General features: G+C 54.6%; 56 protein-coding genes and 1 riboswitch (2 of these 57 cut by a window edge). Of the genes, 40 read left to right on the forward strand and 16 right to left on the reverse strand.

Translation table 11 applies throughout. The features are described 5' to 3' along the window. The 4 genes from C7820_RS31505 to C7820_RS31520 all read left to right on the forward strand — a co-directional run. Positions 1–617: the 3' portion of an aldolase/citrate lyase/malate synthase family protein gene (locus tag C7820_RS31505; protein ID WP_116234391.1), read on the forward strand. The gene continues 685 nt to the left of window position 1, outside the view; only the last 617 of its 1,302 coding nucleotides appear in the window; the start codon falls outside the window, past its left edge; the stop codon is at positions 615–617. Between the two features lie 354 nt (positions 618–971). Next, positions 972–2,936 carry a heavy metal translocating P-type ATPase gene (locus tag C7820_RS31510; RefSeq protein WP_116234392.1) on the forward strand — a complete coding sequence of 655 codons (1,965 nt, stop codon included), beginning with the start codon at positions 972–974 and terminating at the stop codon, positions 2,934–2,936. Between the two features lie 278 nt (positions 2,937–3,214). Beyond that, the gene (trxB, locus tag C7820_RS31515; protein ID WP_116234393.1) at positions 3,215–4,156 is read left to right on the forward strand and encodes a thioredoxin-disulfide reductase; all 942 of its coding nucleotides are present in this window, start codon (positions 3,215–3,217) and stop codon (positions 4,154–4,156) included. Between the two features lie 84 nt (positions 4,157–4,240). Continuing rightward, a complete protein-coding gene (locus C7820_RS31520; protein WP_089549838.1) occupies positions 4,241–4,474 on the forward strand; it encodes a glutaredoxin family protein in 234 nt (77 codons plus the stop codon). Positions 4,475–4,646: 172 nt separating this feature from the next. On the opposite strand, the gene C7820_RS31525 is transcribed toward C7820_RS31520, so the two are convergent. Next, positions 4,647–4,844 carry a hypothetical protein gene (locus tag C7820_RS31525; protein ID WP_116234394.1) on the reverse strand — a complete coding sequence of 66 codons (198 nt, stop codon included), beginning with the start codon at positions 4,842–4,844 and terminating at the stop codon, positions 4,647–4,649. A 269-nt stretch (positions 4,845–5,113) separates the two neighbouring features. On the opposite strand from C7820_RS31525, the gene C7820_RS31530 reads away from it, so the two are divergent. Both C7820_RS31530 and C7820_RS31535 read left to right on the forward strand, forming a co-directional pair. Further along, positions 5,114–5,764, forward strand: coding sequence for a bifunctional 4-hydroxy-2-oxoglutarate aldolase/2-dehydro-3-deoxy-phosphogluconate aldolase (locus C7820_RS31530; RefSeq protein ID WP_258875629.1), 651 nt, complete (start codon positions 5,114–5,116; stop codon positions 5,762–5,764). A gap of 265 nt (positions 5,765–6,029) precedes the next feature. Further along, the gene (locus C7820_RS31535) at positions 6,030–7,172 is read left to right on the forward strand and encodes a transglutaminase domain-containing protein (RefSeq protein WP_116234396.1); all 1,143 of its coding nucleotides are present in this window, start codon (positions 6,030–6,032) and stop codon (positions 7,170–7,172) included. Positions 7,173–7,330: 158 nt separating this feature from the next. On the opposite strand, the gene C7820_RS31540 is transcribed toward C7820_RS31535, so the two are convergent. After that, a complete protein-coding gene (locus tag C7820_RS31540) occupies positions 7,331–8,788 on the reverse strand; it encodes an amino acid permease (protein WP_076176136.1) in 1,458 nt (485 codons plus the stop codon). Between the two features lie 130 nt (positions 8,789–8,918). Continuing rightward, positions 8,919–9,126, reverse strand: a riboswitch (Lysine riboswitch). Positions 9,127–9,257: 131 nt separating this feature from the next. Beyond that, on the reverse strand, positions 9,258–10,394 hold the full coding sequence (locus C7820_RS31545; RefSeq protein ID WP_116234397.1) for a virulence factor: 1,137 nt from the start codon (positions 10,392–10,394) through the stop codon (positions 9,258–9,260). Between the two features lie 438 nt (positions 10,395–10,832). On the opposite strand from C7820_RS31545, the gene C7820_RS31550 reads away from it, so the two are divergent. Together C7820_RS31550 and C7820_RS31555 are read left to right on the forward strand one after the other, a co-directional pair. Next, complete coding sequence (locus C7820_RS31550) at positions 10,833–11,816, forward strand: MBL fold metallo-hydrolase (protein ID WP_116234398.1); 984 nt, start codon at positions 10,833–10,835, stop codon at positions 11,814–11,816. Between the two features lie 386 nt (positions 11,817–12,202). Then, positions 12,203–13,828: an ABC-F family ATP-binding cassette domain-containing protein gene (locus C7820_RS31555; protein ID WP_116234399.1), complete on the forward strand. Its 1,626-nt coding sequence runs from the start codon at positions 12,203–12,205 to the stop codon at positions 13,826–13,828. Between the two features lie 84 nt (positions 13,829–13,912). Here the strand turns inward: C7820_RS31555 and C7820_RS31560 are convergent, their stop codons facing one another. Then, positions 13,913–14,098, reverse strand: coding sequence for a hypothetical protein (locus tag C7820_RS31560; RefSeq protein WP_076176128.1), 186 nt, complete (start codon positions 14,096–14,098; stop codon positions 13,913–13,915). 185 nt (positions 14,099–14,283) lie between these two features. Between C7820_RS31560 and C7820_RS31565 the strand changes: the two genes are divergently transcribed. From C7820_RS31565 to C7820_RS31575, 3 genes are all read left to right on the forward strand, one after another. Further along, positions 14,284–15,162, forward strand: a complete 879-nt coding sequence (locus C7820_RS31565) for a cation diffusion facilitator family transporter (RefSeq protein ID WP_116234400.1) — start codon at positions 14,284–14,286, stop codon at positions 15,160–15,162. Between the two features lie 294 nt (positions 15,163–15,456). Further along, positions 15,457–17,304, forward strand: coding sequence for a PQQ-binding-like beta-propeller repeat protein (locus C7820_RS31570; protein WP_181909260.1), 1,848 nt, complete (start codon positions 15,457–15,459; stop codon positions 17,302–17,304). 292 nt (positions 17,305–17,596) lie between these two features. Continuing rightward, a complete protein-coding gene (locus C7820_RS31575) occupies positions 17,597–18,430 on the forward strand; it encodes a C40 family peptidase (RefSeq protein WP_116234402.1) in 834 nt (277 codons plus the stop codon). A 175-nt stretch (positions 18,431–18,605) separates the two neighbouring features. Here the strand turns inward: C7820_RS31575 and C7820_RS31580 are convergent, their stop codons facing one another. Continuing rightward, positions 18,606–18,992: a hypothetical protein gene (locus tag C7820_RS31580; protein WP_116234403.1), complete on the reverse strand. Its 387-nt coding sequence runs from the start codon at positions 18,990–18,992 to the stop codon at positions 18,606–18,608. Positions 18,993–19,217: 225 nt separating this feature from the next. Here C7820_RS31580 and C7820_RS31585 point away from each other — a divergent pair, with 225 nt between their 5' ends. After that, positions 19,218–19,817, forward strand: a complete 600-nt coding sequence (locus tag C7820_RS31585; protein WP_147306317.1) for a hypothetical protein — start codon at positions 19,218–19,220, stop codon at positions 19,815–19,817. A 135-nt stretch (positions 19,818–19,952) separates the two neighbouring features. On the opposite strand, the gene C7820_RS31590 is transcribed toward C7820_RS31585, so the two are convergent. After that, positions 19,953–20,117 (reverse strand): DUF1328 domain-containing protein, encoded by a 165-nt coding sequence (locus C7820_RS31590; RefSeq protein ID WP_076176112.1) that lies wholly within the window; start codon positions 20,115–20,117, stop codon positions 19,953–19,955. Positions 20,118–20,362: 245 nt separating this feature from the next. Here C7820_RS31590 and C7820_RS31595 point away from each other — a divergent pair, with 245 nt between their 5' ends. From C7820_RS31595 to C7820_RS31645, 11 genes are all read left to right on the forward strand, one after another. After that, positions 20,363–20,866 (forward strand): DUF948 domain-containing protein, encoded by a 504-nt coding sequence (locus tag C7820_RS31595; protein ID WP_116234440.1) that lies wholly within the window; start codon positions 20,363–20,365, stop codon positions 20,864–20,866. Between the two features lie 48 nt (positions 20,867–20,914). Further along, positions 20,915–21,427, forward strand: a complete 513-nt coding sequence (locus tag C7820_RS31600) for a hypothetical protein (RefSeq protein WP_116234405.1) — start codon at positions 20,915–20,917, stop codon at positions 21,425–21,427. 92 nt (positions 21,428–21,519) lie between these two features. Continuing rightward, on the forward strand, positions 21,520–21,864 hold the full coding sequence (locus C7820_RS31605) for a YflT domain-containing protein (RefSeq protein ID WP_076176109.1): 345 nt from the start codon (positions 21,520–21,522) through the stop codon (positions 21,862–21,864). A gap of 215 nt (positions 21,865–22,079) precedes the next feature. Beyond that, a complete protein-coding gene (locus C7820_RS31610; RefSeq protein WP_116234406.1) occupies positions 22,080–23,249 on the forward strand; it encodes a PP2C family protein-serine/threonine phosphatase in 1,170 nt (389 codons plus the stop codon). Beyond that, positions 23,246–26,905 carry a response regulator gene (locus C7820_RS31615; RefSeq protein WP_116234407.1) on the forward strand — a complete coding sequence of 1,220 codons (3,660 nt, stop codon included), beginning with the start codon at positions 23,246–23,248 and terminating at the stop codon, positions 26,903–26,905. Before C7820_RS31610 ends, C7820_RS31615 begins: the two co-directional genes overlap by 4 nt. A 73-nt stretch (positions 26,906–26,978) precedes the next feature. Further along, the gene (locus tag C7820_RS31620) at positions 26,979–27,839 is read left to right on the forward strand and encodes a CheR family methyltransferase (protein ID WP_076176101.1); all 861 of its coding nucleotides are present in this window, start codon (positions 26,979–26,981) and stop codon (positions 27,837–27,839) included. A 17-nt stretch (positions 27,840–27,856) separates the two neighbouring features. Continuing rightward, entirely contained in the window at positions 27,857–29,533 is a 1,677-nt protein-coding gene (locus C7820_RS31625) for a response regulator (RefSeq protein ID WP_116234408.1), read from the forward strand. Between the two features lie 112 nt (positions 29,534–29,645). Then, complete coding sequence (locus C7820_RS31630; RefSeq protein WP_116234409.1) at positions 29,646–29,984, forward strand: STAS domain-containing protein; 339 nt, start codon at positions 29,646–29,648, stop codon at positions 29,982–29,984. An 18-nt stretch (positions 29,985–30,002) separates the two neighbouring features. Then, complete coding sequence (gene rsbW, locus C7820_RS31635) at positions 30,003–30,455, forward strand: anti-sigma B factor RsbW (RefSeq protein WP_076176092.1); 453 nt, start codon at positions 30,003–30,005, stop codon at positions 30,453–30,455. Next, positions 30,452–31,222: a sigma-70 family RNA polymerase sigma factor gene (locus tag C7820_RS31640; RefSeq protein WP_076176089.1), complete on the forward strand. Its 771-nt coding sequence runs from the start codon at positions 30,452–30,454 to the stop codon at positions 31,220–31,222. The genes rsbW and C7820_RS31640 overlap by 4 nt, the downstream gene beginning before the upstream one ends. A 131-nt stretch (positions 31,223–31,353) precedes the next feature. Next, positions 31,354–32,322 (forward strand): magnesium transporter CorA family protein, encoded by a 969-nt coding sequence (locus tag C7820_RS31645; RefSeq protein WP_116234410.1) that lies wholly within the window; start codon positions 31,354–31,356, stop codon positions 32,320–32,322. Between the two features lie 134 nt (positions 32,323–32,456). Here the strand turns inward: C7820_RS31645 and C7820_RS31650 are convergent, their stop codons facing one another. Beyond that, the gene (locus C7820_RS31650) at positions 32,457–32,810 is read right to left on the reverse strand and encodes a DoxX family protein (protein ID WP_116234411.1); all 354 of its coding nucleotides are present in this window, start codon (positions 32,808–32,810) and stop codon (positions 32,457–32,459) included. 143 nt (positions 32,811–32,953) lie between these two features. Here C7820_RS31650 and C7820_RS31655 point away from each other — a divergent pair, with 143 nt between their 5' ends. Continuing rightward, the gene (locus tag C7820_RS31655; protein ID WP_181909261.1) at positions 32,954–33,301 is read left to right on the forward strand and encodes a winged helix-turn-helix transcriptional regulator; all 348 of its coding nucleotides are present in this window, start codon (positions 32,954–32,956) and stop codon (positions 33,299–33,301) included. 187 nt (positions 33,302–33,488) lie between these two features. Here C7820_RS31655 and C7820_RS31660 read toward each other — a convergent pair whose 3' ends face one another. From C7820_RS31660 to C7820_RS31675, 4 genes are all read right to left on the reverse strand, one after another. After that, a complete protein-coding gene (locus C7820_RS31660; protein ID WP_181909262.1) occupies positions 33,489–34,484 on the reverse strand; it encodes a LacI family DNA-binding transcriptional regulator in 996 nt (331 codons plus the stop codon). A 105-nt stretch (positions 34,485–34,589) separates the two neighbouring features. Then, the gene (locus C7820_RS31665) at positions 34,590–36,206 is read right to left on the reverse strand and encodes a type 2 periplasmic-binding domain-containing protein (protein ID WP_116234413.1); all 1,617 of its coding nucleotides are present in this window, start codon (positions 36,204–36,206) and stop codon (positions 34,590–34,592) included. A gap of 47 nt (positions 36,207–36,253) precedes the next feature. Further along, complete coding sequence (locus C7820_RS31670; RefSeq protein WP_116234414.1) at positions 36,254–37,144, reverse strand: carbohydrate ABC transporter permease; 891 nt, start codon at positions 37,142–37,144, stop codon at positions 36,254–36,256. Between the two features lie 12 nt (positions 37,145–37,156). Continuing rightward, complete coding sequence (locus C7820_RS31675) at positions 37,157–38,050, reverse strand: ABC transporter permease (RefSeq protein WP_116234415.1); 894 nt, start codon at positions 38,048–38,050, stop codon at positions 37,157–37,159. Between the two features lie 410 nt (positions 38,051–38,460). Here C7820_RS31675 and C7820_RS31680 point away from each other — a divergent pair, with 410 nt between their 5' ends. Both C7820_RS31680 and C7820_RS31685 read left to right on the forward strand, forming a co-directional pair. After that, the gene (locus C7820_RS31680) at positions 38,461–40,863 is read left to right on the forward strand and encodes a DUF4091 domain-containing protein (protein ID WP_258875633.1); all 2,403 of its coding nucleotides are present in this window, start codon (positions 38,461–38,463) and stop codon (positions 40,861–40,863) included. Beyond that, positions 40,860–42,029: a Gfo/Idh/MocA family protein gene (locus C7820_RS31685; protein ID WP_258875634.1), complete on the forward strand. Its 1,170-nt coding sequence runs from the start codon at positions 40,860–40,862 to the stop codon at positions 42,027–42,029. Before C7820_RS31680 ends, C7820_RS31685 begins: the two co-directional genes overlap by 4 nt. Positions 42,030–42,132: 103 nt before the next feature. On the opposite strand, the gene C7820_RS31690 is transcribed toward C7820_RS31685, so the two are convergent. The 3 genes from C7820_RS31690 to C7820_RS31700 all read right to left on the reverse strand — a co-directional run bounded on the left by C7820_RS31690 (position 42,133) and on the right by C7820_RS31700 (position 43,298). Beyond that, positions 42,133–42,459, reverse strand: a complete 327-nt coding sequence (locus C7820_RS31690) for a DUF5665 domain-containing protein (RefSeq protein ID WP_116234417.1) — start codon at positions 42,457–42,459, stop codon at positions 42,133–42,135. Between the two features lie 102 nt (positions 42,460–42,561). Continuing rightward, complete coding sequence (locus tag C7820_RS31695) at positions 42,562–43,002, reverse strand: YtxH domain-containing protein (protein WP_116234418.1); 441 nt, start codon at positions 43,000–43,002, stop codon at positions 42,562–42,564. 38 nt (positions 43,003–43,040) lie between these two features. Then, positions 43,041–43,298, reverse strand: coding sequence for a GlsB/YeaQ/YmgE family stress response membrane protein (locus C7820_RS31700; protein ID WP_076176073.1), 258 nt, complete (start codon positions 43,296–43,298; stop codon positions 43,041–43,043). 323 nt (positions 43,299–43,621) lie between these two features. Between C7820_RS31700 and C7820_RS31705 the strand changes: the two genes are divergently transcribed. Further along, positions 43,622–44,629: an asparaginase gene (locus C7820_RS31705; RefSeq protein ID WP_116234419.1), complete on the forward strand. Its 1,008-nt coding sequence runs from the start codon at positions 43,622–43,624 to the stop codon at positions 44,627–44,629. Positions 44,630–44,837: 208 nt separating this feature from the next. Then, on the forward strand, positions 44,838–45,572 hold the full coding sequence (locus C7820_RS31710) for a pirin family protein (RefSeq protein WP_116234420.1): 735 nt from the start codon (positions 44,838–44,840) through the stop codon (positions 45,570–45,572). Between the two features lie 98 nt (positions 45,573–45,670). On the opposite strand, the gene C7820_RS31715 is transcribed toward C7820_RS31710, so the two are convergent. Beyond that, positions 45,671–45,895: a DUF1128 domain-containing protein gene (locus tag C7820_RS31715; protein ID WP_076176065.1), complete on the reverse strand. Its 225-nt coding sequence runs from the start codon at positions 45,893–45,895 to the stop codon at positions 45,671–45,673. A gap of 173 nt (positions 45,896–46,068) precedes the next feature. Here C7820_RS31715 and yyaC point away from each other — a divergent pair, with 173 nt between their 5' ends. The 5 genes from yyaC to C7820_RS31740 all read left to right on the forward strand — a co-directional run bounded on the left by yyaC (position 46,069) and on the right by C7820_RS31740 (position 51,885). Then, complete coding sequence (gene yyaC / locus C7820_RS31720) at positions 46,069–46,647, forward strand: spore protease YyaC (protein ID WP_116234421.1); 579 nt, start codon at positions 46,069–46,071, stop codon at positions 46,645–46,647. 92 nt (positions 46,648–46,739) lie between these two features. Next, positions 46,740–47,534: an alpha/beta fold hydrolase gene (locus tag C7820_RS31725; RefSeq protein WP_116234422.1), complete on the forward strand. Its 795-nt coding sequence runs from the start codon at positions 46,740–46,742 to the stop codon at positions 47,532–47,534. A 193-nt stretch (positions 47,535–47,727) separates the two neighbouring features. Beyond that, positions 47,728–48,381, forward strand: coding sequence for a DUF6483 family protein (locus C7820_RS31730; RefSeq protein WP_116234423.1), 654 nt, complete (start codon positions 47,728–47,730; stop codon positions 48,379–48,381). A gap of 39 nt (positions 48,382–48,420) precedes the next feature. Beyond that, positions 48,421–49,629, forward strand: coding sequence for a class I SAM-dependent methyltransferase (locus tag C7820_RS31735; protein ID WP_116234424.1), 1,209 nt, complete (start codon positions 48,421–48,423; stop codon positions 49,627–49,629). Between the two features lie 930 nt (positions 49,630–50,559). Beyond that, complete coding sequence (locus C7820_RS31740; protein WP_397334242.1) at positions 50,560–51,885, forward strand: O-antigen ligase family protein; 1,326 nt, start codon at positions 50,560–50,562, stop codon at positions 51,883–51,885. 185 nt (positions 51,886–52,070) lie between these two features. On the opposite strand, the gene C7820_RS31745 is transcribed toward C7820_RS31740, so the two are convergent. Then, positions 52,071–52,382 (reverse strand): dehydrogenase, encoded by a 312-nt coding sequence (locus C7820_RS31745; RefSeq protein ID WP_116234426.1) that lies wholly within the window; start codon positions 52,380–52,382, stop codon positions 52,071–52,073. A 148-nt stretch (positions 52,383–52,530) separates the two neighbouring features. Here C7820_RS31745 and uptA point away from each other — a divergent pair, with 148 nt between their 5' ends. The 7 genes from uptA to gatB form a co-directional block, all read left to right on the forward strand. Then, on the forward strand, positions 52,531–53,145 hold the full coding sequence (uptA, locus tag C7820_RS31750) for an undecaprenyl phosphate transporter UptA (RefSeq protein WP_076176260.1): 615 nt from the start codon (positions 52,531–52,533) through the stop codon (positions 53,143–53,145). Next, a complete protein-coding gene (locus C7820_RS31755; protein ID WP_116234427.1) occupies positions 53,145–53,711 on the forward strand; it encodes a thioredoxin family protein in 567 nt (188 codons plus the stop codon). The genes uptA and C7820_RS31755 overlap by 1 nt, the downstream gene beginning before the upstream one ends. Before the next feature lie 9 nt (positions 53,712–53,720). Then, a complete protein-coding gene (locus C7820_RS31760; RefSeq protein WP_116234428.1) occupies positions 53,721–54,347 on the forward strand; it encodes an MBL fold metallo-hydrolase in 627 nt (208 codons plus the stop codon). Between the two features lie 280 nt (positions 54,348–54,627). After that, a complete protein-coding gene (locus tag C7820_RS31765) occupies positions 54,628–55,011 on the forward strand; it encodes an ATPase (protein WP_076176040.1) in 384 nt (127 codons plus the stop codon). Positions 55,012–55,492: 481 nt separating this feature from the next. Continuing rightward, entirely contained in the window at positions 55,493–55,780 is a 288-nt protein-coding gene (gene gatC, locus C7820_RS31770; RefSeq protein ID WP_076176038.1) for an Asp-tRNA(Asn)/Glu-tRNA(Gln) amidotransferase subunit GatC, read from the forward strand. A 30-nt stretch (positions 55,781–55,810) separates the two neighbouring features. Further along, positions 55,811–57,268, forward strand: coding sequence for an Asp-tRNA(Asn)/Glu-tRNA(Gln) amidotransferase subunit GatA (gene gatA / locus C7820_RS31775; protein WP_116234429.1), 1,458 nt, complete (start codon positions 55,811–55,813; stop codon positions 57,266–57,268). Between the two features lie 33 nt (positions 57,269–57,301). Continuing rightward, positions 57,302–57,671, forward strand: the 5' end (the start) of a protein-coding gene (gene gatB, locus C7820_RS31780) for an Asp-tRNA(Asn)/Glu-tRNA(Gln) amidotransferase subunit GatB (RefSeq protein ID WP_116234430.1). It continues 1,070 nt past the right edge of the window; the window shows 370 of its 1,440 coding nt (coding positions 1–370); it begins with the start codon at positions 57,302–57,304; the stop codon falls past the right edge of the window.

The following is a 57,671-nucleotide window of genomic DNA, read 5'->3' on the forward strand; positions in this document are numbered from 1 at the left end:
TGAAAGGCGACGCGGCGCTGGACATTGATATGCTCCGGGATATTCAGCTGGAAGCCCTGTTTCGGGCCGCCCAGTCCTGCCAAATGCAAAGGATCGACTGCAGTCTGGAATTGCTGGTTCCTTATCCGGAGGACGGGGAGGCTTTTCATAGGATTCATGATTTTATCGATCGGGTCGGCGAGGAAACCCTTTGTCACCAGCGCAGATCCTTAAGATACCGGGTCGGTGCGATGCTGGACTGGGACGTTCGCGAAACGGCGGCTGCGGAAATCGCCAGGTTCGCGGATTTCATCGTGATCAACGGGAAGCATGAAGGGGCCTGGCTGATGGAATACCTGGTCAGCGACGAGGAGAGGGGAAAAGTGCTCAGTGCGGGCATTCCGTACAGCGTGCTGGAGGAGCTGGTATACAGCATCCGCCGGACGAAGCCGGCTATTCGGATCTGCCTCTCCGGGGCGGTAAAACCGTCGGATCTCGCTTATGTTTATCGTTTGGGGCTGAACGCGGTCAGCACGGTTCCCTCCGAGCTGCCGGGCGTGCGGCTCGCCGCAGCGCAGTGGGAGCTCCTGGAAAGGCAGCACGAACAAAGGCGCAGGTCTGCGCAGGGAAGAACGTAGGCCGGCACTTTATAGGATAAATGATCAATAGGCTTAATGATTGCTGGGGCAGGAAGGTCTGCTTCGGATTCATTAAGCCTATTTTTTTGCGTAAAAAATAGCATACCCGTTTACTTTTTATGGGAGGGAGCGTATACTGTAATTAACAAAAAGTTTCCTTAACACAAAATTATTGTATTGATGCAAAAATGATTATCATTCTCATTTAAAAATAACAATCGCGAAGGAAGAAAGGTTCGTCAGAGGCGTTCCGTTCCATCCGCATACCATGCTGCTCCGGCTAGTCCGGAGCAGCATGTGCCATTTTAAAGGGACTAATAATGCTATTCATTCTCATTAGGAAGGTGATCACTCATGGAAAACATACGAAATGCTCCTGCTCAATCGATCCAGCGTCAGGCCAATCTGAACCGCCCAGGTCCCGGAAAGAAAGGGCGCTTTGATCTACGCTCGCTCATCCGCAATTCGGAAATGCAGGCGGCGCTGGCGAGCGGACTGCTTATGCTGGGCGGCTGGGCGGCCAGCTGGCTGTCCGCTCCGGCCTTCATATCGATCGTGCTGTATATTCTGTCCTATGCCGCAGGCGGCTGGCTGAAAGCGAAGGAAGGGGTCGAAACGCTGATCCACGAGCGCGATCTGGACGTCAACCTGCTGATGGTGGCTGCCGCGCTGGGTGCCGCAAGCATCGGCTACTGGAACGAAGGCGCCATGCTTATCTTTATTTTCGCCTTAAGCGGAGCATTGGAAAGCTACACTACCGAACGAAGCAAAAAGGATATTTCGTCGCTGATGGCGCTGAAGCCGGAAACCGCGCTGCGGATTCAGGACGGGCAGATGAAGCTCGTTCCGATCGGGGAGCTGGCCATCGGCGATCTGGTCCTGGTCAAACCGGGAGAATTGATCCCGGCGGATGGAATCATCCAGAAGGGGAACTCCTCGGTGAACCAATCGTCCATCACCGGCGAATCGGTCCCGGCCGACAAAGCCGCGGGCGACGAGGTGTTTGCCGGAACGCTAAACGGGGAAGGTGTGCTGTACGTCGAGGTGTCGCGTTCGGCGGAGTCCACCGTTTTCGCCAAAATCGTAAAGCTTGTTGAGGAAGCTGAGACCGAGGTTCCGGATTCGCAGCGTTTCATGAAACGGTTTGAAGCCATTTATGCGCGCATCGTGGTGGCGGCGACGCTGGTCCTCATTTTCCTGACTCCGTTTGTGCTGGGCTGGAGCTTTGGAACTTCCTTTTATAAAGCGATGGTGTTTTTGGTGGTAGCTTCGCCGTGCGCACTGGTGTCTTCCATTATGCCGGCGATGCTGTCCGTTATTTCAAACCGGGCACGCCGGGGCATTCTGTTCAAGGGCGGTGCACATGTCGAGAACATGGCGCTGACGTCTGTGGTCGCTTTTGACAAAACAGGAACGCTGACGCTCGGAACGCCGCAGGTAACGGATTTCATTCCGGCGGACGGATACGACCGCCTGGAGCTTCTGGGCATTTGCGCATCCGTGGAACAGCTGTCTGAGCATCCGCTGGCCAAGGCTATCGTGGTAAAAGCCGAGGAGGAGGGGGCGATGCTGCCTTCAGCGGAATCGGTGACCTCGCTGACCGGCTGGGGTATGGAAGGCTGGGTTCAGGGCAGACGCTGGCGCATCGGGAAGGCGGATATGCTGGATCAGGCCGACCCGTCCGGCGAACATGCCGCATGGCTCCGGCAGCGTCAGGAGCTGAACGCGGCTGGCAAAACCGTGTCCGTGATCCTGGACGGAGAGCGTATTGCCGGGCTGGTTGCACTTGCCGATGTGATCCGTCCACAGGCGGCCGCGGCCGTGAAGCAGCTGCAGTCGATCGGCGTCAAGGTCGCGATGCTGACCGGCGATCACAGCCTGACGGCGAACGCCATCGGCAGCAGCATCGGTGTTGATTACGTCTTTGCCGATTTGCTGCCTGAAGAGAAGGTCAACCATGTGAAACGGCTGCGCGAGCAGTACGGCCACGTGGTGATGGTCGGAGACGGCGTGAATGACGCGCCAGCACTGGCTACAGCCACCGTAGGCATGGGTATGGGGATGAACGGCAGCGGCACCGCGCTCGAGGTGGCGGATGTCGTTCTGATGAACGACAACATTGAGGAGATTGCCTCAACGATTACCCTCGCCCGCCGCGCCCGGCGCATCGTCAAGCAGAACATGGTGTTCGCCGTGTCGGTGATTTTGCTGCTGATGGTCAGCAACTTTGCCGCCGGTATCGCCCTTCCGTTCGGCGTGGTTGGCCACGAGGGGAGCACGATTCTTGTCATTTTGAACGGACTCCGTCTGCTGCGGTAAGCACGGATTGAGACTGAAACGGCTCAGATATGAAGGAACCTCCGAAGGAGAATCGGAGGTTCCTTTTTTGCGCGGAAGGAAATTGTTAAACGATTTGTAAAAATTAAATTGTTCACAATTCAGGTGAAAGGCATGTATACTTAATCTATTGACATCTTATGAAAAATGTATGATAATGATTATCAGATAATAATTATTTTAAATTAAATGATAAATAGATCCCGGACGAACCCGCTAAGGGACGATGCCCGGGAACGGGAAGCTTGGAGGGAGATCCTATGTATAAATCCGTAATTATCGGGACAGGACCTGCCGGATTGACGGCAGCGATTTATTTGGCACGGGCCAATATGAGTCCGCTGATTATTGAAGGGCCGCAGCCGGGCGGCCAGCTTACAACGACGACGGAAGTTGAGAACTTTCCGGGATTCCCTGAAGGCGTGATGGGACCGGAACTGATGGATAATATGCGCAAGCAGGCGGAGCGTTTCGGCGCTGAATTCCGCACGGGCTGGGTGAACAACGTAGAACTGGGTGCACGACCGTTCAAGCTTGACGTGGAAGGCATCGGCCACATCGAAACCGAGACGCTGATCCTGTCCACTGGTGCTACCGCCAAATACCTGGGCATTCCCGGGGAGCAGGAGAATGTCGGACGCGGCGTAAGTACCTGCGCCACCTGCGACGGATTTTTCTTCCGCGGTAAAGAAATTATCGTGGTCGGCGGCGGCGACTCCGCGCTCGAAGAAGCCAGCTTCCTGACACGCTTTGCGTCCAAAGTGACGCTGGTACACCGCCGTACTGAGCTGCGCGGCTCCAAGATCATGCAGGACCGCGTGCGTGCCAACGAGAAGGTGGAATGGGCGCTTAACCGTACTCCGCTCGAAGTTGTGGCTGACGAGCGCGGCGTGAAGGGCCTCAAAGTGCTGAACAACGAGACAGGTGAAGAGGAACTGATCGAAGCAAGCGGTGTGTTTGTTGCCATCGGTCATCACCCGAATACCGGATTTTTGGGCGGCCAAATTACGCTCGACGAGAACGGCTACATCGTTGTGCAGCCGGGAACGACGGAAACGAACATCCCTGGCGTCTTCGCCTGCGGCGACGTTCAGGACACCCGCTACAGACAGGCTATTACGGCAGCCGGCAGCGGATGTATGGCAGCAATCGATTGCGAGAAGTATATTGAAAGTCTGGAGCACAGCGCAGTCGCTCTGTAATGGATGCATGAAGGGACCGATCAGGCCGGCGCAAGAGCCTGTTGACATACACGACATTTTCACAATATGAGGTGACCTAAAGCGATGGATAAAGTGATTGTATATACCAGCACCAACTGCCCTCACTGCCGTCAGGTGAAAGGATACCTGGCCGACAAGGGCATCGAGTTCGAAGAACGCAACATCGAGCAAAACGATGAGTATGCACAGCAGGTCTGGGACATGGGCGTTCGCGCCGTTCCTTTGACCGTCATTGGCGAGAACCGCGTGCTGGGTATGAACACGACTCAGTTCGAGAAGTTTTTGAACCAACAATAATTTATCTGTTCGTTCTATAACCGCTGAATTAGAGGTCGTCCCCTGGAGCAGAGATGCTGCCGTCGGGGCGGCCTTTTTTTCGTAGCGCAAAAAAATAAGGGATGACCGCCAATGGCCGCGATCCGGGCCGCGCTGGGGTATCCCTAGGCTTTTTTGCATTTTAAAAACGCTGTCAAAAGAACAGCTTCCCGACCAGCTGCAGCACGAAGTAGATGATAATGCCCGTAGCGATGAGCGTAAATCCGGCCTTGGGACGGCCCTGAAAAAAACGCAGAATGGCCAGGCTGAACAGCGGGGCGATAATCAGCAGAAACAGCAGCACGGTCACTAATACCTCGACCGATATATTGGAAATATCCACGTAAGTCACGGACAATCTCTCCATTCTTAAGGTAAAATCATCGGGATTACCAACGTCCACAAACAATCATTTCTATACAACATTCCTATTATATACGAAACCCGCCCTGCATTTCCGTAGATTCGGTGGAAAAATACGTCGATTTTTCGTCAAATCCTGTGCTAAGGACGAAAAAAACGGAAGCATGAGAGATCATGCCGAATTGACATGTCCGGGAAGGAAAACGCCTGTAAAGTCCGAATATACTTAGAAAAATAGATGCGGAAGGAATGAAACACATGCATACATCACAGGTACTGCAAGAACTGCTGTCCGCCAGAATGGTTGCGATCGTCCGGGGGATTACCCGGGACCAAGCCATGACGGCAGGTGAGGGACTGATCGCCGGAGGCGTCCGGCTCATGGAAGTCACGCTGAATACCGATGGGGCGCTGCACATGATCGAAGGCTGGCGCTCGGCATACGACGGAGGAGCCTATGTAGGCGCCGGAACCGTTTTGAATCTGGCCATGGCCAAGGAGGCGGTTCAGGCTGGAGCGCAGTTTCTGATCTCGCCCAATGTCGATCAAGCCGTCATTTCCTTTGCTTTGGAGCAGGGCATCGACGTATGGCCTGGCGCCATGACACCGACAGAGATTGTGGCTGCTTACGAGGCCGGTGCCAGCGCAGTGAAGCTGTTCCCGATGGGCAGCCTCGGAATCGGCTATTTGAAAGAGATCCGTGCGCCGCTGAATCATATACCCCTGATGGCTACAGGCGGGGTGACGATCGGCAATATTGCCGATTATTTCGAAGCAGGGGCGTGCGCGGTCGGGATCGGCAGCTCGCTGCTCCCGAAGGCGGAGCTGGAGTCGGGAAATGTCGAGGCCGTCCGGGAACGGGCCGCGGCATTTGTGCAGGCGGCTGCCCGAACAGAAACGGACAAGTAATGGAGCGGCAAGAGGTGCTTTAAGCCAGCAGGAGGCAGCAGGGGGCAGCAGGTGTGTGCTGCATGGAATCGTTCGTTAGCCGGTCACAAGCCGCCGCAGCCGTTCGCAAAACAGCATAGAAGCGGTTGTGTCATAACTTGCCCATAGCTGGAATAGAGTCATTTGGAAGGGCCATTTTCATGTACGGGTGGGCTCGTTCGGCCATGGGATGACAAAAGCGGCAAAGGTGTGGACCGGCATGATGGTCAGGAAGGGAGGGGGCCATATGATTGTAAAGCGCTTCTCGCTCGTCTCGGTGCTGCTCTTTGGAACGGTGGTTGCCGCCGCCGTTTCCCCGAGCATTGATTGGCAAAGGGTATATGCGGCCGCGACCTCTCCGGCGAATGTGGTCACGACTGTGGACGGGATTCAGGCGAAGCTGCTGGCCGCCATGAATCAGCGCCTGGAGAAGATTCAGTTTGTGTACCAGGGCAAGACGTCAGCCCTCAAGAGCCAGCTGAAGAGCGCCCTCGAACAGGCGCTGGAGAGCGATCCCTACATCAATTACACGATCGAAAGCTATGGCTACTCCTACAGTGGCAGCTCGAAATCGGCCACGGTGAGTGTGCAGCTCCGCTACCGGGAAACGGCCGCGCAGACGGCTTACGTCGACCAGCGGGTGAAGGCGGTACTCGGCAGCCTGATCCGGCCTGGCATGAACGATCATGAGAAGATCAAGGCGATCCATGACTGGGTGATACTCCATTTGAAATACGATATGACCCTTCAGAAATATACCGCTTATGACGGACTCAGCTCGGGCAGCACGGTTTGCCAGGGGTATTCGCTGCTGACTTACAAGATGCTGAAGGAAGCCGGAATTCCGAATAAAATTGTGGAAGGCACCGCCGCCCCGAAAGATACGGGCGTGAATCAGCTGCATGCCTGGAATCTGGTGTTACTTGACGGCAAATGGTACCACTTGGACACGACCTGGGATGATCCCGCTCCGGACAAGGCCGGTGAGGTCGGTACGGGCTATTACCTGCGCACAGACGCGCAGATGAGGAAGGACCATGCATGGACCAAAACCTATCCCGCTGCCGTGACCTTGTATCGCGACACGCTGTCCGGCCTGATCCGGCAGGGAGGAAGCCATCTGGCGTTTTACCAGAAGCTGCAGGAACAGCTCGAGTACCAGCTGTATGATCCGGCGCAGATCGTATCGACATCCGCCCAGCTCAGCGCCAAGGCCAAACCGGTAGTCGCCGCGGGAGAGCACTCGCTGCTCTTCCGGTTCCGCGGGGACAAGGAGCAGCTGCTCGGCGCCCTGCAGGATTTGTACCGGCTTGGGGTGAGCTCGATCTCATACACGCAAAGCCCGCTGGATGAGACGGGGGATTTGAGAATTTACGTCACTTGGAAATAGGCAAAGCGTGTATTGGCGGGCAAAGGTCGCCGGAATGCAGAACGCCCCCTCACTGCGAAGCCCGGAGCTTGGCAGGAGGGGCTTTTGGTGTTTGGCGAAAGCCATCAGCACATAAAAAAGGAGACTCACATGTTCATCTGTGAGTCTCCTTTTTAACGTTACCGCGGGTCGTGGGTGGTCAGGTCGCACTGCTCCAGCGGGGTCAGTTTGGTTTTCTTTTTCCACTTGTAGCCGAACCATACGGCCAGGAACAGCGGAATGCTGACGTATGTCACGAGAATGCCGTACCAGTCGATTTTACTGCCGGTAAACGCTCCGGTGTTCTGTCCCAGGATCGCGATGATGCACAGGATAAAGGCGAAGATCGGTCCGAACGGGAACCAGCGCGCCCGGTAGGGCAGCTCGTCCAGGGAATGTCCCTGGGCGAGGAAAGCCCGCCGGAAACGGTAATGGCAGACGGCGATGCCGAGCCAGTTAATAAAGCCGCACATGCCGGAGGCGTTCAGCAGCCAGTTGTACACGACCCCGTCGCCGAACAGGGAGGCCAGGAACGCCAGCATACCGATCGCCGTGGTGATCAAGAGTGCGTACACGGGAACGCCGCGGCTGTTCAGCCGGCTCAAAAATTTGGGTGCCAGGCCGTCCTTGGCCATGGCATACAGCACGCGGGTGGAGGCGTACATGCCGGAGTTGCCCGCCGACAGCACGGAGCTCAGAATGACCGCGTTCATGACGGACGCCGCAAAAGCCAGCCCCGCCTTTTGGAATACCAGCGTGAACGGGCTGACGCCGATATTGTTCAGATCGGTCTTCAGCAGGTTCGGATTCGTATAAGGAATCAGGAAGCCGATGACGATGATCGCCAAAATGTAGAAGATCAGGATCCGCCAAAATACCTGCTTGATGGCGCGCGGCACGTTTTGGCGGGGATTTTCGCTCTCCCCTGCGGCCACCCCGATCAGCTCGGTTCCTTGGAATGAAAAGCCCGCCGCCATAAAGACGCCGACGAAAGCAAAGAATCCGCCATGGAAGGAGCTGCCTCCCAGGTTGAAGTTCTCGAAGCCGACCGGCTTGCCCCCCATGATCCCGAAGATCATCAGAATGCCGACAATCAGGAAAATAATGACGACCGCGATTTTAATAATGGCAAACCAGTATTCGGATTCGCCGTAGCCCTTGGCTGATAGAATATTGAGGGCAAACATAATGGCTAAAAACAGCAGACTCCACAAAAAGGAGGGAGAGTCCGGAAACCAATATTTGATAATGACCGTCGCCGCGGACAGCTCGGCCGCGATCGTGATCGCCCAGTTGTACCAGAAGTTCCAGCCGACGGCAAATCCGAAGGCCGGGCTGACGAAGCGGGTGCCGTAGGTGCTGAACGAGCCGGAATCCGGCATGTAGGTAGCCATTTCCCCCAGGCTTGTCATCAGAAAATAAACCATGAGGCCGACGGCGGCATAGGCCAGAATCGCTCCGCCCGGTCCGGAGGAGGAGATGGCGCTGCCGCTGGCCAGAAAGAGCCCGGTGCCGATAGAGCCGCCGAGGGCGATCATCGTCATGTGCCGGGATTTCAGGCTCTGTTTGAGTGCCGTTGCCGGTGTTTTTAAACGCATAAAAAGAAATCATCCCTTCAAATATGAATATGACTTCATGGAGTGGAAGGGGAACAACCAAAAGGGACCCCAGGTATGAAGTACCCGCGGTCCCGATAAATGACGCTATGGCTTCCGCACCCGTGCTTCCATGAAAGATAGCTCATCACGGCGTCTTCATCCTCCTGCAGGAGGAAGGAACACCGCGACAGTTCTGTCCCTTTCGGAGAACAGACCCAGCATGCCAACCGCAGAGCGGGTTCGCACACTTCGGCGGAAGGCGCCCTTCACTGTCCGTCACCGGCGGCTCTTACGCCTCGGAACAGCTACTCATCGCTTCCGCAACCTCTACCTCACCTTTGGACGGATGAGGTTATCTTTTACATATTTCCTTGTATTGATGTATTGAACACGTAACATAGTAACGTATTACGCCGGGAAAAGGCAATGGTTATTGCTGGAACTCCGGAAGAGCCGCTTCCTGCAGCTTTCAGGAGCGGCTCCGCTTGGCCATCTGCTGCCATACGGTGCCTGCGGCCTGCTCGCCGGATTCGATGCGTTCCAAGGCCATCCGCGCCTGCAGACTCACTTCGAACTCGGGATCGTTCACCGCTTCCTCCAGGGCATCGCGCGCTTCTTCCGTCCCTACTTCATACAGGAAGCGGGCGGCGCGCCAGCGGACGATCTTGCTGCTGTCCTTCAGCGTCGCCTGCATCGCCGGCGTGGCCGCCGGGTCGCCGATGTCGGACAGCGTGTCGCCCGCCGTCCGGCGGACAGTCGGCGAGCTGTCCTTCAGCGCCTCGTACAGCAGCTCCATCGCTTCCGGCGTGCGCAGATCGCCGAGGTAGACGACCGCCAGGCGGCGGGTCTGCATCTTCTCGTCATGCAGCGCCTGACGAATGATCGGCAGCCGCTCCTCGGTCGGCTGCATGCCGTCCAGGGCGGCATAGCGAACCTTCCAGTCGGCGCTCTGCATCGCCTCGGCGAGCTCGGTGTCGCTCAGCTCACGCCGCTCCTCTTCAAACTCGCTCTCACTGGTGCCATGGGCGATCGCCTGCTCGATGACCTGCTTCAGCCGATCCTCGGGGAAGGCCGCTTCAAGCTCCTGCTCGACCTCACCGGCGATATCCTCCAGCTCCCCATAGCGGACGCCGTAATCCTTCAGCTTGCGCTCCTTGATCATTGTCGCCGCGGTGACTTCCATTACGGCTTTCGTGAAGCGGTCGGACAGCGCCCGGCGAACCTCCTGAGTGCCCGATTTCACGCGGATCTGCATCGGGATGCCCCGGAAAAACTGCACGAACACTTCCGCCTCGCCGTAGTGGCTGCCGGCTTCCGCGTCTTCTTCCGTGAATTGGCTTGTCAGGCCCTCCTGGCCGAACCGCTCCTGCACTTCGCCAAGGATGGCGGACCAGTCCGCGCTGCCCTGGCGTTCCAAGGCGACAAAGTCAAGGGTATGGAACACGCTCTTGACCCCTTGGATATGCAGCATCTCCCGGATCCAAGCCGGGGCGGAGCGTTCATTGTCAAGCGTATATGTTTTGCGGATACCGGGCTCCAGACTCTCATCCAGGTGCAGCTTCATAGAGTTCGGGCTCGGCGTTGGCTCGATAAATTTGATCTTCACAGATAAAGACCTCCTTCTTCTTCAATAACTTTTACTATTGAAAAAAATGATACAACTCATTCCTATATAGATGAAACCACCATCTAAACTACAGTTTACCTCACTTTGCCCCCAAACATAAACCTTTTGCCGCGGATAGAAAACGGATGGAAAGACGACAATGACTAAGAGGTTACCAAGCTGCATAGAAGGAGCTGTACTGCCGCGTGATATTCACCATTTATTTCGCGCCGATGCTGATTGTCGTCGTGACTATGATGCTTTTGGCGCTGTACGTCATTCATTACTCCGACCTGCATGACGAATAATTCATAGACTTAGCGGCAAGCGAGCTTGCGAAAGAGCGATACATTCGAGCGTCAGCTCTTGTGGTACACAGGGTTTCGGATCGGGTAAAATGGAATAAACAGTGATTACACCCGGGAAGGAGGGGGACTCTTGCCGAAGATCCGTTACAATAACATGGATAATGTCAGTACGGATAAAACGTTGAAGCAGTTCAGACAGTGGCGCCAGGAGCGGCGCCAGAAGAAAAAGGACTACAGCTTTCAAATCCCGAATATGCCGCCGGATCTGGAGTATCTGCACGGCAACCGGCAGGATACGTCGATTACCTGGATCGGCCACTCCACCTTTTTCATCCAATACGAGGGCCTCAATATTTTGACGGACCCGGTCTGGGCCAAAAGAATGGGCTTTGAGCGGCGCCTCGGTGCGCCCGGCCTCCTGATCGAAGATGTGCCGCCGGTGGACATCATTCTCATATCGCACTCCCACTATGACCATATGCACATGGCTTCCATCCGGAAGCTGTACCGGGCGGGCACGACGCTGATCGTTCCGGTCGGCCTCCGCGCGAAGATGGTCCGCAAAGGGTTCCACAATTGCCGGGAGCTGAAGTGGTGGGAGCATGTAGTCATCGGCCAGGTGAAGATCAGCTTCGTCCCGACGCAGCACTGGACGCGCCGCACGCCGTTTGACACCAACACCTCGCACTGGGGCGGCTTTGTGCTGGAGCCGCATGAGACAGGGGAAGCCGGTAACGCCGGAGCGGAAGACGGCACCAGGATGCTGCCGCCCAACGTCTATTTTGCGGGGGACAGCGGGTATTTTGCCGGCTTCAAAGAGATTGGCCGTCGCTTCAACCTGCATGTGGCGCTGATGCCGATCGGGGCGTATGAGCCCGAATGGTTTATGACGTCGCAGCACGTCAATCCCGAAGAGGCGCTGCAGGCTTTTCTGGATGTGGGGGCCGATATGATGATCCCGATGCATTACGGCACGTTCCGCCTGGCCGACGATACGGCCCGGGAGGCGCTGGACCGGATGGAGGCGGAGCGGGTCCGGCTCGGTCTGAGTGAGGAGCGGATTAAAGTGATGCATTACGGGGAGACGCTGACGATCCACCCGGAGCGGAGGTAGTTCCGGATACCGAACAGGAATCGGATACGTCGATAAATCCATACGAAACACCGGAAAGGCCGCCGGGCGGCTTCTTTCCGGTGTTTTTGCATGGACCCTTACACCATGGTGAATTCGAGCGGTTTGGACAACGCCCCCCATCCTTCCATTTTGGGGTCCCTTCGATTATCTCTTAGCGCGAGCGGGAATAGAAATAGATAAAAACGATAATATTGATAGAGATAGGCAATGATAGGACAAACGTCCGGGTAGGGGAAGGAATACCCGGGCTCGGCCGAATCCGCGGGCTATACTTTGTTCCTTCTATTATGAAATGGGCTTCGAACGCACGTTGATTTATGCTATAATGTGCTGAAGCCTACTAGCGAAAGGAATGGTAATACTTCATGATCAGTACAAGCGGCGTGACACTCCGTTACGGAAAACGCGCACTTTTTGAAGATGTAAATATAAAATTTACGCCAGGCAACTGCTACGGTTTGATCGGCGCCAACGGAGCCGGCAAATCGACGTTCCTCAAGATCCTCTCCGGCGAAATCGAGCCGAACCAGGGCGAGGTTCACATGACACCGGGCGAACGCCTTGCGGTGCTGAAGCAGAACCATTTTGAATACGACGAGTATCCGGTTTTGGAAACCGTCATCATGGGTCACAGCCGTCTGTATACCATTATGAAGGAAAAGGATGCGCTGTATGCGAAAGCGGACTTTTCCGAGGAGGACGGACTTCGTGCGGGTGAGCTTGAAGGCGAATTCGCCGAACTGAACGGATGGGATGCCGAGCCTGACGCGGCCGCGCTCCTGATCGGCCTCGGCATTCCGCGCGAGCTGCATGACAAGAAAATGGTGGAGCTCTCCGGCAACGAGAAGGTCCGCGTCCTGCTGGCACAGGCGCTGTTCGGCCGTCCGAACAATCTGCTGCTCGACGAGCCTACCAACCACTTGGACCTCGAATCGATTCAGTGGCTCGAGAACTTCCTGATGGACTACGAAGGCACTGTCATCGTCGTATCCCACGACCGTCACTTCCTGAACAAGGTTTGTACGCATATCGCGGATATCGACTTCGGCAAAATCCAGCTGTACGTGGGTAACTATGACTTCTGGTACGAATCCAGTAAATTGGCGCTGGAGCTCCAGCGCGAGTCCAACAAGAAGAAGGAAGAGAAAATCAAGGAGCTGCAGGCATTTATTCAGCGGTTCTCCGCGAATGCTTCCAAATCCAAGCAGGCGACTTCCCGGAAGAAGCAGCTGGAGAAAATTACGCTGGACGATATCCGGCCTTCCAACCGGAAATATCCGTTCCTTCATTTCAAGCCGGAGCGTGAAGCAGGCAAGCAATTGCTGACGGTAGACCGCCTCACGAAGACGGTTGAAGGCGAGAAGGTACTGGATGAGCTGAGCTTCGTCGTAAACAAAGGCGACAAGATCGCTTTTGTCGGCCCGAACGGACTGCCGAAGTCGATGCTGTTCGAAGTGCTGATGGGCAAGGCGGAGCCGGACGCGGGCGAGTTCTCCTGGGGCGTTACGACGACACAGGCGTACTTCCCGAAAGACAACTCCGAATATTTTGACGGGGTGGACCTCAACCTGGTGGAATGGCTTCGCCAATTCTCCAAGGATCAGGACGAGACGTTCCTGCGCGGTTTCCTGGGCCGGATGCTGTTCTCCGGCGAAGAAGCGCTGAAGAAGGCGAGCGTTCTCTCCGGGGGAGAGAAGGTGCGCTGTATGCTGGCCAAGATGATGCTGAACGGCGCGAACGTGCTGCTACTCGACGAGCCGACGAACCACTTGGACCTCGAGTCTATCACCGCGCTGAACAACGGGCTGATCGACTTCGACGGCACGATCCTGTTCACATCGCATGACCATCAGTTCATTCAGACGATCGCCAACCGGATCATCGAAATTACGCCGAACGGCATCATTGACAAAGTCATGACGTACGACGAGTATCTGGAAAACGATGAAATCAAGGCGCTGCGCGAGCAGATGTATCCGCAGGAAGTTTAACGCTTCAAGCCATGAAAAAAAGCTGCCATTCCCTTAAGCGGGGGTGGCAGCTTTTTTGTGTTGTCCGTAAAGCTCGTGGCTTGTTTAGGACCCGCCAGTGCGGCGGCGCTGATTGTTGGGCTTTTTCGTGTTTTGGCTCTTCATCGCGTGCGGGGCATTGCTTTGGAAGCCGCCGGGCTTGCCGCCCTTGTTTTGCTGCTTCTTCTGCTCCAGCTTCGCGCGGATGGCGTCGGCCAAATTGACCTTTTTGGCGTCCTGATTATCCGTCATGGGTAGGGTTCCTCCCTTTGGGGTTGTGTCCTTATTCTAGCTGTTTTTGCGGCTCCCCACAAGAGATGGGAGAGACAAAACCTCTTGAACATAAGCAACTATGTTTCTCTGGACCCACACGACTTTCGTTTGTTAGGATAAAAAAGTGCCTTTGGGCATGAAACGGTGAAAAGGGGCCAACGAACTTGGATCATATCTATGAAGATATCCGAAAAGGGGAACGCGGCGCCTGGATCAGCATTGCGGCGTATTTGATCCTCTCCGCGGGCAAGCTGGTCGGCGGTTACTTCTTTGCATCCAGCGCCCTGCTTGCAGACGGATTTAACAATCTGACCGATATCGTGGCATCGGCTGCCGTGCTGATCGGCCTGCGGATATCGCAGAAACCGCCGGACTCAGACCACCCGTACGGTCATTTTCGTGCGGAGACGGTGGCATCGCTGATCGCTTCGTTTATTATGGGCATAGTCGGTATTCAGGTGCTGGTGGAGGCGGTCAAATCCCTGTTTATGGGCAAAGAAGCCTCGCCGGATTTATGGTCGGCCGGTGTGGCGGCTGTCTGCGCTGTATGCATGCTGTTCGTCTATTTATATAATAGAAAGCTGGCCAAGGAGATTAAGAGCCAGGCCTTGATGGCGGCCGCCAAAGACAATCTGTCCGACGCGCTGGTCAGTATCGGGGCGGCGGTCGGGATTGTCGGGGCACAGTTCGGCCTGCCATGGCTGGATGTGGTGGCGGCGTTTGCCGTAGGTCTGCTGATCTGCAAGACGGCCTGGGATATTTTCCGCGATTCCACCTACCGCTTGACTGACGGGTTCGATCAGGAGGAACTCCGCGATCTGCGAGGCACCATTGCCAAAACCCCCGGCGTTGAAGGCATCAACGATGTGAAAGCCAGGGTTCACGGCAATCATGTCCTGGTCGATGTCGTCATCGTGGTTGACCCCACCCTCAGCCTGATCGAAGGGCATGCCATCAGCGACAAGATCGAAGAGCGGATGAAGAGGATTCATAATATTATGAACGTCCACGTCCATGTGGAGCCTCGGGAGAAAAGCTTGTGAAGGCCGGTTCCTTTGAAAAGCTCCCGTGTTCTTGATAAGCTTCGGTGAACAGCAGCCACAGTGCATAAGCATTGTGGCTGTTTTTGCGTCCGCCCGCTGCCTTTCGGAGAAATAGTCTCAGCTATGGGTCTGACGAAGCGTGAAAATAAAAATTGGAAAACGGTTCCAACGTAGCAGGTAATTATGAGGTTTGTGGGATATCCAGTTGGAGAAATTCGATGAATAATGACATAGATGGAGGGATTTTACAAATTCCTGCGTCAAATCATGCTTACGATGGAAAGGGGTAAGGCTGTGAACAGAACGTTGTGGCGATTGTGGACTGCTTGCACTGCCGGATTGCTGGTGATGGTTGGGATGTGGCCCGGGTTCAGCCTTGCGGCAGCCGAACCGACGCGGTCGGCGATTGAATGGTCCAGGGATTACGGAAGCCAGTCCAGCGGAGAGGGGGTCATCCCTACATCAGACGGTGGCTATCTAGCCCTGGGCGATATCTACGACTCGTATCAAAAGGCCTATGTGGTCAAGCTGGATGGAGAAGGGCAGGTGGAATGGGAGCAGAAGCTGGCTTATTATGACTGGGGGTCCAGTACGGCATACCGGGCCATTGAGACCAAGGACGGGGGTTACCTCATTGCAGGGAACACGGCTGAAGAGTTTGAGCCGATTCGGCAGCTGTTCCTGATCAGGCTGGATGCATCGGGGAATGTGGTGTGGCAGAAGGTCCTGGATGCACAGGGGTATGATCAAAACCCGAAAGCCATCGTCGAGACGGAGGATGGCAGCTTTCTGATCGCCGGAAGCGGGATCGTCCACTGGGTTGCTTATGACAGAGCTTATATCGCCAAGATCGATCAAAATGGGAATACGCTGTGGTACAATCAGTACAATTTTTCGGGAAGCGACTATTTAACCGATCTGATTCCCGCAAGCGACGGGGGTTACATCGCTGTCGGCCATGCAGGTATGGTTGATTATGAATCGAGAGAACATGATGCGATGCTGGTGATGAAGATCGATGATCAAGGCAAAGAGGTGTGGTCGAAGCAAACGGTCGAGCCGCGCAGCGGCTGGACAGCCTACTCGGTCATTCCGGCCGAGGACGGAGGCTATATGATCTTGAGCCGTAAATCCGTCAACGGCAACGGCGTGCCGGTACTTACCAAGACGGATCTGACCGGACAGGTGCAATGGGAAAAGACATACCCGGATGGTGCCAATTCGCAGAATTTCAATCGTTTGGTCCGGACGGAAGAGGGCTACGCGATGCTGGGGGAACATGTTACATACTTGGACTGGAGCTCAGAGTGGAAGCATCAATATAGCGTGTTAAGCGTTGATCGGAACGGAGAATTGATCAGCAGGGAATTGTTCAAGGGGCCTCCGATCTACAGGGTCGGTACCGCATCGGGAACTCCGGACGGAGGTTATATTTTCCCGGGAACCGTGCAGCGGGGGGACGGAGCGAAATTCCAGCTGATGAAGCTCACGCCGCCGGCGGATCAGCCGCCTGCTGAGCGAACGATGACAGGCATCGCATTTTTGGAAAAGGAAAAGAAATTGAAAACAGGTTCAAGCGTCTCCACTGTGCTGCAAGCGGTTTATGACGACGGAACCCGAAGCGATTTGTCCAACGCCGCGGTCTACGTTTCGGGGGACGCTGCGATTGCCGAAGTCGACGCATTGGGCCGGCTCACGGGAAAGGAGCTGGGGAACACCTATGTGGAAGCATCTTACGAGGGCTATGCAGCAAGATTGAACGTAACTGTACTGCCGGAAGATACGGGGGAGTATGATCCCCTGAACGGCTATCTCGAGCTGGATTCGTCCCAATACTCGCTTTCGGAAGGTTCGACGCTGGATATCAAGGTTTTTTTGTATGACTATTCGACACAGACGAGATCGGATATTACCAAACAGGTTCAATTCAGCAGCAGTCATTCGGACGTCGCCGAAGTGGACGGGGAAGGAAATCTGATCGGTCATAAGCCGGGCTTGACCCAGATCTCTGCCCAATATAAGGGAGGCAGAACGATGGCCTCGGTCCAAGTCGTCCGTGCTGCTGCTCCAATCGGAAATGACCTTCCGGATCAAGGCGGGACGGATAGCGGGAAGGATCTGAAGGATTCTGCAGAGGAATGATCGTGTAAAGTTTCGTCTGGTGGAAACATGGATGAACAAGGCTGGCTCTGAACAGGGCCGGCCTTGTTCTACTTTTTGGGCGCTGCAGGTATTTCCTAAATGTTCCCTGATTTCCAGGGACCAGGCGTATTTAAGACCATAGACCTGTTTTATACCAACATTTGGAGTGTTTATTTGTGTAAAAAGGGCCATGCGGTTTCTCGATCCTCCTGCCTATAATGAGAGCAAGCGCTAAGCAGGCCGGCGTTCCCCGGTTTCTACAAGCGACTCAGACATCTCAAGGAGGAATGAAATGATTAACATCAAGAAAAGCTTACTCGGATGCCTGCTATTATCCGCTGCCATTTCTGCAGCCGTCATCATCCCGACCGGACATGAGGCTCAAGCGGCGTCGGCATCCAGCCAGGTTCAGGCACAGGGCCAGGTCGGCGTTATCCAGGCCTCGGTGAACCTTCGGGACAAGCCTTCCCTGTCCAGCAACGTGCTCGGTTATGTGAAAAAAGGAGAGACCGTGCAGATTTTGGAGAAAAGCACGGCTTATTATTATAAAGTGAAAACTTCGTCGGGCAAGGTTGGCTACGTCAGCACCCGCGAAAAATACATAGCCGTTAAGGGCACTGGTTCGGCATCCCAGCCAAGTACCGGATCCTCTGAAGCGGCACCACCCGTCTCCGCGGAAAATACGAATGCCATGATCGAAAAGGTGATCCAGACCGGCATGAAGTATCTGGGAACTCCTTACGAGTTTGGTTCCAACCGGAATACGACGACCACGTTCGACTGTTCGGATTTTACCCGCCAAATCTTCAAAGAGGCTGCAGGCGTTGTGCTTCCGGCAGATTCCAGACAGCAGGGTTCCTGGGTGAAGGAACACAGCGGAGCTGTATACAGCACGGACCAGCTGAAGCGGGGAGATCTCGTGTTCTTTATGAGTTACCGCGGATCCAGCGCTTCCGCCTATCAAGGCGTTGATAAGTCCAGCCAGCGGATTACCCATGTAGCGGTATATCTGGGCGACGGCAAACTGCTGCATACCTACTCCAATCAGGCCGGCGGCGTTACGGTATCGGATTTCAGCAACTCTTGGAAGCTGAGATTTCTGTACGGTGGCAGCGTTCTGAAATAAAGGCCGCGTAAATGCAAAGGACCGGAGAATTCTCCGGTCCTTTGTCGTCCCCCGCAAAGGCTTCGCTGTACGGGAGGTTTGATGATATTCTATGTAGAAGGAACTAAATGACGCCGACACCCGTTAGTAAACTCCTTAGTTCTTTCTAGTAATGGCATGTTGCTTTTAGGATGTCTTATTTTACGAGAATCCAGGCCGTTCCGAGCCACGTGTAAACTTCCACCCACTCACCGAGGAGCGATCCAACGCGGTTGCCTGTAGTGTCCACCACTTGCGGGGCCAGGACGCTTGCGACTTTACCGCCGGGCTCAAAGTAAAACGGTGTATTTACCGTCAGGATGAGAGGCACCGTAGGCGTTGTTACTTCTTCTCCTGCCGAAATGATCGGCTCAGGTACCAGCTTGGTAGGTTCAGCAACCGTTTCCGACGAGCCTGTGACCGAAGTCGTAATGGACGGAGTGCTGTTCGTTGTGGACGTTGTGGATGCGCTGTCCGCGAACGCTGCGGTTCCCATGGAAGCCATTAATCCGAGTGCTGCTGCAATAGTGATGATTTTTTTCATAGACTGTGTTCCTCCTTGGATATAGTATGCTTCTACACTATCCAAATAACCCTCTTACAGACAATTGAACCAAGTTATCTAGTAGATCGTAGAAAAAAAGATTGTTTTAGTTTACCATAAATATGGTAGAAGCGTCAGGGAGGATGGTACCAAAAATCCCGGCTGCCTGCTTTTGAAATAGGCCAAAAATAAAACTTTAGAAATGCGCCGAATGGTGGAGTGAACTTGCTTTTCGGCAGAAAGGGGGCGGACATGCGCCTGGGGAAGTTTTTGTTTCGGTTCATAACAACGATCATCATCGTGGTCATTATCGCCGCCGGCGTGCTGATCTGGTACATCGCTCCGGACCGCAAACTGAATTTGAACTATACGGATCTGAATATCCAGGATAAAGCGATGCAGATGCTGAAGACGAAGAAACCGGAAATTACGCTGAACAACGAGGAATTGAATGAGCTGGCCAAGAAAGAGCTCATCAAGCACATGGGTGATATGCCCCCGCAGGTTACCGTTACCGGAGCCGAGTTCCAGTTCCATGGGCAGGAGGTTACGGCGGATATTAACGGCAAGTGGGAGTTTATCCCTTTTGGTGCTGAGCTGACCTTCACGATGGATGCGGACGGCAGCGTCATTGTGCTGAAGCATGAATCCACGAGGATCAAGTCGATCCGCGTCCCGGCGGAGACCTGGGGGCTGGGCACCCTTTCCGTGCCGCTCAGGGAGCACTTGCCGGACATCCTTAGAGTGGACGATGTTCAGTTCTTGGATGAAGGCGTCAAGCTGACGTTCAAGCTGAACTGGCTGGATCTGCCGTCGCTCTTTTAATGAAACAAAGATTGCGGGCATTAAAAAAACCAAGCGCCTTCTATCCGAAGGACCGCTTGGTTTTTTTGCTCATTCTAACCTTTTTCTTATCTCTTTGGGCTTGTTCGTCTTCTCGTATCAGCTGCCCTTATACCGTTAAGGCGTTCGGCTGCGGCCGGTAAACAGGGAGATGATAAAGAGAACCAGGAAAATGAAGAACAGCACCTTGGCAATCGTAGCCGCCGCAGATACGATTCCGAAGAATCCGAAGATTCCGGCGACGATCGCAATAATTAAGAAGATAATCGACCATTTCAACATCTTGCTCACCTTTCTTTCCTGTAGAGTTTGGGCGATAAATGACCGGACATACGCCGATAAACCAGCGGGTCCCGTTCACCCTCGTAGTCATACTTAACCGGGCCCAAGGGGAATGAAACAAGCCCTGCCTTTGGTAAAAAACGGCGCTGTTTCGTCATTTGGGCGATAGGGTAACTAACGCTTAAGCGAGCCTTACAGGAAGCATGGAAGGCATCTTGAAGAGACAAGAAAGAGAGGTTATGCACATGATTATGTCGCTTAGTGTCGCGTTAATCGCGGTCGCTTTTGCGGTCCTGGTCGTTTATCTCATTAAAACGCTGCTGGCCGCGAAAAGTTCGCTCGAGAAGACGACGCAAACGCTCCAGGAGGTTCAGCAGACGATCGACGAACTCAGCTATGAGATCAAGCAAATCGTTCGGCACGCCAACGATATTACGGCGGATGTCGAACATAAGATGAAACAGATTGATCCGGTCATGAATTCGGTGAAAAACTTGGGTGAAGTGCTCAGCGAGTTAACCCTGGCTGCGAAACAGGCTTCCACAACCTTGATTCACAAGTTCAAGCAGCCTAAGCACCAGGTAGAGTCCCGTCCGCGGCACATGCTTGCCTCCGCGTCGACGCCGGAAGAGCGCACAATCCAGTCCTATTCGGCTGTATATGAAACGGGAGCAAAGGCCAAGCCTGCGGCTAACGTGGTAAAGTGGATCGACACCGCCGCGACGGTCTGGCAGAGACTGCGACGGTAGGACCTATGGCTCAGGCTGGATCCATTGACAACAGAAAGGATGAGAATCATGTTGAAAATGATTACGCTGCTGCTTGGAATGCTGTCACCCTTGTCCTTCGTGTCCGCTGCCCAGCCTGACCCGGGCCATACGGCGAATGCCCAGACTGTGCGGCAGGCCGTCCAGCAAATCCCTGATCGCTTTACCGCGTTTGATACGATGAACGGGGTTTCCCTGAACGATACCAAGCAGGAGGTCCTCGCCCACAAGGGCAAGCCGCTGAAAGTGACAACCGATCCGTTCACCGGCTGCTCGGCTTACGTCTACCAGGATGCGGCGGTCGTGCTCTGCGACGGCATCGTGGACTACGTTCATGTGGGAGCGGCTGCAGGGAAGATGCAAATCAACGGTTCCTGGATCCCTTTGAGCAAATACCGGGTTGCCGATGCTTTTGGGCAGCCGCAGTTCCGTGCGGAGGATGGTGACGTCTACCTTCGCGGACACCATGCCGTCAAGGTTTACACGGATCCGGAAACGGGAAGGCTCGCGGGAGTCGACTTTTTTGACCAAGCGAGTGAATAACCCGCCGTTTCCTGGAATCGGCGTTTCAACGATACCCGCAGAGGTTAATTAGAACATGTACGGGATCAACAAAGAATAGGAGAGTGAGAACGATGAATTCATCAACCAATACCAAATCATTTGCGAAAGTTGTGGAAAACGGCGTCCAAGCGGTGGAAGAAGTCAATCAGCTGCGCAGCGCGGGTTATGTGTACGATGATATTTTCGTACTGGCCCATGACGGCGACCGGACCGACCGGATTGCGGACACGGCAGGGGCAAGTGAGGTTGGCATTAAAGAAGAAGGCATGTTTGATGCTCTTGCTAATCTGTTCCGTTCACGCGGAGACGAGCTCCGGGCCAAAATCACGTCGCTGGGCTTCACGGAGGCTGAGGCTCAATTTTATGAAAAGGAACTGGATCTGGGCAAGGTGCTGGTGGTTGCCAAAAAGGCATGAGACCGGTATTTCCCGCATACAGATGCATGTCAAAAACATAGATAAGGAATGGGATAACGCTTCCCATTCCTTATCTATGTTTTTGGAACAAGTGGGATATCATGCCCCGAGTTCCAACGACTGATAGACCTTAGATGCTGAAATATTCACACGGTATGGTATATAGTATATAAATAGAGATTTCAACAATTTCATAGGATCGTAAGGAGAGGGTTATGAGAATATTAATTGTTGATGACAATCCGACTAACGTCATAATCATCCGGGAGATTTTAAAGAAAGAAAACTACCGGGATATCGATAAAGCCTCATCGGCAAGAGAAATGTTTGAAATCTTGGGAGCGGAAGGCTATGCCAAAGAGGGTCAGCCGAAGGCGTCCGATTTTGACTTGATTTTGCTCGATATGATGATGCCTGAAATGGATGGGATCGAGGCCTGTCAGGTGATCCAGAAAAACGAACATCTCAAGGATATACCGATCATCATGGTCACGGCAGTGGGAGATTCCAAAAAGTTAGCCGAGGCGCTGGATGCCGGAGCGGTCGACTATGTGACCAAACCGATCAACAAAGTGGAGCTGATGGCCCGGATCCGCCTGGCACTCCGTCTCAAACATGAGAAGGACTGGCATAAGGAGCGCGATCAGCGGATTCAGGAGGAGCTGAGATTGGCTGCGCTGGTTCAGAACGCGGTGCTGAGTCCCGCTATTGAGGACGAGCTGTTTGAGGTCCACGCCATTTATCAGCCTTCCGCCGAGCTTGCCGGTGATCTGTATGCCTGGTATTCCCTCGGCAACGGCCGTTACGGTGTCATTCTTTTGGATATGATGGGCCATGGCATTTCGTCGTCCCTGTTTACGATGTTCATCGCGTCGGTCCTGAAGGATACGGTAACGACCTATGTGGAGCCGGAGAAAGTGATCCAGGAGCTGAACCGCCGGTTCAACCAGCTTCACATCGAAAATCAGCTTGTCCAATATTATTTTACGGCGATTTATTTAGTCGTGGATACCTCAATGAAACGGATTGACTACGTCAACGCCGGGCATCCCCCGGCTATATTTTTCCAACAGAACGGAGACATGCTGCTGCTTGACCGGGCATGCTGTCCGGTTGGCCTATTCGACAAGATGGACATCGATCCGCAGACCTTGTCTTACGAAGGGGAAGGCCATATTGCGCTGTACACCGACGGCTTGCTGGAACTGGTCCAGGGCGATCATGACGAACAAGTCGACTTTTTGGTCAGCCACCTGAAGCATTCGCATGAATGGAATGAAGAGAAGATGTACCAGGCATTTTTTGAAGACCACGGAACCCAGGAGCGGGAAGACGATAAATGTCTCGTCTGGATTTCGTTAAAAGAGGGAGCGAATGAAGAATGAAACTGAAGACTAAGCTGGTGATCGGCTTCGGTTCGCTCATGCTCATTTTGATTGCTTTGACGGTGGTCGGCTACGATCGCATGAATTATATGAACAAGCAAATGGATCGTATCTATGAGGACCGGTATTTGAAAGTGCGGTATTCCACCGGGGTCCGGAGCGAAGTGAACGATATGTCCAGGTTCGTTATGAGTATGATGCTGAATCACAACGTGGCGACAGATAACAGCACTTCCCAGATCAACGATATGATCGCCAAGGGCGAACAAAGTTTGCAGAAGCTGAATGCAACCACCACCTCTCCTGAGGAAAAACAAATGCTGAACCGCGTTCAGAAGGCGTGGTCGGATTACAAGGAATATATCAACAAGCAGTCCGCCTTGTTATCCAAAGGGATGATGGACGAAGCCAACACCTATCGAAATGGGAGCGGAACCCCGATCCAGCAGGAAGCGATAGACAGCATCAATGCGCTTTCCGAATATCAGGATCTGCTGGTCGATCAGCAGATCAGTAATGTCAAAGCAGCGTACAACCGGTCCGTTCAAATCACGACCGCCATTATGATTGCCGGTCTGCTGCTTGGACTTGCCGTTATTCTGTGGGTCATCTCCACCATCACGAGGGGACTCGGCGTCGTGAACATGATGATCAACAGCTTTGCCAAAGGCCGGATCCAGTCCATCCGCCGGATTAAGGTGACCTCAAGAGATGAAATCGGCCAGGTGGCCCATGTGTTCAAGGAAATCGCCGAAGACCTGGAAGAGAAGCAGGAGCTGGAGCAGAACTACCTCCAGGCCCAGAAGGACCAGAACTGGCTAAATTCCAATGCGAGCCGGGTTACCGAGCTTCTTCGCGGCATCAATTCCAGCAAGCAGGTGTCCCAAATGTTCATCAGCGAGTTTACGCCGATCATCGGGGCGGCCTATGGGGCTATATATATTCAGGACGATGATCAAAATCCGAATATGCTGTCTCTCGGCGGAACATACGCCGGACAGGGAGAACGCTCGCCGAGAGGCAGAGTTGAAATCGGAGAAGGGCTGGTCGGGCAGAGCGCTTTGGACCGCAAACCGATTATCACCGAGCTGCCGGAAGACTATCTGTCCGTGGACTCGGCCTTTGGTTCGGCGAAGCCCGCTCATCTGCTGATCTATCCGGTCGTGTTTGAAGACGAGCTGCTCGGCGTCATTGAAATGGCGTCGTTCGAGCCGTTCAGCGAGCTGGCCAGACAGCTCTTGTCCCAACTCACCGTGAGTCTGGGCGTCATTATTAATAACATTAACCGCCGCGTCCGCGTCGAGGAGCTTCTGCGTGAATCGCAGGCGCTGACCGAGGAGCTGCAGTGCCAATCCGAGGAGCTGCAGACCCAACAAGAGGAGCTGCGCCGCTCCAACGAAAATCTGGAGGAGCAGACCGAAGCGCTCAAGCGCTCCGAGGATTTGCTGCAGCGCCAGCAGGAGGAGCTCGAGCATTACAATACCGAGCTGATCGGCAAGACGCGCGCGCTGGAAGAGCAGATGCAGCAGCTTGAGGAGAAGAACATCGAGGTTGAGGATGCGAAGGCCAGACTGGAGCAGCAGGCGATGCAGCTGGCGGTGACCAGCAAATACAAGTCGGAGTTCCTGGCGAATATGTCCCACGAGCTCCGCACGCCGCTCAACAGTCTGCTGATCCTGTCGCAGCTCCTGTCCGAGAATAAGGAAGGAAACCTGAGCGATAAGCAGAAGGAATACGCTCATACGATTTACATGTCGGGCGCCGATCTGCTCAAGATGATTGATGAAATTCTGGATTTGTCCAAGGTCGATGCCGGCAAAATGGAGATCAACTCCGAAACGGTGCCGATCGAGGAATGGCAGACCTTCGTCAACCAGAATTTCAAGCCGCTGGCCAATTCGAAGCAGGTTGCGCTCCACGTTCACGTGGACAACGATGTGCCGGATTCCGTCGTTACCGACGGATACCGGGTCAAGCAGATCCTGCGCAACCTGTTGTCCAATGCCTTTAAATTCACCAGCCAGGGTTCGGTCGTGTTCACGGTCCGCCGGGCGGATCCGGAAGCCCTGCCGGGTTATCTGGACCGGAACAAGGAATATATTGCGGCGGCCGTCAAGGATACGGGCATCGGCATACCGAAAGATAAGACCGACCTGATCTTCGAGGCGTTCCAGCAGGTGGACGGTACGACCAGCCGCAAGTATGGCGGTACCGGACTTGGCCTTTCCATCAGCCGTGAGCTGTCCCGCCTGCTTGGCGGAGGGATCGAAGTCGAATCGGTCGAAGGGCATGGCAGCTGCTTTACGCTGTATCTGCCGGTCACGGAGGAGAAGCCGGAGGCGTCTTCTTCCGCTCAGGACGAGGCTGCCGTTTCCAGCGAGCTGATGCTGCCCAAGCCGGCGCAGACCATGGTGGATGAAGAGGAATCCGCCATCAACGCGGCGGAGCCTCTGGAAGACGACCGCGAGCGGATTGCCGATAAAGATAAGGTACTGCTCATCATTGAGGATGACATCAAATTTGCCCGAATTCTGATGGATATGGCGCGGGGGAGAGGCTTTAAGGCCCTCGTGGCGATGCAGGGCGATATCGGCCTCGATATGGCGAAGACTTACCTGCCGGATGCGATCATCCTGGACATCCAGCTTCCGGTCATGGACGGCTGGGCGATCCTGGGCGAGCTGAAGGGGGATTCGGCAACCCGCCACATCCCGGTTCACATCATTTCGGTATCGGATGAAGTGAAGCAAGGGCTGAAAATGGGGGCTATCGCCTACTTGAAGAAGCCTTCCACCAAAGCGTCCCTGGAGCATGCCTTCTCGCATATTGAATCGTATACCGAGCAGTCGCTGAAGCATCTCCTCATCGTCGAGGACGATGACATCCAGCGCCGTTCGATTATTGAGCTTATCGATCACGATGACGTGGCCATCACCGCCGTGTCCACCGGCAAGGAGGCGCTCAGCGAGCTGCGGAAGAAACGCTACGACAGCATGGTGCTCGATTTGATGTTGAGCGATATGACCGGCTTCGAGCTGCTGGATCAGATCCAGCAGGACGAGAACCTGGGCTACCTTCCGATCATTGTGTACACCGGCAAAGATCTCGACAGCAAGGAAGAAATGCGCCTGCGCCAATACACCGAGTCCATTATTATCAAGGACGTGAAATCGCCTGAGCGCCTTCTGGACGAAACTACCTTGTTCCTGCACCGGGTGGAAGCCAATCTGCCTGAGGACAAGCGTCAAATTTTGCAGAAGCTTCATAACAGGGAAGCGCTGTTTGAAGGGAAGAAAATCCTCCTCGTCGATGACGATATCCGGAACGTCTTTGCGCTATCGAGCGTTCTGGAGAATTACGGCATGGAGGTGACCTTCGCCGAGAACGGACGCGAGGCGATCGATATCCTGACCGGAGGCCAGCCGTTCGATTTGGTGCTGATGGATATGATGATGCCGGAGATGGACGGCTATGAGGCGATGCGGCAAATTCGCCAGATGCCTCAGTTCCATAAGCTTCCGATTATTGCCTTGACCGCCAAGGCGATGAAAGAAGACCGCTCCAAGTGTATCGAGGCCGGTGCTTCCGATTACGTGAAGAAGCCGATCCAGACGGAACAGTTATTATCCCTGATGAGGGTTTGGTTGTATTCGTAAGGGCAATAACGGGGTAATAGATAACAGCATTACATTTTCATCTTTGAAGCAAACGTAAGCAGGAGGAAAGAGAATGGATTTGGGGCATACAGATCAAGACATCCCCGTAAAGGATGAGACGGAACGGGAAGATATCGAGCTTGAGCTTCTTCTGGAAGGCATTCACCGTTTATATGGTTACGATTTCCGCAATTATGCGATTCCGTCGCTCCGGCGCCGGATATGGCATTTTATACGCGCGGAAAGTTTAAGCAATATTTCCCAGCTTCAGGAGAAGGTGCTGCATCACCGGCCCGTTTTTGAGCGGCTGGTTCATAATCTGTCGATTCCCGTCACAGAGATGTTTCGCGATCCGAACCTCTTTCTGACTTTTCGAAAAAAGATCGTCCCCCTGCTGAGAACCTATCCGTATATCCGTATCTGGCATGCAGGCTGCTCCACCGGAGAAGAGGTCTACTCCATGGCGATTCTGCTGCATGAAGAGGGACTTCTGGACAAGGCGAGGATTTACGCCACGGATATGAACGACCGTTCCCTGGAGCAGGCGAAGCAGGGGATCTTCGGGATTGAGAAAATGAAGCTGTATACGAAAAATTATATTGAGGCGGGCGGAACCCGTTCCTTTTCCGAGTATTATACCGCCAAGTATAACTCGGTGATTTTTCAGCCCTTTCTAAGCAAAAATATGATCTTTGCGGAGCATAATCTGGCAACGGACCGCTCCTTCAACGAGTTTAACGTTATATTTTGCCGTAATGTGATGATCTACTTTAACGACACGCTCAGGGATCATGTCCACGGCCTGTTTTATGAAAGCTTAAGCCGTTTCGGAATTCTGGTTCTTGGAGCAAAAGAGTCGATACAGTTTACGGAATACAGTGATTCTTACGAACCGCTGGATCGTGTGGAGAAAATCTACAGGAAGATTAACTAGAGAAGTGGGAGGATTCCATGGGGTCTCAAGAACCGATTCATATTCTGCTGGTAGATGACCGTCCGGAGAACTTACTCGCCCTGGAAGCAGTGCTGGAGAGTGAGCAATATAATCTTGTGAAGGCGACCTCCGGTGAGGAAGCGCTCCGGTGCCTGCTGAAGGATGAGTTTGCTGTGATCATACTGGATGTTCAAATGCCAGGTATGGACGGGATTGAAACAGCCAAATTGATCAAGGCAAGGGATAAAACGAAGGACATTCCGATCATCTTCATTTCAGCGAACAGTAAAGAAGCCGAGCATTTATTCGCAGGTTATTCAGCCGGTGCGATTGATTATATGGTGAAGCCGTTTATCCCGCAAATCCTGAAGTCCAAAATTGAAGGTTTTGTGGAAATGTACTTGACCAACAAAAAGCATAAAACCCAGTCCATGCTGCTGCAGCAAAAAACGCAGGAGCTGGAAAAAGCCAATCAGGAGCTCATTAAAGCCAAAGAGGCGGCTGAAATCGCGGCCAAGGCCAAAACCGAATTTTTGGCGATGATGAGCCATGAAATCCGTACGCCGATGAACGGCGTGATCGGTATGGTGGATCTGCTGATGGAAACCGAGCTTAAGGAAGAGCAGCTGGAATATACGGAGATCATCCGCAAAAGCGCCGACGCACTGGTCACGGTGATCAACGACATCCTCGATTTTACCAAGATGGAATCCGGGAAAATGGAGATGGAGGAGCATCCGTTTGAGCTGAAAAACTGCATCAAGGAAGTATTCAGCCTCTTTTCTATGGAAGCAGGGAAAAAGGATCTGGAACTGGTGTACTTTATCGATGAAGCAATCCCGCCCATCATTTACGGGGATATGGCCCGCCTGCGTCAGGTGCTGATCAATCTGATCTCCAATGCATTGAAGTTTACGCATCAGGGCGGAGTCTATCTGATGGTGTCACTACGGGAAAGAGCCGAAGACGGCAGCCTCATGATCGAATTTGCTGTAAAGGATACCGGTATCGGCATTACGCCGGATAAGCAAAACCGCTTGTTCCAGCCGTTCTCCCAGCTGGATTCTTCGATGACCCGGAAATACGGGGGCACGGGGCTGGGACTGGCCATCTGCAAATCGCTCGTTGAAATGATGGGCGGCAGCATTTACGTGGAATCGACCGAGGAGAAGGGTGCCACGTTTATCTTTACGATCCGGACGAGCGAGCCTGAATCGGATGACGGCATGATGGGCATGGGCGACGACCTGCTTGTTTCCCTGCCGTCTGCAAAAGACGAAGAACCGCTGATCCTTGTGGTAGACGACCATCCGGTCAACCAGAAGCTGATGGTGAGCATGCTGGGCAAGCTGGGATTGAGAGCAGAAGTGGCCGAGGACGGACGGCAGGCGGTGGATAAAATCCGCGCCAATCCGGTGTACCGGCTGATCTTCATGGATTTGCAAATGCCGGTCATGGACGGACTGGAGGCCACGGCCCTTATCCGCGAGATGCAGCCACCGGGATACCGTCCGGTGATCATCGCCATGACCGCCAATGTGATGGAAGGCATCCGAAGCCGGTGCAGGGAAGCCGGGATGGACGATTATATCAGCAAGCCGGTCAATATGAAATCGGTGAAGGAGATTCTGATGAAGCATCCGGTTCCTGCACAAAGCAAAGGCTTGCAGACCTCCGATGCCAACTCCATGTGACGGTGTCCAAATATTGCCAGGCATAAGCTTGCGTACAAGCTGATTCAAACGGGGGAATTTAGGGTTAACTGTTCTTATACAAGAAAAACAAAAAATTCGGGAGAGAATGTCTATGAATACGAATAAGAACGAAAAATTCAATGCAACGACAGAACGCCGTGAAGGTTCCTGCACGGTCTACCTGAGCGGGGAACTGGATTTATCGGTGGCGCCTGACTTCAGGCTTGTCATGGAACCGCTTGTTGGGGATTCCGAAATCGATCTAGTGATTAACTTGAAGGATCTGAAATATATCGATAGCACAGGGATCGGCATTCTATTGTCCATATTGAAGGCCAGACATGGGATGGATGCCCGTTTTGTTGTGGAAGAGGTTCCTTCCCAAATCCAAAGGCTGTTTGACATGACGGGTATTGCGAAGTTTTTTGCCGCGAGTAGGAATTCCCAATAGGAAAGGATCGAAGACAGTATGAATGCTGAAGTTCAAAAAGTCGTAATAACATTACCGGCCAATGCTGATTTTGTAGATATCGTAAGATTGAACTTGTATGGAATCGCATCGAAGATGGGCTTTTCTTATGAGGACATTGAAGATATGAAGGTAGCCGTATCGGAAGCTTGTAACAACTCCGTTTTGTATGCTTATGGTCAGGAAGGCGGCATGGTGGAAGTAACGTTCGAAATCGGCAATGACCAATTGTCCATCAAGGTCAAGGACGACGGGGAGAGCTTTGACCGGATGAACCGTACCGAAAACACCGTGACATTGCATGACAAAGACCTTCATGATGTGGAAATCGGGGGACTCGGCTTCTACTTGATGGAGGCGCTCATGGACGATGTGATGGTAGATAATGAGGCCGGACGCGGCACCCAGGTGGTTATGACCAAACGGCTCATGAGAAGTGAGGAGAAAGTATGAATGATAAGGTGACTCCCCCCGAGTCCATGAGCGAGGCGGTCGGTCTGATCTGGGAATACCAGCAGACGAAAGACAACGATATCGCCACCGTGCTTATCCAAAAATATGAACCGATGGTCAAGATGGCCGCGGGTAAAATCGCCCGTAACCGCCCGGACCTCTACGAGGACTTGTACCAGGTCGGCCAGATGGCTCTGATCCGGCTGCTCCAGCAGTACGACATCAGCTTGGGCATTCCGTTTGAACCGTATGCCATGAAGAGCATGATCGGGCATATGAAAAACTTTTTACGGGATAAGTCCTGGTATATCCAGGTTCCAAGAAGGATCAAAGAGAAGGGCGCACTCGTCCAGCAGGCTATTGATGAGTTAACCGTCAAGCTGGAGCGTTCGCCGGACGTCCGCGAAATCGCCGAATTCCTGGATCTGTCGGTGGAAGAAACGGTAGAGGTCCTCGCCGGACGCGAATGCTACCACTATGTTTCATTGGACTCTCCGCTGTCCCAGGAAGAAACGGGTGCAACGCTCGGTGAACTGATCAGTTCGGACGTCAACGACTATGATTCGGTGGAAAAACGGATGGACCTCCAGCAGGCGATGAGCCAGCTGAAGGAACAGGAGCAGAAAGTGCTGCTGCTTGCCTTCCAGGACGGTGAATCCCAGCGCTCAATCGCCCAGAAGCTGGGGGTTTCCCAGATGAGCGTATCGCGGATTCAGAAGCGTGCAACAGAAAAGCTGAAAGAAATCATGTCTAATTCATACCAATGACGGACAAGCTTATGTTAGGTAACGAGTCAACCGGAAGTTCGTAAGGACACGCCAGTTCTCCCTTGAGAATATACGGCGTGTCCTTTTTGGTGAACAGAGATATGGATGGTGAGATAGAGGAGGTGGGTCATATGGCGGCTGAGGTTTCAAGCAATATATTATCTTTTGCAGGCCACTGGACATGGCATGATCTGGTGGTGGAGGACTGGTCATCGGAAGACTTCAGGCAGCTGCAGGAAGCGTGCCCTTTGATCGAGGAATGGCTGGAAGTCATCCCGAACATCGCACAGAACTATATGTCCGTCCGGTTTCCCAACGGCGTGGATGCCGTTATGTTCGGCACGCTGCCCTACTCGGTCAAAGCGGAAGTGGAGGACAGCGGTCACGTGGACCGGGTTCACTTTTACGTCCAGCGCGACAAGCTGATTACGATCAACCTCGATCAGAATACCCGCGAAATCATGGCTACCGAAGAACGTACGGCCATGCTGCACCAATGCCACAGCGCGGTGGACGGTATGTTCGTGCTGGCCCGGACGATTCTGCACTATTTTCATCTCGGGCTGGATCATTTCGAAGCGAACCTCCGCAAGCTGGAGCATGCGATGGAGATGGATAACCAGCGGTACTTGATGGACAAAATCCTGAACTCGCGATTTGCTTTGCTGTATTGGAGCAATTTGTTCACGCCGTTTCAGGAGCTGATCGCGGCTGCCAGAGAGGGGTATTTGGACAAGCTGGAGAACAGCCGGCCGTTCATGCAGCTGCTGCACCGGATCGAGCGGATGGACCGGGCGTTCCGCCATTACGAAGATGAGATTGATACACTGATATCCATCGATGATGCCATTTCGGCGTTCCGCGGCAACGAAATCATGAAGACGCTGACGATCCTGACGGCGATCTTTACGCCGGCAACGGTAGTAGGTGCAATTTGGGGGATGAACTTCGAGAACCTGCCAGGCATCAAGGTGCCATGGGGATTCGTCGGGATCATGCTGATTACGTTCCTCAGCACCACCATCATGTACCTTTGGATGCACCGGAAGGGATGGACCGGCGATTTGCTCAAGGTCAAATCCAAAAAATCGAAGATCTAGCATCCCGCCGAATATCAAGAACAGGACTCGAGTTAATCGGTTAATCCCGCACGACGGATAGATCCCCTGCAAGCAAACAAGTGCTGAGTTAGCGCACAGCCGTATGCTTGGAGGGGATTGTTCATTTAACGACGCTACCAGCGGCCGATAACGACTACGATCGCCAGCACCAGAAACACGATATTGATGCCAATCTCTTTATATTCCTTCCGACTCACATGAAAAGCGGCTCCGAGCAGCACAGTCACGGCCAGGCCAAGTGCGGCGATCGGTGTTAATATTGGTGCGATCCCCGTGGCCAAAGGCAAAATCACCCCGAGAACCCCGGCCAATTCCATCAATCCGATCCCCCAAACGAGCGGTTTAGGTACGTCTCCAACCCACGGCCAGGCTGTCCGCGCTTGTTCATGCCGAAACGCCTTCATCCAACCGGAATAGATGAATCCGGCTGCCAAAATTCCTTGCACAATCCAAAGTACAACGTTCATGTCTTCACTGCTCCTTATCCTGGCTCTGTTTCGTCTTCAACCATGGATATATAATAGGGAGTAAGGGTGGGATGATGGAAGTAGGCACTTTAAATAAACGTAGTATCGAAAAATATACCTTAAGCCAATCAAGGGATAGGAGGATGTACGTGAATACTTACTGTAAGTTTGAAACGGCGCTGGATATCCTGATCGGGAAATGGAAGCCCGTGATTTTGCTCCGTCTGTTGAACCATGGAACGATGCGGTTCAGCGAGCTTCAGAAATCGATCCCGGACATCACGAAGAAAATGCTGACCCAACAGTTAAGGGAACTGGAGTATCACGATATCGTGCATCGTGAGGTCTATAAGGAGATCCCGTCAAGGGTCGAATATTCCATAACTGAATACGGTCAACGCATGACGCCATTGCTGCAGGCAATGAATGATTGGGGGGTCAATCACATTGCTCACCTGCAGGAGCTTTATGGGGAAGAGCGGGCAGAGTGATGGGGCATTTTCTGCATGCGGCATCGTTCAAGGGAGCCTTTCTCAACGAATAGCACGAAAACAGGAAGCGCCTAAAATGAAACAGCCTTAGTCCGGTGGAGTACCGTACTAAAGCTGCCTGGTTTATTCCTATAGCTGTCTACTTCGCTGGGCGGAACACCAGTCTCGACCGTACGCTTGTCATTGCTTAAAGCTTCGTGTTCGCCGTGTTCGCGGCAACCGTCTCTCCGGGAAAGCACTCCATCTCGGTCAAATAGGTCACTTGGGGCTCCAGATCCTTCCTGCGGATCATTTCGATCATCCGGTTGACCGCCAGCTCGCGGCTCGCAGGGGCCACGTAAAAAGTGGTCAGCGGCGGCTTGCTCAGCTTCGCTAGCTCCGAGAAGCCGTAACCGACGAGGCTGACCTCGCCGGGAACCTGTACGCCATGCTCCTTCAGCCACTGCAGGGCACCGAACTGAATAACCGTATTGACGGAAAATACAGCCGTATAGCCGATATCGAGCACATTCATCCGGGCGCACAGCTCGTAGCCGTCTTCGCCGCTGCTGGCCTGGACCAGCGATTTGTCCAGTGGAATCCCGGCTTCCTCCAGCGCGCGGTAGTAGCCGTTCAGGTTTTTCTGATGAATGGGAATGTTCAAATTCCCGCTGAAGAAGGCGATCCGTTGGTGTCCGAACGACAGCAGATACTTCACGGCCTCGTAAGCCCCTTTTTCATGATCCATCACGATGCTGTTCGTGCCTTCACGGGGGATGCCCCCGTAGAAAAGATAGGGTACCTTGGCTTCGGTAATCAGGTCGATCGCTTTATCGTCCAGATCGCCTGTCACGAAGTAGCCCTCCGCTTCCTTGCTCAGGACCGCCTTGCGCATCTTTTCGAGCCCCTCGGCATCCGCCTGCACGTTCATAAACAGCAGCGAGAAATGGTGGCGGCTTGCCGCCTGCTCAATCGTCGCGAGGTCGTACATGTACCTGGGGTCGTCGGGGGCGCGTCCGTACAAAATAAAGCACAGCTTCGGCGTGACATCCGCCCCGTTGTACCCGAGTTCCCTGGCGGCCTGAAGGATCCTTTGGCGCGTCTTTTCCGAAATCGTGCTGCCCGGCGCGTTATTGAGAACGAGGGAAACAGCGGAGCGGGACACGCCGAGGTACTCGGCAATTTCTTTTTTTGTAACGGACATGCGTATTACACTCTCCTTGTAACCGTGGCGGCGAGACATGGGCTGCCTTGCGGGCTGTTCTTTGCTGTATTATAGCATAGGTCGATTTCCGTTGAAAAAAGCTGCCTATTCCTTCTTGTACCGTTCGTAAGCTTGGTTATAGATGTCCATGTAATCGTCCAGCCCCATTTTTTTGAGCGTGGCCACGTAATTGTCCCATTCGGAGAACGGGGCATCCCCCGTCACGAATTTGGTCGTCATTTCTTCGACATAGGCGCTGATGTCGGTTTCAAGCGAGGTGAAGCGGGCCACTTCATCCTGGGTGTAGGTGAATGGAGGCCATACCTCTTCGGGATAGTAAGGCTCGATTTTTTTCGCAGCCTCCAGGTTCGCCGGCGAGCTCTCGCCGCCCTTAAACGTCTTGGCTGTCAGCATCGCCGGATAATATCCGCCGGCCCAGGTGACGTACTTCTTCCCGAATTCCGGATCGGCTTTGTATTCGTCGGTATAGTCCACGGAGCCGTCCGGTTTGACGACATAGCTCTTGTCCTTGATGCCCATGAAGAACATCGTGCTGCCTTCCTCGCTGTAGAAGTAATCCGCCCACCGCATCGTCGCTTCCGGGTACTTGTTGCTGCTGGTGATGGCGAAGGCGCCGGCATCCACGAGCGGGGAGCGCGCCCGGGAGAACAGCCGCTCCCCGCCCGGGCCGGTCAAGGCGTTTGCGCCTGTATAATCGTCTTTATGGTCGCCGAACGTATCGGCATTGGTGTACATAAAGGAGCCGTACAGGCCGTCCTTGCCTTTGGCAAGCACCTCATTGCCTTTGATCGTCAGAATTTCAGGAATGAACAGGTTCTCCTTATACAGCCGGTTCACATACTGCAAAAGCTCCTTGTACTTCGGATCCGCCGGAATAAATCTCAGCTTGCCGGTATCCGGGTCCATATCTACGCGGGGGTGGGTGTTCCCCCGGTTGCCGAGACCCCAAGAGCCCTTCAGCTGATCGAGCAGTCCACCGACTCCGCTGGCTGCGTACGGAATTTCGTCGTTCTTGCCGTTACCGTTCGGGTCGCCTGTCTTGACAGCCTTCAGATACTGATAGAACTCCTCAGTCGTGGTCGGCTCTTTCATTCCGAGAGCGCTAAGGAACTTTTTGTTGATCCACAGCTCCGAGCCGATGACAACGGATTTGAAGTCGGGATCATAGAAGGTGGGGAGGGAGTAGATGTTGCCGTCGGGCATCGTCAGTCCTTTCTTGATTTCCGGATGCTTTTCCATCAGCGCCTTAAAGTTAGGGGCGTATTGGTCAATCAGGTCGTTCAGCGGGATCAGGAGCCCCTGGGCACCGTAGTTGGCCAGATCGACGCTGGTAAACCTCGCCGTATGGAAGGCGTCGGGCAGGTCCCCGCCCGCCAGCAGCAGGTTGCGTTTTTCGGTCAGGCTGTCCACGGGCGTAAGCTGCCAGTTGACGTTGACGTTCGTCTTCGCTGCATATTCCCTCCAAATCTCGACCTTGTTCCAGTCCGGGGGCGCGCTGGCCGCCTGCCCGGCAAAGAAGTTCAGCGTAATCGGCAGCTGCACGATAGGAAACCCGGTTGCGCTAACGGATGATTTACCGCTGTTTTCACCGCCGGGCTTTTCCTCCGCCTGCCCGTTTCCAGAACCCCCGCTGCAGCCTGCGAGGATCCCGGTCACCATCAAAACCGTAGTCAGCAGCTGTGCGCCTTTTTTCCATTTCATACGGATAAGACCTCCCTGAACACATCAAATTTATCGACAAGAGCGGATTAGCCCTTAATCGCGCCGATCATAATGCCTTTGACGAAGTATTTTTGCAGGAACGGATACAGCAGAAAAATGGGGACGTTTGCGACAACCACCATGGCGTATTTAATAATCTCGGCATCCAGAATCTGTTGGTCCTGGCCGATCATGGCCGCTCCGCCCTGAACCATGTTGTCGACTTCCCCCTTGACGAGGATTTCGCGGAGAAACAGCTGAAGCGGAAACTTGTTGCGCTCGGACAGATAAATGAGGGCATTGAAGTAAGAATTCCAGTGTCCAACGCTGTAAAAGAGCAGCATGACCGCAAGAATGGGCATCGACAGCGGAAGGACAATCCGCCACAGCGTCTGCAGATTGCCGCAGCCGTCGATCGCCGCCGCTTCCTGAAGCTCCGGCGGGATGCTCATTTGAAAGAAGGTGCGCATGATGATGATGTTATAAACCGACACGGCCCCCGGTAGAATGAGCGCCCAGATGGTATTGATCATATGAAGGCTTTTGATGAGCAGGTATGTAGGGATGAGGCCGCCGCTGAAGAACATGGTGAACACGAGGATGGCGGTAATGACGCCGCGCCCGGCAAAGTCCTTCCGGGATAGCGGGTAGGCCGCGGCGGTCGTCATGAACAGGTTGATGGCCGTCCCGACCACGGTGTAGAGAATCGTATTGCGGTAGCCGATCAGCACTTCTTCGTTGTGGAAAATTTTGTTGTACCCGGTAAACGTCAAGTCGACGGGAAACAGCCACATCCGGCCCTCGATCACGGCGGAAGGCTCACTGACCGATGCGCTCAGCACATAAATGAGCGGATAAAGCACAAGAACCAGAATGACGGCCAAGGCGGCGTAAATAAATGCCCCCGAAATGCGGTCACCGATCGTTGGATGCTCCACGGGAATCCCTCCTCACCAAAGGCTGGTTTCGTTCAGCCTGCGCGCGGCGGCGTTGACGATCACCAGCAGAATAAAATTCACCACCGAATTGAATAATCCGACTGCGGCCGAGAAGCTGTATTGGGAACCGAGAATGCCGCTTTGATAGACATAGGTGGCAATGACGTCGGAGCTTTCTTTGTTCAGACTGTTTTGCATCAGATAGACCTTCTCGAAGCCGACCCCCATCAGGCTGCCGAGGTTTAGGATCAGCAGGATCACGACGGTTGGCATGATGCCGGGGAGGTTAATGTGCCAAATCCGGCGCAGGCGGCTGGCTCCGTCAATGATAGCGGCTTCATGTAGGCCCGGATCAATGCCGGCGAGTGCGGCCAGATAGATGATGGAACCCCAGCCTGCTGACTGCCAGACACCCGAGAGTACATACACCGTCTTGAACCATTCGGGTTCGGTCAGGAAGGAGATCGGCTCGCCGCCGAACCAGGTGATCAGATGATTGACGACGCCCTTTTGCGGCGACAGAAACATCAGGACCATGCCGACCAGAACGACCATGGACAGGAAATGCGGCGCATAGGTGACGGTTTGGACAAATTTGCGGAAAGAGCGGTGACGGACTTCGTGAATCATCAGCGCGAGGAGCAGAGGGGCCGGAAAACCGACGGCCAGCTCATACAAGCTGATGCCCAGCGTATTGCGGATGAGGCGCCAGAAGTAATAGCTGTCGAAGAAGCGCTGGAAGTGGTCGAGTCCGATCCATGGACTGCCCCAAATGCCTTTGACGGCGACAAAATTTTTGAAGGCAATCTGCAGGCCGAACATCGGATAGTAGTGGAAGACGAGCAAATACACCAAGACGGGAAGGATGAGCAGATACAAATCCCAGTATTTCCTGAACACTCTCATAGCGGCGCCTCCAAACCAATTTAATAACGCGTTATAAAAATGAGCCTGTTTTTAATTCCACATTTTTAGGGTGCAGGACTCAAAAGTCAAGCGTTTTTTGAAATTTAACATAGAAATTACAGTCTGAATAAGGAATTTTAAAAGGATTGACCCCAGATATTTATCATGTTATATTCTACCTGCCATAATCAGGAAAAATAACGTTCGTTACTTTATGTGATCAAAGTACTGCGGAGAAAAAACGTAGACAGGAGGTGTATTTGTAAAAATTACTGCTATCAAAACCAGCTGGGATTTACATAACACGTTATGAATGTTTGGAGGTTGCGGGGCCTTGTCGTCCGGCTGACTCGGAGATGATAGGCCTGCCCAAGGAAGGATCATCATTATGGCTTAAGGAGGCTGTTTGGATGAAAAGGAAAGGGATGATGGCGGTATCCGCCGCCATGCTGCTGGCCGGGATGCAGCTGGGTACAGGCTGGTGGAGCCCGGCGGCTGCGGCTGAGAGCTCCCCGTCGTTTGCGGTGTACGTTCCGACGAACATGGATAAAATTCTCCGGGACGATCCGGTGCCGCAGCAGGCGGCGCCTGTACTTCAGATGGCGGCAGCGCGTAATGAATACGAAGGCGGACAGGTGATTATTCACGCCGGGGAGCAAGCGCTCAGCCGTCTTCAGGTCAGCATCAGCGAGCTGAAGCAGGAGGGGGGCAGCGCCAAGATCGGCAAGGATCAGATCGAGCTGTTTACGGAGCATTACATACAAGTCACGAAGCCGACGACCGGCGCGTATCCTGCCGGCTGGTACCCCGATGCGCTTGTCCCTCTGAACGGGACGCTGCAGGTTGAAGCCGGACGAAATCAGGGAATTTACGTTAAAGTGCATGTGCCGAAAGGGCTGCCTGCCGGAAACTACACGGGGGAGATCACGCTGCATGAGACGGGAAACCCGGTGCGGATCCCGATCTCGTTTACGGTATGGGACTTCGAGCTGACCGATGAAAGCCATGTGGAAACAGCGTTTACCCTATGGGGGGACCAGGTTGCCGCCGCGCACGGAGGAGTCGAAGGGGAAGCTTATTGGAGCCTGCTGGATAAGTATTACTGGGCATCGGTCGAGGAGAGGCTGACCCCGAGCTACCTCCCGGTGCCGACCGGCGACGTGGAGGAATTCGTCCGGAGAGCCGAGCCTTATATTAAGAATCCGAAGGTATCCGCCTACCGGCTGCCGGTGTATACCAAAACCGACGGATCGATAGATGTACCGAAAATCAAAGCCTTGGTCGATCTGCTCCGCTCCAAGGGGCTGCTGGACAAAGCCTACTTCTACCCGAGCATGGTGGATGAACCGGGACCGGCGAGGTATCCTCAGGTCGTCAGCATCGCCGAGCAGCTGAGGGAGGCGGCACCGGACGTGCGCAGCTTTAACACGACGCAGCCGGTCGATGAGCTGACGGGCAGCGTTCATTCGTGGGTGGCGCTCGTCAATAAATACGACGAGAGCTTTGCGCATCAGCTCCAGGCAAGCGGGGATCATGTATGGTGGTATACGAGCGTCGTGCCGAAGGATCCGTTCCCGACCTACCATACCGACGATGATCTGCTGGGCAGCCGGCTGCTGTCCTGGGAGCAGAAGGATTACGGCGTGGAAGGCACGCTGTACTGGTCGACGACCATTTTTCAGAAATGGAACGGCCAGAAGTACGTCCCCCGGGACGTATGGACCGATCCGATCGCCTTCCCTGGAGCGAATGGCGACGGTTATTTGTTCTATCCCGGTTATGATCTGGGCATCGACGGACCGGTACCGACGCTGCGGCTGGAGAATCTCCGCGAAGGCGCGGAGGATTACGAATACTTGTGGCGGCTGGAGCAGCTTGTGAAGCAAACGGCTGCAGCCTTGGGCTTGGGAGACGAATTCGATGCGCATGACGTGCTTCAGCCGTTCTTCGACGAGCTGTACACGAATATGCGGGATTATCCGGAGGAGCCGGAGCGTCTGCTGGAAGTACGCAAAGAGGTGGCGGGCCTCATTGCGCAGCTCGCAGAGGATCCCCAGGGCGTCCCGCTGGTCACAGTCCGCAAACCGGACGAATCGAGCCGGACGTTCTCCGTTTATACGGCCAAAGGAGCGCAGGTGCAGATTGACGGAGAGCTCCTGGAGGCATCCGATACCGGCGCAGGCTACGACAAATTTGAGCGGACTTTAACGCTTGAGCCGGGGATGCATGAGGTAGAGATAGCGGTAACGAAGGATGGAGAGCCGAAGACTTCCGTACGCAAACTGCAGGTAGCTGAGAGCTATCCGTACGCGGCTCCGCTGAACGAGGCGGATTCGGAAGCCGACGTGGCCCGCTGGACCAAAACGGGCGTAACGCTTCACCTGACAGATGCCTTCTCGACCAGCGGCGGTCAAGGGCTGCAGGCCGATTTTGCCTCGGTCGTAAAGTTTCCGAACATCCGCCTGTTTGGCGCGGGAACCGGGTTTGCGTCCGCCGACTGGTCTTCCTATGGCGCGCTGCAGTTTGACGTCCGGAATCCGAATCCTGACCGGACCGCGGTCTTCTATGTGAAATTTCATCAGACGAACGGCAGCTCGGATGATACACACTTTGTCTCGGTGCCGGCGGGACAGACGCGGACGATCACCGTGCCGCTGCGGGAAGTGCGGCTGGATTTGACGCAGATGAAAGGCATCGAGCTGTGGATGTTCCAGCTGGAGCAGCCGTTTAGGTTGTACTTTGACAGCTTCCGGCTCACCTCGAAAACTCCAGGCGGCACAATGGTTCCTGGTTCGGAACAGGGAGCTGGATGATGCGGCTCGGCGTGATCGGCTACGGGTTTCGGATCAGCTTGATGATCCGAGAAATGGAAGCGTTTGTCCCGGGACTGCATGTTGCCGCCGTGACTGACGTCAATCCGGATCAGGTGAGGCACCGAATGGGACCGCTGGCTGCCGCCAAGTGGGACCCGCGGTTTTACGCGCAGGCTGATGACATGCTGGAGAGGGAAGCACTGGATGCCGTTCTGATCGGCACCCGCTGCAGCCTGCATGCGGAAATGGCCGTCAAGGTGCTCGCCCGAGGCATTCCGCTTTTTCTTGAAAAGCCCGTGGCCATCCAAATGGCCGACTGGACCAGGCTCTACGAGGCTGCCCGCCAATCCGCATCGCCAGTCGTCGTCTCGTTCCCGCTCCGGATGGCGGGGATCGTTCAGCTGGTGAAGGAAATCGCCGATTCGGGCAAAATCGGCACGGTGGAGCATGTTCAGGCGGTGAACAACGTCCCCTACGGCGGGGTCTATTTCCACGACTGGTACCGTGACGAGCAGGAAACGGGCGGTTTGTTTCTGCAGAAGGCTACGCATGATTTTGACTATATTCACCATATCATCGGCGGGACTCCTGTCCGAATCGGGGCCATGACCTCTAAGAGGGTATTCCGTGGTGATAAGCCGGCCGGTCTGCGCTGCTCCGCGTGCATGGAGGGGGACTGTGCCGAAAGAGTAACTGCCGATGATTCCGGCTCCGGGATTCAGGATTACTGCTGTTTCGCCCGGGACACGGGTAACGAGGATTCGGGAAGCGCCATGCTCATGTACGACAGCGGTATGCACGTGAGCTATTCGCAGAACTTCTTCGCCCGCCGGGGTGCGGCAAGGCGCGGCGCCCGGCTGCTGGGCTACAAAGGGACGCTCGAGTTTGATTTTTACACGCAGACGGTTCGGGTCGATCTGCATCATGCGCCACAGGTCGAGACATACCAGCTTGAGGCGAATGGCCGCCATTTTGGCGGGGACGCCGCGCTGGCCGGCCACTTCGTCGAAAGGTTAGCAGGCCAGGCTGCGGCGGGCCCGGATCTCGAAGCCGGTCTGCGGAGCGCCCTGATCTGCCTGAAGGCGAGGGAGTCGGCTGAGACGAGCGCCTTTCTGGAGATCGAACCGGTCACCCTCGCGTTGAACGAAAAACCGGCACCTTCATAACGCCAAAACGGATGGCCCGGATTCCCCGGAACCATCCGTTTCTTTTTCAATGAATCGTCGACTGACGTTCTTCTTATCCCGTAAAGTATCATGAAACGATCCGTTACTGCGATTTGTATTGGCTGATGTAATCCTGCAGGTTGGCGATGTATTGGCCGATCACCGGCATATCGACAAATAAGCTTAAAACGTATCCGAGCAGGCCAAGCACCACAAAGGTTCCAAGAGACAGGCCAAGTCCGCGGGACAAGCCGGCCGTAAAGTTGGTGATCAGCCGCTTCTTGGTGTTCGTATAGTTTTCGATCATATCTTGAAGCTCGGACCGCTCCAGGGAATCGGCAATCTGGTCAAGGCGGTTGTTCAGCCTCTTCACTTCGTGCCTTAGCTCAAAAGGATGTTCATCCACGTCATAAGGATTGGCTTTGCTCATCAGAATCCCTTCCTTCTTCAGCCGGTATTCCGGCTTTAATGATCACGGACCTGTGCACGAAAATAGCCAGCTGGTCAGCTGGCTATCGGGTGAATCGGCAGCTTAGTAAGAAGTCTTATTAAGCTCCCGGCGGATATCGCTGGATGCATCGGCTGATTTGTCCATGACATCCTTCGAAGCGCTTTTGACATCGTCTGCAACGTCGCCGGATGCGCTCTTCATGTCATCCGCCACGTCGGCCGAAGCCTGCTTGACGCTTTCCATAATCGTATTTTTGCTTTCGTTGACGGATTTGGCGAGATCGGTCGTCTTGGACGATACCGTCTTGGCCAGATCCGTTGCCTTTTCCGTCACGACGGAGGCCACTTCCTTCGTCTTGTCGGTAACGACGCTCAGCTTGTCGGAGAGATCCCCGCGCAGCTCGCGTCCGGTCTTCGGCGCAAACAGCAGCGCCGCTGCCGCCCCCAGCAAACCTCCGATAAATACGCCCTTCAAGAAGTTGCTTCCGCTTTGAACCGGATATTCCGTCTCTGCTTTATTCATACCAATCACTCCTTAATTTATTATTGGTGTATATCAATTTAGGTGGTACGCGAGAACAAGCGGCTGATCAAGCCAAGGATAAAGACGAAGATCGCCGTCCCGAGAATCGCCGGAATTACGGCGAAGTTACCGATGACAGGACCCCAGTCGCCGAACAGCCAAGCTCCAACCCATGCGCCAACAAAGCCAGCGATCATGGCGCCGATCACGCCTCCCGGCATGTTGTGTCCTGCGATGGCATCACCGATAATCCCGATAATGATGGCCATGACGATACTGATGATAATACCCCACATGACGATCGCCTCCTTCTTTATAAGGTTTGATAGTACTCTCTAAATGCTGTGACATGGTGTCAACGCGTCGATCTTACTTCGTATATAAACGGTGAGAAATGGTGTGAAACAACAGATGTGAAAAAGGAAGATAATCAGCGAAATATGGGGAATGATTTCGAATACATGGGATAATATTAATGAATTGGCCATTTAGGTGGCTTTACAAATATCGTGGAGTGCACATCTTTTTTAAACCGGAAATGAGCCTGCAGACTATCAACTTTATTATGCATTGAATAAGTTGTATCATAGGTAGGCAACAAGAAAAGGAGAGAGGCTGTATGGACGCTTTATTGGTGAAAGAGTATCGGGCCGGAATCGTGGAAAGTACCCATTATGGACATATATGTATCGTAAATGATCAAGGCGAGGTGTACGCGTCGGCGGGAGATCCCCATTTTGTCACCTTTACGCGTTCGGCGGCCAAGCCGCTGCAGGCCATTCCCGGGATCCGGGCGGGGATCGCGGATTATTACGGGCTGACTGAAGAGGAAATCGCCATTATGGCCGCTTCCCATTTGGCAGAACCCCGGCATATCGAAGTGCTGGAGAGCATTCAGCGGAAAATCGGGGTGGATGAGGAGCAGATGGTGTGCGCGCCGACATATCCTCTAAGTGAAGACAGCAAGGAGCACACCATTCGCGAACAAGGACACAAGCGGCGCCTGTACCACAATTGTTCCGGAAAGCATTTGGGGGTGCTGGGCTACAGCCGGATGCGGCATAACCCGGAGGAGACGTATGCAGAACCGGATCATCCTGCGCAGAGGGAAATTCTGGATGTGATTGCAATGATGAGCGGCATGGAAGCGGAACGGATTGGACTCGGGACGGACGGCTGCGGCTTTCCAGTTTTTGCGCTGCCTTTGTCCGCCATGGCTAACGCTTATGTGAAGCTGGCCTGCCCGGACCTCATTCCGGACGAACCGACGCGGACGGCCGTGAGAACGATCACAGCGGCCATGAACCATTATCCGGCCATGGTCGGCGGAACCCGCCGGGTGGACACATTCATTTTGCAGGATCCGAACATTGTCGCCAAAGGCGGCTTCAAAGGCGTGTACTGTTTCGGTCTGAAAAAGGAGCGGCTCGGCATCGCCCTGAAAATACTGGACGGATCGGAAGAAGAATGGGGCTGGGTGGTCGAATCCATTCTCCAGCAGATCGGGTATGATAGCCGCCGTCTTTTGGAGGGCCTGCGATCCGAATTTACCAAAGACATCTACAATGATGCCGGCCGGAAGGTAGGTCACGCTGAATCCGTATTTACGCTGGAGCGGTCCCGCTAGAGGCAGAGGTGCCTGTCTGGATTGATATTATAGAAGTAAATGAATGCCCTTGGAGGAATCCTTGGCCCCCGCTGCGCGCAGTGCGGGGCTTTTTCATGTACAAGCCGTCTTTGGCGGCTAGAACGAGGGTGGGTTGATTAGCCCCTCGAAGTTGGGGGTAAGAATTACATATTCCAATAACATATGCAGTTCATGGAGGTGGATGGAAATGATTAAAGTAGTGACTTCAGCGGAGCGCCATACGTCGGAGCGGGGATGGATCCACAGCGAATTCAGCTTTTCGTTTGCCGATTATGATGATCCGAGCAATGCGCATTTTGGCTGCTTATTGGCCCATAACGACAATCAGCTAAGTCCGAAACAAGGCTTTAAGAAACATCCTCATCATGATTTGGAAATCGTCAGCTACGTCATCTCCGGCACGCTTGAACATAATGACGACATGGGAAATCAGGTTCAGCTGCCGGCGGGGACCGTTCAAGCCATGAGCGCAGGGTCCGGTGTGATGCACTCCGAGACCAATCCGTCGGAAGAGGAGCCGGTCCGCTTTCTGCAAATGTGGTTCCTGCCGTCCACACCGGGCCACAGGCCCGCATGGAAAGCTCACCATTTTCCGAGGCAGGACAGGCTTAACAAGCTGGTTCCGCTTGTCAGCGGATCGGCGGAAGGGTTGCCGAAGTCCCCGGATGCGCTTCACATCCATGCCGACGTGTCCATCTGTTTTCCGATCCTGGAGACCGGGCAGGAATTGGTGTTCCCGCAAAAAGAGGACCGCAGGACGTTTCTGTTCCTGATTTCGGGTCACCTGGAAATCGGCTGCGACGACGGGACATTCCATCTGGAGCCCGGAGACTCGGCCAGGGTAAAAAAATCATGCGATCTTCATATTAAAGGAACAAGCAGCGAAGGAGAGTCTGAATTTGTACTGGTGGATATACCTTAATTGCTGTCCCTTGACGGAAAAGCCCCCGGATGTTCCGGGAATCGACTGATTACAGCGGTTCCGGATATCAGGGGGCTTTCGAAATGTAAAGGGTAGCCTTACGCTTTACGCAGACGTCCCAGCTCTGAGACCAGCGCTTCCACCTCGGAAATACTCAGATTGTCCTTGGACATCACCAGGTCGTAGACGTCCTGGATGTCCTCGTACCGGTCGACGGAGAACGCTGATGCATTCATGGCTGCGCCGCTGGCCATTCTTAGCTTCGTTTTAATGCCTTCAATCATATACTCTATATTTTCAGGTGTCTTTTGGGATAAATCCATGTCAAGCGCCCATCCTTTCCTGTGCCTAAGCTTGTGTTCTATTGTAGCATGTCTTCACGTCCGTTACTCTGTTTTTTTGTCCCATCCAGAAGCTCCCGTTTTCCAACCGGATCATTTTGCAGTAAAATCATTCTATCGAATGAAGAATGGACGAAGCAGGGAGGAGGCCAGGCATGTCATTTCAAGATCCCCACCACATCCGCGGCACCAAGCGCAGCAAGCAGATGAACGCGCAGGGGCTGACCGCGTTTTTCAGGCAGATTCATGAACGCCATCCGCTGGATAAAATCACTTTTGTGTGTATCGGCACCGACCGGTCCACCGGGGATGCCCTCGGCCCGCTGACGGGAAGCGGATTGGTCCTATACGGCGTCCCGAATGTCATCGGCACGCTGTCCTCTCCTTGCGACGCGCACAATTTGGAATCGGCCATCGCAGAGATACCGGCGGACCATACCGTTGTCGCGGTGGACGCCTGTCTGGGACATCCGGGTTCGGTCGGAAGCTACTTGCTGTCGGACGAGCCGCTGCTCCCCGCCAGATCGGTGGGCCGTATGCTGCCGGCCGTCGGGCATTACAGCGTGGCAGCCGTCGTCAATGTCAACGGGCCGCGGCCGTATTCGACGCTGCAGATGACCTCGCTGTACCAGGTCATGTCGATGGCCGGCCAGATCGCGTCTGCCGCGGCGGAAGGATTCGGACTCAGCGGGGCGGAGGCAGAGGCCCGTTTCAAGTTATGGCCTTTGGCTTAATAATATACATAATTAATATATGCTTCATTTTTGCTAATCTATTACGATCATACCGGTGAAATTCAAGCTGATATAGAAAGAAGGATGTCATCATGGAAAAATTGATTTGTGACGGTCATACCCTTTGTTACACCGATCATGGCCAAGGTGAGCCGATTGTGCTTCTCCACGGCTTCTGCGGAAGCTCCGAATACTGGGATCTTTTGGTTCCGCTGCTGTCGGGCAGCCACCGGTGCATCGCGGTCGATCTGCGCGGCCATGGGCACTCGGACGCCCCGCTCGGCGCCTACTCGTTGGAGCAGATGGCGGATGATGTCCTGAAGCTGCTGGACGAGCTCGACCTGCCGAAGGTGACGCTGCTCGGCCACTCGATGGGCGGATATGTGACGCTATCCTTCGCACAGCGTTACGCATCGCGGCTGAACGGATTCGGCCTCATCCATTCTACGGGCTATCCGGATACCGAGGAAGGCAAGGAGAAGCGCCTGAAGGCAGTCAGCACGATCCAATCGGAAGGCGTTACCGCATTTATCGACGGGTTGATCCCCGGGCTGTTTGCACCTGATGCAGACCAGACTCATCCTGAGCTCATCCAACGGGCCAAGGAAATCGGTTATTTGACACCGCCGCAGGGAGCGGCGGGGGCCGCCCTCGCCATGCGGGAGCGCCCGGACCGGCGGGACGTCATGTCAGCGACGGTGCTGCCGCTGCTGCTGGTTGCCGGAGAATATGACAGCGTCGCGCCGCCGGAGAAGGTGTTCACGGTGGATAAGCCGAACGTGACCCAAGCCGTGATCCAAGGGGCGGGCCACATGAGTATGATGGAAGCCCCGAAGGAACTGGCGCGGGTAATCCTTCAATATATGCAGCAGACGAAAAACGCATAATCCGTATGACTCAACCGGAAGCCGGACCCAGGCTTCCGGCTTTTTCTTTTCCCCGGGTCTACCCTATGCCGGCTCCGGTCTGGCCCCTCCCTTTTTCTGATGAGTCCTGCAAGAACTGGCTTTGACCTCCCGAATGCCTTACAATCAAAGGGAAGCTGACAAGCTGATCTGAAGGAAGGACGGAGGACGATCCATGTTCCGCAAAGATTACCTCGTACAGATGGTTGAAGATATGGTCGAAATGGTTGGTAAAGTGTTCGGATTGAAACAGCAGAAGAAATATGCCGAAGCCCTATGGGAAATCGACGATCTGCTCAGCAAGAACTTCCGTCTCAATACCCGTCTGTTAAATTCCTTATCCGTAGAAGATATTATTGATATGTTTCGCCTGAGCGGCGGCGTGGAGGCAGACAAGCTGCAGACCGTAGCCCGGCTCCTGCAGGAGGAAGGCGGCGTGTACAAAGACATGGGAGAGGCGGATGAGGCGCTCAGACGTTTCATGAAATCGCTCCACCTCTATCTATACGCCGACCTGAACGGGGCTCAGCGCTCCATGCTGCAGCTGCAGGACCGCGTGGCGGAGCTGAAGGACGAAGTGAAGGGATACCGTCTTCCGGTCAAGACCGAGAAGATTCTGCTGTCCTACGAGGAGAAGGAAGGCCGGTTCGACGAAGCCGAGAACGTGCTCTTCCGGCTGCTCGATCAGCGGGAAATCACGGAAGACGAAGGTATTTCCTTCTATGAAAGGCTGCTTGAACGGGAAGACGAAGCCCTGAATCAAGGAGGGCTCCCGCGCAGCGAAGTGCTCGAAGGCATGGAGACGCTGCGGCGCAGAATCAATGCCTGAAGCGAGCCTTATCTTAAGTTGAAAGCGAGATGTACTCTCTTGGAAGCATTACGCAAATTGATTCACGACATCATCGGGGAGTCGACTTTGATTACTGCGACGTTAAGCCAGCTTCGCAAACGTGAGGGAATTTCTTTCACCAAAGTCCAGATCAAACCCGTGGAATTAAAGAAAAAAGTGCATTACCAGCTGGCTTATGTTCATCCCAACAAAGTGGTGCATCAGAATCTGACGGCCGCAGAGGCCGAGCAGACGATCATAGAGCTGTTCGAGCAGACCTTCCGGCAGGCGCTGATCTGCACGCCCGAGGCGGACTACCAGATTCTGATCAGCAAAAAATATAAAGTATCGATCCTGACCAAGTCCCCGACCAAAACGACGGCGGATCTGGCGCATAACCGCAAGAAGCAGTACGTGCTGGAAGAAGGGGAGCCCGTACCCTTCCTGGTCGAGCTCGGCATTATGAACGAGCAGGGCAAGGTGCTTGCCCGCAAATACGATAAGTTCAAACAGATCAACCGCTTCTTGGAAATGGTCGAGGACATCCTTCCCTCTCTTCCTGACAGCCGTCCGATCACCATCGTGGATTTTGGCTGCGGCAAATCGTACCTGACCTTCGCCCTCTATCACTATTTGGCGGTCCAGGAGCGAAGGGTGCTGAATGTTGTCGGATTGGATCTGAAGGCGGATGTCATCGAACACTGCAGTATGCTGGCGGAAAAGCTCGAATATCAAAATTTGCGGTTTCTGGTCGGTGACATTGCGGATTATGACGAATTGGAGCAGGTCGATATGGTCGTCACGCTGCATGCTTGCGACACCGCGACCGATGCCGCTCTCGAGAAGGCGGTCCGCTGGAACGCCCAGGTGATCTTGTCGGTTCCGTGCTGCCAGCATGAGTTGTTCTCCCAAGTGAAGAACGACGCCCTGTCACCGCTCCTGTCGCACGGCATCCTGAAAGAACGCTTCTCGGCGCTCGCGACCGATGCCATTCGGGCCAAACTGCTGGACTTGATGGGTTATAAGACGCAGCTTCTGGAATTCATCGATCTGGAGCATACGCCCAAGAACATTTTGATCCGCGCGGTTAAAGGCAGCAGCGGCAGCCGGAATCAATTGTGGCAGGAGTATACCGCGTTCCGCGATTTGCTCAGCGCTTCTCCTTATCTGGAGAAGGCATGTGCCGATTTGCTGCCCGAAGGCTCACTCCGGCAGGAGCATGAAGAGAATGGCACCCGCCAATCGTAAACAAATATGCAGTTCAAATAGGCAGACGATATGAAGCGCAGCTTCCATGATCGCAGTGCACAGGACGAAGGCTCGGCTTTTGGGCTGCCCGTTTCGGCAAGTTAGCTTGGGGAAATACTGGCTAACAGAACGAGTGAACGGGAGCGTGAAATGTAGAGCATGAAAGAGTGTGCACGGTGGATGATGGGGGCTGCGCTGTTTGCCGTGATGGCGGCTGCGGTCTGGCGTTCCGGCTTGTATTTTTCGACGGATCTATACCGGGTTTGGCTCGGCTTTGGCCTATTCTGCGCCGGGGCGGGCGGATGGGGGCTGTACCAGCTCTGCAGGGGCCAGCCAGCCGAAGGGCCGATGCTCGCCGGGGTGGCTGAAGCGTCACCGCTTGCGGGCTGGGTGCTATGCAGCCCGTTTCTGATGATGCTTCTCTATGCTGTTCACGGGGCGACCGGTTCCGTGTCCGTTCTCGGGGACGGGAATCAGGCGCTGCGCTGGGCACTGTATGGGTCGTTCGTGGTGTTGGCCTGGGTGCAGGGTTCGGACAAAAGGGGAAGGCTTGTGCTTGCGGCGGTATGGCACATGACCGGAGGTCTTCTTGCTATGACCGCGCTGCTGCCGGTGTACGGATGGTTCCCGCTGCCTTATGCGATCGCCTATACGGCGGATCCCGAAGTCAGCGCCACCGGCGCGCGGCTGGCAGGCATGCTGCAGTATCCCAACACGTTCGGCGCCGTGATGGCGCTGTTTCTGCTCGAGCGGCTGTTTGCGCTCGGCCCGCTGCTGCAGCGGCAGCCGGCCGCACCGCCCGGCCGCGTGCTCCTCGGCAGCCTGCCACTGCTGCCGTACGCCGCCGCGCTCCTCCTCAGCGAGTCGCGCGGCGCCTGGCTGGCGGCCGGCGCGGCATGCGCCGCCGGCCTGCTGTTGGAGCGGCGGCGCATGGCCGCGCCGCTCGTGCTCGCCGCCGCGCCTCTAGCCGGCGCGGCGCTGCTGTACCGCCAGCTGGCCGCGGCCAAGCTGGCAGCGGAGCCGTGGCCCGGCCTGCTCACGCTGGCCGGGCTGTGGGCCGGCAGCATGCTCGCCGGCCGCTGGCTCCTGCGCCTGCGCGGCGAAGCCGCAGGCGTGTGGCGCCGCCGCCTGGGCACGGCGGCAGGCGGCGCGCTGCTGGCCGCCGGTGCCGCCGTGGTCTTCGGCACCGTGCGGGAGCGCATCGTGCACAAGTTCGGCACGATGTCCGCCCGCCAGGCGATGGTTCAAGACGCCTGGGCGCTGGTGAAGGAGGCCCCCTGGCTGGGCCAAGGCGGCGATACGTGGCGCTTGTCCTACCGCGCAGTTCAATCGTCTCCCTATGTCGGGAGCCAAATGCACAGCGGGTACGTGGATGTGCTGCTGAACACAGGGCTCATCGGGCTCGTCCTGCTGACCGCCATGCTGGCCGCCGCCGGACTGCTGATCTTCAGGAGGTGCCGCCGCCTGCTGCCTTCCTACATCGCGTTCCTCCTGCACGGCGCAGTCGATATCGATTGGAGCTACGGGATGGTGTGGCTGCTGTTTTTCCTGCTTGCTGCCCAGGCTGCGGCGGAGCCTTTCCCCGTGGGGAAGAAGACCGGCGGCGTTCTAGCTTCACCGCCGGAGCGCATCCGCTGGCACGTCCCCGCGCTGCTGTCCCTCTGGATTGTCATCGCTTTAGGGAGCTCCTGCCTGGCGTACCGCGGCTATATGGGCCACGCCGAGCATATGCAGGCGCTGAGAAGTCGCGACAACCAGGCGGCAGCGGCCCGCCTTGCCTCATCGCTGCGGTGGAATCCGTCGGACTATTCGGCCGCCCTGGATTTGGCCGGGCTTGTCCCGCCGCCTGCAGCCGAGGCCATCCTCCGCCGCAGCCTCGCCTATGCGCCGCATCATCCCGGGCTGCTGTGGGCACTGGCCGACAATGCCGGCCAGCGGGGCGATGCGGGAGCGGCTATTTATTGGACTGGCGCTGCGCTCCGCCAGGATAAATACAATGCAGGGGAGCGGACGCGCAGCTTGGAATGCCTGCTGCAGCTCGCGCGGGCCGAGTATACCGCCGGGCATGAAGCGGAGGCCCGGCGCATCGCCCGCTTTGGCTTCGGGCTGTACCACGATTATGCCCGCGCTGCGGAGGACACCCGGCTCCGGGTCATTCGGAATGACCGGGAGTTTGCCCTAACGTTCGAGGCCAGGGAATGGGGCAGGCAGCTTGCGGCATTGTCCGGTGTGAGGGCTCGATGGACGGTGGAATGACAGTATGCGGGGAGGCGGATGCAAACGGTTCGGCCGCTTCCTGGTTTGTGGTCACTGCTTTCCCTTCTCCTAGTGTCCGTAGGTGTTTTTCCTTGCGGCGCTGAAATGGGGGGACAGCCGTAATGAAGCCCGGCTGCCCCGATGGTGCGCGTTGCCCAATGGCTGTTAGATGGGTGGACCAAGCGTTACCCGCCGTAAGCGTCACGGAACGCGCTGCTGAGCCTGCCGGGATCCAGCTGCCACAGTTCGGCGAGCTCCGGACAGACTTCTTTGTCCCACCAGTCGCACTGCACCTTGCGGTTGCTCCGGTTTTCATGAATCCATAGGAGGTTGCCTACCACCTTGCGGTAGTACATCGCTTCCCCCTGTTTGACCAGATCTGCCGGAATATGCACCTTCATTCGCTTGATCGCCCGGTAGAGCTCGTTGCTGCATTTCCTGCGGATGCCGCGTGCCGTTGGCAGAGCGGCCTTTTTGTTTTGCGGGATCTGGGGCATCTGACTCACTCCTTTATCCACACCATATGCTGCTTTTTTACGTGAAGACACCGGCGGGAGCAGATTGGGCGCCAAGTAGAAGTCATGTCCATCCCTGTGCTAGAATAGCTTTGAAGTAGAAGAGTACATTGGGGAAGTGGGGGCCAGCGTGCATTTTATATCGGATATCATTAATCAGTTATTTGACTGGATTCAAAGTCTGGGCTATTTCGGAATTATGCTGGGTCTGATGATCGAGGTTATTCCCAGCGAGATCGTGCTGGCGTACGGAGGGTTTCTGGTGTCGTCGGGCCATATCAACTATATCGGCGCGGTTGTTTTTGGAACGGTCGGCGGCGTGATCGCGCAGCTGTTCATCTATTGGATCGGCCGCTACGGAGGACGCCCGGTGCTTGAGAAGTACGGGAAATACATTTTCATTCATAAAAAACATATCGATTACGCGGAGGAATGGTTCAACAAATACGGGACAGGCGTCATTTTCACGGCCCGGTTCATCCCGGTGGCAAGACATGCCATTTCCATCCCTGCAGGGATCTCCCGGATGAATCTCGGACGGTTTACGCTGCTGACCACCCTGGCTGTCATTCCTTGGTCCGCATTGTTTGTATATCTTGGTTATCTGCTCGGAGACCAGTGGAAAAATATCGATGAGAAGGCGGCTCCATACATAACGCCGATTCTGCTCATTGCGCTGGCGCTGCTGATCGTGTATTTTCTGATTAAATGGATCAATAACAGAAGGAAGAGAGGCGTTCACTAATGGCTAAAAATGTGGCAGATTATTTGAATCGCGGGATTTCCCCCGAACAGTTCGTGAGCGGCATGCAGAAAAACCAGGAGGCTTTCAAGAACGGTTACGAGCAGTTTGCGTGGAGCGATGAAGGCGACAGGGAGTTTTTTGAAAGCCTGAAGTTCCGCGACGACCTCCGCGTGCTGATCCTGGCTGCCGATTGGTGTGGTGACGTTGTTCGCAACGTTCCGGTCGTATTCCGGGCGCTGGAAGCGGCGGAAATTCCGGTCGAGGTGTTTATTCTGGAAGAGAATTTTGATTTGATGGACCAGTATTTGACGATGGGCGGCCGGAGTGTGCCTGTGGTCATTTTTGCGGATACGGGCGGATACGTCTTGGGCACCTGGGGGCCGCGTCCGGCTCACGTTCAAAAGTTCATGGTCGAATTCAAACAGAACAATCCGGACCGGGAAGCTGCCGACTATCAGGACAACCTGGCGGTTACCCGCAAACAGATCGTCGAAGCTTACGGGGAAGGAACGGACTTTCACGCCTCGATCATCAAAGAGCTGCGTGAACTGATTTCCGGATTTTGATCTGAGGCCATGCTGAACATCCGATCCTTTAGCCTCGGGCCGCTGGAAACTAATTGTTATGTCCTGACCGGTGACGATCCCGGCCGCGCCGTCATCATTGATCCCGGCATGAATCCCGCTCCGCTGATCCGGCACATTGAGGGTCTCGAGATCGAAGCCATTCTGCTGACCCATGCCCATTTCGACCATATGGGCGGCGTCGATGAAGTACGCAAGCTGACCAAGGCGCCGGTATATCTTCATGACCTGGAAAGCGAATGGCTGGTGAACCCGAAGATGAACGGTTCGCAGAACTGGCTGCAGGTAACTCCGCCGCTGACGACCGATCCCGCGGAATACAGCCTGGATGAAGGCCAGCAGCTGCAGCTGATCGGCCGCACGTTTACCGTCTACCATACGCCTGGACATTCGCCCGGAAGCGTCAGCTTCCTCTGCGGAAACGATCTTTTTTCCGGCGACGTCCTGTTCAAGCTTGGTGTTGGACGAACCGATTTGTACGGAGGAAGAGAAAGGGACCTGCTTGACTCCATCCAAAATACGCTGTTCACGTTCCCGGACGACGTGAAGGTGTATCCCGGCCATGGCCCTAAAACCTCGATTGGTTATGAGCGGGCGAACAATCCCTATGTCCGTTAAGGAGAGATTCGATAGGGAGTCAGCATTTCCGACAATTTCTGAGCAAATTTTTCTGGACAACCGGTTACAAGATTGATACAATGTGATTAATTTGATGAACCTTGTTACTTTCGCGAAGCACGCAAGCTGTGGCCCGATCCCGGTTTGCGTTCTTTTATTTTTGGGAGTGTTCATCTCACTTTATTTTTCTCCATATATATTTTTTCTTCAGCTTTACATGTCTATGTTTTTCTAGTAGACTATACAGACAAATGAAAGACATACATCTAGGAGGTAGACGATGCTGCAATTAGGGGAGAAAATTGTAATCGTCGCGGACGCCTTTGAGCAGAACCTTCCTATTGGGGAATACGGTTATCTGATTGCCTATGACCGGAACCCGGATAATGCTTTTGATTACGTAATTCGGGTACCGAAGATTAATCGTAACTTTTTCGTGCCATCGAGTGATGTTGAGCCAGAAGAGTTGCTCATACAGCATGAAGTTGAGATGACCACGCGGGAAGCGCTGATCGATTACGCCCTTGCGACATATAACGAGAAGCTGTTTCATCAGATTATGAACGGCGAGCTTGAGCAGGATGAGAAGGAAGAAGAGACTGCGCCTGAAGTGCTCTCCCAGGCGGAATTTATCAAACAGGTAAATCTCCGCGCCTGGATTTAGAGGAGTCGGCTTATTAGCCGGCTCTTTTTTGCGTTGTAAGATATATAGCTAAGCTGAAGGTTGCCCTCATCATCCATTTCAGCTTCTAACTTCGAAGATACGACATCCTTATCCCGCAAGAAATCTTCCGCTTAGTGCGGTTTGTCTTCTTCGAATGTACGACGATGGACCTTTAAGTGAAAGGTATATCGGCAAGGGCTTAGGCCAAGGAATGATATAAGGCGCCGGCCGGCAACTTATCGGTGCGTTCCATTTTGACCGGGTGCATTGAATCTTCCCCGGTTCTACAATATAATTAGAAACGTTATCCTGAGGCTTTAATCCTTTAAACACCAGCAGTCTGCAAGGGCATATCCATGCGTTTTTGCGGCTATGGAGCCGCGAATTCCGGGCTGCTTCAGGACAAGCTGCTTCGCTGAATCGGATCCGGATGGAATGCCGCAGGGATGCTTAGATAAGAAGGAACAAGGAGGAACCGCTGATGAGTATTACCAATCAAGACGTTCAGCATGTGGCCAAGCTGGCCCGGCTCAATTTCACACCCGAAGAAGAGCAGATGCTGACCGAGCAGCTGAACGCCATTTTACAATATGCCGAGAAATTGAATGAACTCGATACCGACGGTGTGGAGCCGACGACGCATGTGCTGCATCTCAGCAATGTGATGCGCGAGGATGAAGCGAAAGACAGTCTGCCGATCGAGAAAGTTATGGCCAACGCGCCTGAAGAGGAAGACGGACAATTTAAAGTGCCGGCTGTCTTGGATTAGCGGCTAATCATTGAAGGGAGGAGCATTCATTTGAGCCTGTTTAACCATACATTGCAAGAATTACATAACAAGCTGCATGCCAAGGAGCTGTCCGTGCAGGAGCTTGTTGACCAGTCATTTCAGGTCATCGCCGAGCGGGACGAACGCATCGGGGCTTTTTTGACGTTGAATGAGGAGGAGGCGCGGAACACAGCCCGCCGTCTCGACGACAAACTGGCGTCCGGTCAGCCGCGCGGCCTGCTCTTCGGCCTGCCTGCCGGAATTAAGGACAATATCGTGACGGAAGGCTTGCGCACGACTTGTGGCAGCCAGTTCCTGACGAATTTTAACCCGGTCTATGACGCAACCGTGACACGCAAGCTGCGTGAGGCGGATGCCGTTACGCTTGGCAAGCTGAATATGGATGAGTTCGCCATGGGCGGCTCGAACGAAAATTCCAGCTTCCGGCCGGTCCGCAATCCGTGGGACCTGGACCGCGTACCTGGCGGCTCCAGCGGCGGCTCGGCCGCGGCGGTGGCCGCTGGCGAAGCTTACTTTACGCTCGGATCGGACACCGGAGGATCGATCCGCCAGCCCGCGTCTTACTGCGGCGTAGTCGGATTGAAGCCGACTTACGGCCTTGTTTCCCGCTTCGGGCTCGTGGCTTTCGCGTCCTCGCTGGACCAGATCGGCCCGCTGACTAAGAACGTGGAGGACTCCGCTTATGTCCTCCAGGCCATCGCCGGTCATGACCATATGGATTCGACATCAGCAAATGTCGATATTCCCGACTATCTGAGCGCATTGACCGGAGATGTCCGCGGCCTGCGCATCGCGGTGCCGAAGGAGTATATGGGCGAAGGGGTCGACCCGGCCGTGAAAGAGAAAATTCTGGCTGCCTTGAAGGTGCTGGAAGATCTCGGAGCCGTGTGGGAGGAAGTGTCCCTGCCGCATACCGAATACGCGGTGGCTACGTATTATCTTCTCGCCTCCTCGGAGGCGTCTTCCAACCTCGCGCGTTTCGACGGCGTCCGCTACGGCACCCGTGCCGACCATGCGGGCAGTCTGATCGATTTGTACCACGAATCGAGAAGCAAAGGCTTCGGTCCGGAAGTGAAGCGCCGGATTATGCTCGGTACCTACGCGCTGAGTTCGGGTTACTATGACGCCTATTACTTGAAGGCTCAAAAAGCCCGTACACTTATTAAGCAGGACTTTGACAACGTCTTTGAGAACTACGACATTATTATCGGGCCAACCGCACCAACGACCGCGTTCAAGCTGGGGTCCCAGGTGGATGATCCGCTGACGATGTATCTGAACGATATTTTGACCATTCCGGTCAGCCTCGCCGGCGTCCCCGCGATCAGCGTTCCTTGCGGACTGGCGGACGGGCTGCCGGTCGGCCTGCAGATCATCGGCAAAGCCTTTGACGAATCGACGGTGCTGCGCGTCGCCCACGCGTACGAGCAGAACACCGAACATCATAAGCTGCAGCCGAAGCTGTAATCTCAGGCGGGACCAGGAGGGAGCAAGAACAATATGTCATCAACCAAATACGAAACTGTCATTGGACTGGAAGTCCATGTCGAACTGCATACCAAGTCGAAAATTTTCTGCGGCTGCTCCACCGAATTCGGCGCGCCGCCCAACACGCATACGTGCCCGATCTGCCTCGGACATCCCGGCGTACTGCCTGTTCTGAACCGCCAGGCTGTCGACTACGCGATGAAAGCAGCCATGGCGCTGAACTGTACGATCGCCGATGTGAGCAAATTCGACCGTAAAAACTACTTCTATCCCGATTCGCCCAAGGCTTATCAGATTTCCCAGTACGACCAGCCGATCGGGGAGAACGGCTGGATCGACATCGAAGTTAACGGCCGGACCAAACGGATCGGCATTACCCGCC

Origin of the sequence: Paenibacillus sp. VMFN-D1, from assembly GCF_003386155.1 — a bacterium.
Taxonomy (GTDB): Bacteria; Bacillota; Bacilli; order Paenibacillales; family Paenibacillaceae; genus Paenibacillus_AQ; species Paenibacillus_AQ favisporus.

Bases quoted from the DNA above. Each gene is read 5' to 3' on its own strand.
- C7820_RS31645 (WP_116234410.1), top strand. From the start codon at position 31,354: ATGGCGGCTGAGGTTTCAAGCAATATATTATCTTTTGCAGGCCACTGG.
- C7820_RS31685 (WP_258875634.1), top strand. From the start codon at position 40,860: ATGATGCGGCTCGGCGTGATCGGCTACGGGTTTCGGATCAGCTTGATG.
- C7820_RS31755 (WP_116234427.1), top strand. From the start codon at position 53,145: ATGGCTAAAAATGTGGCAGATTATTTGAATCGCGGGATTTCCCCCGAA.
- C7820_RS31610 (WP_116234406.1), top strand. From the start codon at position 22,080: ATGAGAATATTAATTGTTGATGACAATCCGACTAACGTCATAATCATC.
- C7820_RS31650 (WP_116234411.1), bottom strand. From the start codon at position 32,810: ATGAACGTTGTACTTTGGATTGTGCAAGGAATTTTGGCAGCCGGATTC.
- C7820_RS31765 (WP_076176040.1), top strand. From the start codon at position 54,628: ATGCTGCAATTAGGGGAGAAAATTGTAATCGTCGCGGACGCCTTTGAG.
- C7820_RS31745 (WP_116234426.1), bottom strand. From the start codon at position 52,382: ATGCCCCAGATCCCGCAAAACAAAAAGGCCGCTCTGCCAACGGCACGC.
- C7820_RS31690 (WP_116234417.1), bottom strand. From the start codon at position 42,459: ATGAGCAAAGCCAATCCTTATGACGTGGATGAACATCCTTTTGAGCTA.
- rsbW (WP_076176092.1), top strand. From the start codon at position 30,003: ATGAATGCTGAAGTTCAAAAAGTCGTAATAACATTACCGGCCAATGCT.
- C7820_RS31615 (WP_116234407.1), top strand. From the start codon at position 23,246: ATGAAACTGAAGACTAAGCTGGTGATCGGCTTCGGTTCGCTCATGCTC.
- C7820_RS31640 (WP_076176089.1), top strand. From the start codon at position 30,452: ATGAATGATAAGGTGACTCCCCCCGAGTCCATGAGCGAGGCGGTCGGT.
- C7820_RS31520 (WP_089549838.1), top strand. From the start codon at position 4,241: ATGGATAAAGTGATTGTATATACCAGCACCAACTGCCCTCACTGCCGT.
- gatC (WP_076176038.1), top strand. From the start codon at position 55,493: ATGAGTATTACCAATCAAGACGTTCAGCATGTGGCCAAGCTGGCCCGG.
- yyaC (WP_116234421.1), top strand. From the start codon at position 46,069: ATGTCATTTCAAGATCCCCACCACATCCGCGGCACCAAGCGCAGCAAG.
- C7820_RS31600 (WP_116234405.1), top strand. From the start codon at position 20,915: ATGTTGAAAATGATTACGCTGCTGCTTGGAATGCTGTCACCCTTGTCC.
- C7820_RS31725 (WP_116234422.1), top strand. From the start codon at position 46,740: ATGGAAAAATTGATTTGTGACGGTCATACCCTTTGTTACACCGATCAT.
- C7820_RS31590 (WP_076176112.1), bottom strand. From the start codon at position 20,117: ATGTTGAAATGGTCGATTATCTTCTTAATTATTGCGATCGTCGCCGGA.
- C7820_RS31665 (WP_116234413.1), bottom strand. From the start codon at position 36,206: ATGAAATGGAAAAAAGGCGCACAGCTGCTGACTACGGTTTTGATGGTG.
- C7820_RS31555 (WP_116234399.1), top strand. From the start codon at position 12,203: ATGATCAGTACAAGCGGCGTGACACTCCGTTACGGAAAACGCGCACTT.
- C7820_RS31625 (WP_116234408.1), top strand. From the start codon at position 27,857: ATGGGGTCTCAAGAACCGATTCATATTCTGCTGGTAGATGACCGTCCG.
- C7820_RS31605 (WP_076176109.1), top strand. From the start codon at position 21,520: ATGAATTCATCAACCAATACCAAATCATTTGCGAAAGTTGTGGAAAAC.
- C7820_RS31730 (WP_116234423.1), top strand. From the start codon at position 47,728: ATGTTCCGCAAAGATTACCTCGTACAGATGGTTGAAGATATGGTCGAA.
- C7820_RS31560 (WP_076176128.1), bottom strand. From the start codon at position 14,098: ATGACGGATAATCAGGACGCCAAAAAGGTCAATTTGGCCGACGCCATC.
- C7820_RS31595 (WP_116234440.1), top strand. From the start codon at position 20,363: ATGATTATGTCGCTTAGTGTCGCGTTAATCGCGGTCGCTTTTGCGGTC.
- C7820_RS31575 (WP_116234402.1), top strand. From the start codon at position 17,597: ATGATTAACATCAAGAAAAGCTTACTCGGATGCCTGCTATTATCCGCT.
- C7820_RS31655 (WP_181909261.1), top strand. From the start codon at position 32,954: ATGTACGTGAATACTTACTGTAAGTTTGAAACGGCGCTGGATATCCTG.
- C7820_RS31680 (WP_258875633.1), top strand. From the start codon at position 38,461: ATGAAAAGGAAAGGGATGATGGCGGTATCCGCCGCCATGCTGCTGGCC.
- C7820_RS31630 (WP_116234409.1), top strand. From the start codon at position 29,646: ATGAATACGAATAAGAACGAAAAATTCAATGCAACGACAGAACGCCGT.
- C7820_RS31700 (WP_076176073.1), bottom strand. From the start codon at position 43,298: ATGTGGGGTATTATCATCAGTATCGTCATGGCCATCATTATCGGGATT.
- C7820_RS31620 (WP_076176101.1), top strand. From the start codon at position 26,979: ATGGATTTGGGGCATACAGATCAAGACATCCCCGTAAAGGATGAGACG.
- C7820_RS31675 (WP_116234415.1), bottom strand. From the start codon at position 38,050: ATGAGAGTGTTCAGGAAATACTGGGATTTGTATCTGCTCATCCTTCCC.
- trxB (WP_116234393.1), top strand. From the start codon at position 3,215: ATGTATAAATCCGTAATTATCGGGACAGGACCTGCCGGATTGACGGCA.
- C7820_RS31530 (WP_258875629.1), top strand. From the start codon at position 5,114: ATGCATACATCACAGGTACTGCAAGAACTGCTGTCCGCCAGAATGGTT.
- C7820_RS31660 (WP_181909262.1), bottom strand. From the start codon at position 34,484: ATGTCCGTTACAAAAAAAGAAATTGCCGAGTACCTCGGCGTGTCCCGC.
- C7820_RS31705 (WP_116234419.1), top strand. From the start codon at position 43,622: ATGGACGCTTTATTGGTGAAAGAGTATCGGGCCGGAATCGTGGAAAGT.
- C7820_RS31710 (WP_116234420.1), top strand. From the start codon at position 44,838: ATGATTAAAGTAGTGACTTCAGCGGAGCGCCATACGTCGGAGCGGGGA.
- C7820_RS31715 (WP_076176065.1), bottom strand. From the start codon at position 45,895: ATGGATTTATCCCAAAAGACACCTGAAAATATAGAGTATATGATTGAA.
- C7820_RS31535 (WP_116234396.1), top strand. From the start codon at position 6,030: ATGATTGTAAAGCGCTTCTCGCTCGTCTCGGTGCTGCTCTTTGGAACG.
- C7820_RS31760 (WP_116234428.1), top strand. From the start codon at position 53,721: ATGCTGAACATCCGATCCTTTAGCCTCGGGCCGCTGGAAACTAATTGT.
- C7820_RS31740 (WP_397334242.1), top strand. From the start codon at position 50,560: ATGGCCGCGCCGCTCGTGCTCGCCGCCGCGCCTCTAGCCGGCGCGGCG.
- C7820_RS31580 (WP_116234403.1), bottom strand. From the start codon at position 18,992: ATGAAAAAAATCATCACTATTGCAGCAGCACTCGGATTAATGGCTTCC.
- C7820_RS31695 (WP_116234418.1), bottom strand. From the start codon at position 43,002: ATGAATAAAGCAGAGACGGAATATCCGGTTCAAAGCGGAAGCAACTTC.
- C7820_RS31540 (WP_076176136.1), bottom strand. From the start codon at position 8,788: ATGCGTTTAAAAACACCGGCAACGGCACTCAAACAGAGCCTGAAATCC.
- C7820_RS31510 (WP_116234392.1), top strand. From the start codon at position 972: ATGGAAAACATACGAAATGCTCCTGCTCAATCGATCCAGCGTCAGGCC.